Here is a 57,296-nt window from a genome sequence, read left to right on the forward strand (position 1 = left end):
CGCCCAACGCGCCAAGGGCGAGCCGCAGAATGTCTGCTGCGTCGGCGACGACGACCAGTCGATCTACGGCTGGCGCGGCGCGGAGGTCGACAATATCCTGCGCTTCGAGAAGGATTTCCCCGGCGCCAAGGTGATCAAGCTCGAGCGCAATTACCGTTCGACCGAACATATTCTCGGCGCCGCGGCGCATCTGATCGCCCATAATGAAGGCCGGCTCGGCAAGACGCTGTTCACCGATCGCTCCGATCCGGACGACATCAAGGTTCAGGTCCACGCCTCCTGGGATTCGGAAGAGGAAGCCCGCGCCATCGGCGAGGAGATCGAGCAGCTCCAGCGCAGCAAGCATCTCTTAAACGACATGGCGATCCTCGTGCGCGCCTCCTTCCAGATGCGCGAATTCGAAGACCGCTTCGTCACCCTCGGCCTCAATTACCGCGTCATCGGCGGCCCACGCTTCTACGAGCGCCTGGAAATCCGCGATGCCATGGCCTATTTCCGCCTGGTCGCTCAAGCCTCCGATGACCTCGCCTTCGAACGCATCATCAATACGCCAAAGCGTGGCCTCGGCGATACGACGGTGCGTGCGCTGCACGACTACGCGCGCGCTCGCGACATCCCGATGCTTGCGGCAGCGGCCGACATCATCGAGACCGACGAGCTGAAACCGAAGGCGCGAAAGGCTCTCTTCGACGTGATTCAATCTTTCCGCCGATGGCAGGAACTGCTTGAAAACACACCGCATACCGAACTTGCCGAGCAGATCCTCGAAGAGTCCGGCTATACCGACATGTGGAAGAACGACAAAAGCGCCGAAGCTCCCGGCCGCCTTGAGAACCTTAAGGAACTGATCCGCTCGATGGAGAGCTTCGAGTCGATGCGCGGCTTCCTTGAACATGTCTCCCTCGTCATGGATGCCGAGACCAACGAAAACCTCGACGCCGTCTCGATCATGACGCTGCACTCGGCCAAGGGCCTGGAATTCGACACCGTCTTCCTGCCCGGCTGGGAGGAAGGCCTCTTCCCGCACCAGCGCTCGCTGGATGAGAGCGGCCGCGCCGGCCTGGAGGAGGAACGCCGCCTTGCCTATGTCGGCATCACCCGCGCCAAGCACCGCTGCCATATCTGGTTCGTCTCCAACCGCCGCATCCACGGTCTCTGGCAGTCGACCCTGCCCTCGCGTTTCCTCGACGAACTGCCGGAAACCCATGTCGAGGTCGCCGAAATGGAGCAGAGCTATGGCGGTTACGGCCGCGGCGGCTACGGCCAGTCCCGCTTCGACAAGGCCGAGCCCTTCGCCAATTCCTATTCCACCCCAGGCTGGAAACGCGCCCAGGCCAACAAGACCGACGCCACCCGCGACAATTGGGGCACCCGCTCCGGCCACGCCGTCGAACGCATCGGCTATGGCGAAAGCGGTCCGAAAGGGCGCACGATCGACGGCGAGCTGGTGGCGAAATCGACCTCGTCGGAACCGTCGCGATTCACCCTCGGCGATCGCGTGTTCCATCTGAAATTCGGCAACGGCAACATCACCGGCATCGAAGGTAACAAGCTGACGATCGAGTTCGACCGGGCCGGACAGAAGCGGGTGCTGGACGGGTTCGTCGAACGCGTCTGACCTTGCGTCAGCACCTTCAGCCGAGCATCCGCATGCTTCCAAGCCCGAGAATATCGTTCATCAGGGCAATTCCCATCCCGGTGGCGACGATCGACAATCCGATCAGGAAAAGCCGGCGAGCCCGGTCATATTTGACAGCCACCAGTGAGTCCCGCGCCAGAAGATCGGCAAACACCTTCACCTGAATGGCGATGCCGACCGTCAGGAACGACATCGGCAGAAGATCGATGCGGCTCCAGTCATTCGGATTGGATACCCAGAGACTGATGAAATTGAGGGAGAAACCGAGGATGATCCCGGTCGCCGTCAGCGATCCGTTGCGGAAGGTCGCATCGATCTTTTCGTCGGGGTCCGCTTCGGACATGGCTTCGGTTCCGGCTTGCAGCTGACGGCAAGAAAGGCAGAAATCGCAGTCCTGAGCAAGATCGATCTGCCATCGCGCTCCGGGAAGCTGGACGAAATGCCGCAGTGGGCGGAGACCCGGCGCACCGCCCATTGCCCCTTCAACAAGCCGCGATGGCGGCATCGCGTGCGCTCGCAGAGATGGACTTTCGCTCGCCCGAACCCGTCGATCGCTAAAAACGCCAATCATTTCAATGAAACAGCTTTGGTAACCGAAAGGTTAACGTGCGTTGCCCCACGCCGTCAATCGCACCTTCTTCCCTGTCAAAACGTCGCTTTGACGCTTTGCGCAAATCAGCTTAGCCCGGAGACTGCCCGTCCATGAAAGGCGGGCTTCACGACGAACTTTTCGAAGGAGGTTCAAGTGACCAGTGTTTCATCTCTCGGCAGCACATTGACACAGTATCAGTCTCCGCTTTCAAGCCTGGACAAGAACGGTGACGGCGTCATTTCGGCGGACGAGCTCGCCGCCGCATCGCAGTCCTCGACATCAAGCACGGTCGCGACCGACGGCGATAGCGACGACAGCAGTACCGACATCGTCAAGAAGATCACCGCCGACATCCTGTCGCTGATGCTGTCCATGCAGAAAACCGACGACAGCGACGATCAGGGCGACGGTAGCGATCAAAGCGACGACACTTCCAAAGGTGTCTTCGCCGCGATGGATACGAATGGCGACGGCAAGTTGACCGAGTCGGAATTCCTCGCCGCCGATCCGAGCAAAATCAGTACATCCGGCGATAGCGATCCGCTGCTCACCAAGGTGCTGAGCGACATGCAGACGGCGCTTCAGGCCTACCGCAATACCTACGGCGCTTCCGCCGCGGCAGGTGATTCCGCAGCCGACACCGCGGTTGCGATCTAGCCGGCCGAGATCCGGGCTCTGCCGGGGGAGCCTCGATCCACCGATGCCGCGCAAAAGCGTCTTAGCGGTCAAAGCGATTTGCCGGCAATCGCCGCCGTCTTTGGCCGCGTCTGCGATCCGGAGATTATCCACGAACCTTCCCTCCATTCCATTTCAACACGAGAGCCGCCGCCAACTATCGCGATGATTGCATTAGAGCTCTCTACTTTGACGACTTACTACCGCTAGTACCAGAATTAACACTTGCGCCGCCGCGCCTGGAAATCCACTAGTTGATGCATTGAGTGTGCTTGGCGTCTTACGCTGCAATAAAGCGAAGGGATTGGGCTTGATGAAAGCGCTGCTGCTCGTCGACATTCAGAACGGCTTCTGCCCGGGCGGCAATCTGCCGGTACCTGATGGCGACAAGGTGATTCCCGTCGCAAACAGGCTGATCGATAGCGGCAAATACGATCTGATCGTCGCCTCGCAGGACTGGCATCCGCCGGGCCACGGCAGCTTCGCCTCCGCCCATCCGGGCGCGGCCCCCTTCGAGATGGGTGAACTCTCGGGCAAGCCGCAGATGATGTGGCCCGACCACTGCATTCAGGGTACGCTCGATGCGGAACTGCATCCTGCGCTCAGATCGGAAGAGATCGATCTGATCCAGCAGAAGGGCGAGCATCCCTATATCGACAGCTATTCGGCCTTCCGCGACAATGACCGCGATGCCTCGACCGGCCTTTCCGATTTCCTCGAGGACCAGGGCATCACCGACCTCGACGTCTGCGGGCTCGCGACCGACTATTGCGTCAAATTCTCCGCGCTCGACGCGCTGGAGATGATGCCGGGTGTCCGCGTGCGCTTCATCGAGGATGCAAGCCGCGGCATCACGCCCGAAGGTGTCGCCGCCGCCATCGAGGAGATGCGGGCGCATGGCATCGCGATCATCGACAGCGCCAAGGTCTTGTCAGATTAAGTCAGATCGCGCCTAAAAAACCACGCGTCGAATGTCGGATCGGTGCAAGCCGATCCGTCCTTGGCTCTGAACACACCAACAATGGGAGTTGAGAGATGAGAAAGCTTGTTGCTGCAGCCTTCGTCAGCCTGGATGGCGTCATGCAGGCGCCGGGCGCGCCACAGGAGGATCCGACCGGCGGCTTCACGCTTGGCGGTTGGACCGTCAATTATTGGGACGAGCCGATGAGCCAGTTCATGGGCGGGATCTTTACCGACCCCTTCGAACTGCTGCTCGGCCGCAGGACTTACGAGATTTTTGCCGCGCATTGGCCCTTCGTCGAGAAGGACGATCCGATCGGCCAGGTCTTCAACGCCGTGACCAAATATGTCGCGACCAGCTCCACGGAACCGCTCGACTGGGAGAATTCTATCGCCTTGCGTGGCGACGTCGCTGCCGAAATCGCCCGGCTGAAGCAGGAGGACGGTCCCGCCCTCCTGACGCAGGGCAGCAGCGGCCTGCTGCAGACCCTGTTGGCGCACGACCTGATCGACGAATTCCGGCTTCAGACCTTCCCGCTCGTGCTTGGCCCGGGCAAACGCCTCTTCGGTCAAGGCGCCAAGCCGGAGGCGCTGAAGCTGACCGCCAATAGCGTATCGACGACGGGCGTCATCATGAGCGTCTATGAGCGTGCGGGCGCAATCAAGACAGGCACGTTCGAGCTGGCGCAGCCCTCGGAGGCCGAAATCGCTCGCCGGGAGCGGATGAAGCGCGAGGGCTGATCCTCTGCGATCTTGCGGGCCGCGGCGCCGCCGCGTCCCGTTATGGCGACAGCGCCGTGCTCCTTCTCAGATGCGTAGGGAACGCTGTAGAACTATGCGGTAGTGCCCTTGTTCTTCTCCTCGCGCTCCAACAGATAGATGTCTTCCGCCAGGTCCTCCATCTTCCTCAGAAGGGCGGCATGCGCATCGCGAAGACCCTGATTGTAATAATGGGCGCCGATCTCGTCCGCGAAGAAATCGAGCAGGAACTCCGCCGGCAGCACGCCGATCGGCTGGTCGAGCTCCGCCTCGAAATAGCGGCGGATGCTTGAAACGATCGCCGCCTTCGCCTCCTTGGAAAATTCGATCTTCTTCATGGTTTCCTCTTGGCCGAATGCACTCGGAAGTTTGATGGTTCAGCGAAATCGATTGGTCAATCAAGGAAATTCAATTGCCGTTGCAAGCCATAGACCATAAGGGGAAACCTGAATTCCAACCGGACAAGATCACATGAATCGCGCCGACTTTGTTGAAGGTTTGCGGGGCGGCTTTGCCGTTGCGCTGGCATCGGCGCCCTTTGGCGCCCTGTTCGGAGCGCTGGCCGTCGAAAACGGCATGTCGCTTTCCGAAGCCGCCTTCATGAGCGCCACCGTCTATGCCGGCGCCAGCCAGATGGTCGGCATCGAACTCTTCGGCCACAATGTCCATGCCTGGCTGATCGTGCTGTCGATCCTCGCCGTCAATTTCCGCCACGTGCTCTATTCGGCGGCGATGGCGCGCTATATCGGCCAGTTCACGCCGGTCCAGAAATTTTTCACCTTCTTCCTGCTCGTCGATCCGCAATTTGCCGCAGCGGTGAAACGCGGCGAGTCGGGTCTGCCGGTCAGCTTCGCCTGGTATTTCGGTTTCGGCATCATCATCTACGTTCCCTGGGTGCTGATCAGCGTCCTGGGCGGCATGCTCGGCGGCTTCATCGGCGATCCCAAGGCGATCGGCCTCGATATCCTGCTGCCGGCCTATTTCCTCGGCATCGTCCTTGGTTTCCGCAAGCGCGACAATTTTCTGCCCGTGGCGCTCGTCAGCGCCGTCGCATCAGTCCTCGCCTATCGCTATGTCGGCTCGCCCTGGCATGTCAGCCTCGGCGCCGCCGTCGGCATCGTGCTTGCCGCCCTGCTGCCGCTGCCGCCGCAAGCGCCGGATCTCGAAGCCGACGCCCTGCAATCCGAAGTGCACGAGGTTTGAGCCATGGAATTCGATCTTCACATGGCGCTCGTCATCTTCGCCGCCGCGGTCGCCACTTTCGCCACCCGCATCGGCGGCTACATCCTCATCACCCGAATGAAGAGCATTCCGCCGCGCATGGAGGCGGCGCTGAATGCCGTGCCGGCCGCCGTGCTGACGACGCTGGTCGCCCCCGCCTTCTTCATCGGCGGCTGGGAGTCGAAACTGGCGCTGATCGTCGCCCTCTTCGTCGGCCTGCGCGTTTCGCATACATGGATGCTGGTCGCCGCCTGGATCGTCGTGATGACCTGGCGCCACACGATCGGCGCCTGAGGGCTGCAGCGCCGGCGCGTCGACGCCGTTCTCAATATTCCAGCGGCAGCGTCGCGTTTTCGAGCCATGCCCTGACATCGTGATCGTGGATCAGCGGCATCAGCGCCTCGCGTGTGCGGCGGTGGTAGTCGTTGAACCAATGCAGCTGGTCATGGGTCAGAAGCTCTGGAATGACGAGGCTGCGGTCGATCGGGCAGAAGGTCAGCGTCTCGAAACCGAGCATCGCCATATCGCCGCCCTCGATTTCCTCGGCGCCGCGCACATAGATCAGGTTCTCGATGCGAATGCCGAAGCTGCCGGGCCGGTAATAGCCCGGCTCGTTCGAAAGGATCATGCCGGGCAGCAGTTCCTGCGTCGAAAGCCTGGAGATGCGCTGCGGCCCCTCATGCACCGAGAGGTAGGAGCCGACGCCATGGCCCGTGCCGTGGGCGAAATCGGCGCCTGCTCGCCACAGCGCGATGCGCGCCAGCGGATCGAGGTCACAGCCGCGCGTGCCTTTCGGGAAACGCGCCGTGCTGATCTCGATCATGCCCTTCAACACCAGCGTGAAGAAGCGCCGATGCTCTTCGGTTACCCTGCCGATGCCGACCGTGCGGGTGATGTCGGTCGTGCCGTTGATATATTGCGCGCCGGAATCGATCAGGAAGAGTTCGCCGGCCTCGATCATCCGGTTGGTCTCGGTCGTCACGCGGTAATGCATGATCGCCGCATGTTCGCCCGCACCCGAAATCGTGTCGAAGGAAATGTCCTTCAGCGGGTTCTGCATGCTCTGGCCGACACGGGCGCGCGCCGCTTCGAGACGCTCGGCCGCGACAATCTCGCTCACCGTGCCGGGTTTTTCCTGCGACAGCCAGTAGAGGAATTCCACCATCGCTGCCCCGTCCTGCAGATGCGCGGCGGCCGAGCCGTTGATTTCGACGTCATTCTTCACCGCGCGCGGCAGCTTGGCGGGATCGGCGCCCTCCACCACTTCGCCGCCCGCCCGGCGGATGATTTCCGCCAGCGCATAGGAAGCGATATCGGGATCGATCAGCACGCGGCCGCCATTCCGGGAAACGGCAGCGAGTCTCTCCTCCAGCGCCGAGGGCGGCAGCTGCGTGCAGATCTGCCCGAGATAGGCCTCCGGCTCGATGCCCGTCTTGCGTTTGTCGAGGAAGAGCTCGGCTCGGCCGTCGGCATGAATGATGGCGCGCGCCAGCGGATGCGGCGTGTGCGGCACGTCGGCGCCGCGGATATTGAAGATCCAGGCGACCGAAGAGGGATCGGCGATCAGCACCGCAGCGAGGTTCTTCTTCGAAAGATCGGCCGCAACTGTCGCGATCTTCTCTCTGGCCAGCACGCCGGCCTGCGCGACGTTCTGGATGCTGACCGCGCCGAGCGGCTCGGCCGGCCGGTCGCTCCAAAGCCTGTCGAGCGGATTGTGCGGCAGGAAGACCAGCGTGCCGCCGATCTGCGAAAGCGCCTTTTCCAGACGACGCACCTCGGCACCCGCATGCAGCCAGGGATCGATGCCGAGCCGCAGGCCCTTGGCGCCGTTTGCGGCCAGCCAGACATGCGGCGGCTCATTGACAAGATCGCCGCCCGAAAAGACCGAACCGTCGACCTGTTCGGCAAGCTGCGTCACATAGCGCCCGTCAACGAAAACGATCGCCTGCGTGCGCAGGATCAGCGCAATACCCGCCGACCCGGTAAAGCCCGTCAGCCATGCGAGGCGCTCCGAACCTGCGGGAACGTATTCGCCGTTGAACTCGTCGGCGCGCGGTACGAGGAAGGCGTCGATGCCGAGCGAATCGAAACCGGCGCGCAACGCCGATACACGATCCCTGCCGAATTGCGGCGTGGAAGTGACCTCGAAAGACTGGAACATGCTGGAAACCCGAATGGTTGAGACGAATCCGGTTAATGGGATAGCTGCCATGTTAGCGAAATTTCAACCGATGGGGAGAAAAAGCGACGAAACGAGTCGAAACCCTTGGGGCGGCTCAACATTTTGACAGAACTGTGACACGAAATCGTAATTTGGCACGCTTTATGCATTGGCCGCATGGCTCCCATGAGCAAAACCCTCTGCCTCCGCATTTCAGAATAGCTATATAGACGCCATCGAACGGTTCGCGATGAACCCGAAACAAAGGAATTCTTGAAATGACCGCCTCTCTCTCGCGCTTCGCATATAGCAGCCCGGTGCAGGCTGGCGAACGCCAGACCGTGCGTCACGTGATCGGCGCCCGCCGCCCGCAGAACGAGGACAGCCTCAAGCTGCTCGGCGCCGGCCAGCGCGCTACGCGCCACAAGGGCGCCCTCAGCTACGCGTTCTAAGCCTGAAAGCCCGTCCGTCTCCTCCCTCCCGGACCGGCCTATTGGAATGCAGTAGAGCCCGCTTGAGCGCTCCTCCCCTTGAGCTCGCGGGCATTGGCCGGATAGACCGGCCCAAGGCGGTGCCATCGGCGCCGCCTTTTTTCTTGTCTTAGGAAGAGTGCAAGTCGTGGCGTCGCGGGGATGGAGCGCAAGCCCCTCCTCGCTCATTCCTGTGACAGGCACAGCATTGGGGCGGGGAAGGAACCTGGTGCCCCAAGCAAGCGTGACGTAGGCTAGGGCGCTCACCTACTCAGAAACAACCCAGCAAAATTACGGTCGATCGAAGTGGATCGTCACCCAGCCATTGCGCCATATGGTCCGCACATGGCGAAGCCGTGCGCCGCTATAGGCGGCAATCACCTTCCAGCGCTGCGCGGCTAGAATGCCCGAAAGAATCACCGATCCACCCGGCGCAAGATGCGTCGCGAGCTTCGGCGCCATGCGGATCAGCGGCCGGGCGAGAATGTTGGCGATGATCAGATCGAAGGGACCGTGTTCGGAAAAGGCCGTTGAATGAAAGCCCGGCGCGGTCCTGGTGACGATGCCCGACGCGATGCCGTTGCGGCGCACGTTCTCGGCCGCCACCCGTGTCGCGATCGGATCGATGTCGGTCGCCAGCACCGGTATGTTCTTGAGCTTGCGCACCGCAATCGCCAGCACGCCGCTGCCGGTCCCGAGATCGAGCGCATTGCGGACCGGGCGCGAGCGCACCACGGCATCGATCACTTCGAGGCAGCCGGCAGTCGTGCCGTGATGGCCGGTGCCGAAGGCCTGGCCGGCATCAATCTCGATGGCGATATCGCCGGGGCGGACCTTGTCGCGGTCATGCGAACCATGCACCAGGAAGCGCCCTGCCCTGACGGGCTTCAGCCCCTCCAGCGATTTCACCACCCAGTCGACCTCGGGGATGACCTCCCGCTCCAACCGGGCATCGGGGAAAGTGGTCTTCAATGCATCCTCGACGCGGGAACGCACTTCGGCCTCGTCCTCGGCCATCATGTAGATCGAGGCTTCCCAGATATCCTTCTTCTCATCGATCTCGGTGGTGCCGATGGCAAAGTCTTCTTCGCCGAAGACCGTGCTCAGAAGGTCGAGAATCTCTTCGGCCTTGCTTTCGGTCGTCGTCACGTAAAGGCGGATTTCACTCACGATAGGCGGTCTTTCCCGTTTCCGTTGCCCGCCGCCGGTCGGGCCAACGCCCCATCACGCTGAAACCATCACCCCTTGCTGACGAGATTCTCCAGCTTCTTTACCGCCGTGTCCGGGTTTTCGCCATAGGCGATCGTTCCTGAAAACCGCCCGGCCGAATCGAGCAGGAAGACCGAGGCGGTGTGATCCATCGTATAGTCGCCATTCGGATCCTTCTCGTCGACCGGCACCTTCTTGGCGTAGACGCGGAACCCCTTGATGACCTCGGCGACCTTGTCAGGCGCACCTGATATGCCGGTGATCCGCTTGGAAACATTGGAAACGTACTGGTTCATGATCTCGGGCGTGTCGCGCTCCGGATCGACGGTGACGAAATACGCCTGGAGCTTGTCGCCCTTCGGATCGACCTTCTCCATCCAGCCGTTCAGCTCGAAAAGCGTCGTCGGGCAGACTTCCGGGCAATGGGTGAAGCCGAAAAACAGCGCCGTCGGCTTGCCGCGCAGCGCCTGCTCGGTGATCGGCTGGCCCGTCTGGGAGACCAGGGTAAAGGGCACGCCGAAGGGAGCCTCCGCCACTACATTCCCCGATCTGCTGAGATAGTACGAGAACCCGCCGAGAAACCCGGCCAGTATCAGGACACCGACCCAGACGGCGATGCGGAAAGTCTTCATTGGATGATCCTCGATCCAGGCGGATATCTGCCGCCCACCCCTTGTGCCCCGCGTGATTATAGCCCCGACCGGACGCGCGCAATTCAACAATATGTTTTCTGACCCGTGATTGATTGTCTCACTGATAGAGGCCATCCACAGCGGAAAATCTGCCCGCCGAAATTGCCATGGATCGAAAAACATCGTGTTTTGAATAATTTGCTTTTGAAGCGAACAGACAATCTCAAGGCACATATCGTTAGGAAAGACTTAAGCCGTCATATCTATATTTAGCAATGCGTGCGGCTCCATCGAGCCGTTCTGACATGAAGTCTGCCGAGTGGCAAAAACCCCGGACGTCCGCATGAGGGTAGGAGAACATAAACCCGAGCGGTTTGTGGAGGGGTCTTTTCATGACGAATTCAGCAGTGCGCAAGAGCCTGTCAGTCAGCCAGCGGCTCTGGACGCTCGGTGGCGCGGCCTTCCTCGGTTTCGGAACGATGCTTGGCGTCGGCTGGTACGAGAACATGCGGGTCGATGCCAGCCTGCGTAGCGCCAGCGAGATCCAGACGAGCGTCAACCATATCGACGACATGCGCCTTGCGAACCTGACGATGGTGCTGGCCGCCATGGATATCATCGTCGACAAGGACGACAAGGCGGTGGAGCCGGAGCGCATCAAGCTGATCGGCGATTCGCTCACCGCCCTTTCCGGCGGCTCGAAGGAAATGCGCCGGCTTGCCGAAGAAATGCATGACGATGGTCTGTTGAAAAGCTATGACGCCGACGTCGCCGCAATGGGCAAGGCGATCCAGGTCGATCTCGTCGCTCTGGTTCAACAGGGTGCGCCCGATGCCGAGTTCGACAAGATCGACGACACGATCGACGGCGCCGGCGAGGAGCTGACCAAAACGCTCGACAAGCTCGCCGCTGACGGCACCGTCTTTGCCCAGCAGCATGTCGATCTTGCCAATGCCGTATCGCGGGAAGCCCTTATTCTCCAGATCGGCCTCGGTATCTTCGCCATCCTCAGCATGGGTATTCTGCAATATGTCCATGGCGGCTCGATCCGCCGCGGCATCGGCGCCGTGCGCGAAAGCATGCAGCGCATCATGAACGGCGATTTCGCCAGCGACGTTGCCGAAAGGAGCCGCGGCGACGAGATCGGCGAAATGGCCCGCGCCGCCGACAGTTTCCGTCTCGCCGCCATCGAGAAGCGTAACCTCGAGACGCAGAACCAGACCGACAGGCAGCGCAGCGATGCCGAGCACCGTGAGCGCGAAGCCGCAAAGCTCGCCGACGCCGAAGCTCTGAACGCCGCCGTCACCGCCCTCGGCCACGGCCTTACCCGCCTGTCGGAAGGCGACGTGACCGTTACGATCGACCAGCCTTTCCGCGAGGAACTGGAGCGCCTGCGCCGCGACTTCAACCAGACGACGGCAACGCTGCGCAAGGCGATGAGCGACATCGCCGTCAACAGCAACTCGATCGAGGCGAACAGCCGCCAGATGCGCGCTGCCGCCGACGACCTCGCCAAGCGTACCGAGCAGCAGGCCGCGTCGCTCGAAGAGACGTCAGCCGCCCTCGACCAGATCACCGCCACCGTCCGCAACGCGACCAACCGCGCCGAGGAAGTCGGCCATATGGTCACCCATACCCGTGAGAACACGGCGAAGTCGGATATCGTCGTCGGCGACGCAATGGCGGCGATGCAGCGAATCGAAGGCGCGTCCCGCGAGATCGGCAAGATCATCAACGTCATCGACGAGATCGCCTTCCAGACGAACCTTCTGGCGCTCAACGCCGGCGTCGAGGCAGCACGCGCCGGCGAAGCCGGCAAGGGTTTCGCCGTCGTTGCCCAGGAAGTACGCGAACTCGCCGGCCGCGCCGCCGGCGCTGCCAAGGATATCAAGACCTTGATTGGAAAATCCGGCGACGAAGTGAAGATCGGCGGCGAACTGGTGACGGCCGCCGGCGAAGCGCTTCGCCAGATCGGCGAAGATGTTCTGCGCATCGACGAACATGTTAAATCAATCGTAACCTCTGCGCGCGAACAATCAGTGGGACTGAATGAAATCAATACGTCCATCAGCCAGATGGATCAGGTCACGCAGAAGAACGCGGCCATGGTGGAAGAGACGAACGCTGCAAGCCATACGCTCGCCATCGACGCGGAAAACCTGACGCAACTGGTCAAGCAGTTCAAGACCGGCGAGGGCATGAGCGCCCGGCAAACGCCGCGAGAGGCAAATGCCGCCTCGCATTCGAGACCATCTCCCGCGCGCAACCTGATCGGCAAAGTCGCGGGCGCATTCAACGGCGGTTCTGCCGCCAAAGTCATCGCCTCTCCCGCCGGGGACAACTGGGAAGAATTCTGACCATGAACAACAACGCCATCAAGCAATCGGGCGCCTATCTCGAAATCGTTTCGTTCCACCTGGGCGACCAGGAGTTCTGCATCGACATCATGGCCATCCGCGAAATCCGCGGTTGGGCGCCGGTGACGCCGATGCCGCACACCCCGCCCTACGTGCTGGGTCTCATCAACCTGCGCGGCGCCGTGATCCCCGTCATCGACATGGCCTGCCGCCTCGGCATGAAGATGACCGAGCCCTCCGAGCGCTCGGCAATCATCGTCACCGATATCGCCGGCAAGCTGGTCGGCCTGTTGGTCGAGCAGGTTTCCGACATGATGACCATCAAGAGCGAAGACCTGCAGCCGCCGCCGGAAATCATCCCGGAAGCCCAGCGCGCCTTCTGCCGCGGCATCGTCGCGCTCGAAAAGACCATGGTCTGCTTCCTGAACCTCGACACGGTCATTGCCGACGAGCTGACGCAGGCGGCTTGATTTCCGTTTGCGTATTGGAAGGCCCGGCTCGTCCGGGCCTTTTCCGTTTGGTGTGGAGCATAAGCCAGCATCGGATCAGCTTTAGGGAGGGACTAAGCTCAGGCCCCGCCTCGCTCCTCCCGAAACGTCAAAGATCTGGAAGCGGGTGCGACAAGTTAAGCCCCTCCCCCCTTGTGGGGTGGGCTTTTCAATAACGAACGCGAAAAATCCAGGAACCTTCCCGCCCCTACGGCTTCCCGTTCTTCCACACAACATTCTGCCCATAGAGCGGAATGGTCGAGATCGACATCTTCGCCGAACCGTCCGTCAGTTCGCGCGAATGGGCGAGATAGACCAGCGTGTCGTTGGTCTTGTCGTAGATGCGGTTGACGACCAGCGTTTTCCAGATCAGCGACATGCCCTGGCGGAACACCTCGCTGCCGTCCTTGGACAGGTCGATATTGCCGATCTCGATCGGCCCCGTCTGCCGGCAGGCGATGGAATTGTTGGACGGGTCTTCGAACCAGTTGCCGTTCTTGAACCGGTCGATCAGGCTGCGGTCGAAATAGGTGACGTGGCAGGTAACGCCCTTGACCTCAGGGTCGGAGACCGCCTCGACAATGATGTCGTTGCCGATCCAGTCGACTCCGACCTTGCCGACCACCTCGGCCGAGACAGCACCGCCGGAAAGGACGGAGAAAGAGAAGGCGGCGAGGAGAAGATTGCGCAGCTTGGACATGGCGGCTCCCTGAATGATCCGGATTCTAGATAAGCATGCACCCATGCTTTGCAAGAAATCGCCGTTGCGAGAACGCTCAGCCTTTCCGGCAGGTGCAGGGCTCGTAAGCCCGCGCCGTCAGCCGGCCGGGCCTCATGCCGATCAGCGCCGGTATGGCGTGAACGGCGTTCGCCTTGACCGCCTTCGCCATTTCGATCGCCGCCGCCGCGCAGACCGCGGCATCCTCGGCGGCGTTGTGATGCACGAAACGCAGGCCGAGATGCTCGGCGATCAGGTTCAGCCGGTGCGAGAGGAAGTGCGGCCAGATCCGCTGCGCCATCTTCAGGCTGCAGAGATAGGTAAGCTCCGGATAGGATTGCCGGTAGAGATCGAGGCACGCTCGCCAGACACTGAAATCGAAGGCGGCATTGTGCGCGATCATCGTGGCGCCGCGAAAATCCTCGTGGAACTCGTCCATCACCTCGGGAAATTCGGGCGCATCCTCGACATGCTCCGGCCGGATGCCGTGAATTGCGATGTTCATTCCGGAAAAACGCATGTCTCGCGGCCGGATCAGTCGCTCTTCGACGCGCGTCACCCTGCCATCCTCGATCCAGGCAAGGCCGACCGAACAGGCGCTGCCGCGCTGTTCGTTCGCCGTCTCGAAGTCAATCGCGATGGTTTTCAATGCAGCAACCCGAATCGTTTCTCCAGGCACAGGAATACCGCCCCGCTTCCCACCGCGCAAATTCGGCACGACGCATGGTTGACTTTTTAACCCGCATATCGAAACCTACCTGCCATGATCGGCTTCGTGACCATGGCAACGCTTATTCATCACACCACGACCCTGGAAGGGTACGCGGGAGCGATGGCGCGTTAGCAGCGATCCGATCATCCCGAAACCCTGCCGAGGCGAGCAGGGTTTTCGGAAACCGGCTCTCCTCGTAAAACCGATGGAGAGCATGAATGTCCGAAAACGAAGAGAATGAATCGCGCGGCCGAGCGCCCCTGCCGGACGGCGTCCTGGTGCGTGCCGTCCGCCTTTCCGATGCCGAGGAGATCACCGATCTCATAAATCTGCCGGGCTACCGGGCAGGTACCTTGCGGCCGCCATACCAGGCAGTCGAGGAGGTTCGTAAGCACATGGAAAATCCGTCACCGGGCGCGCTCAACCTCGTCGTCACCCAAAATGGCAAGATCGTCGGCAGTGGCGGCCTCAACCGTCTTTCCGGCCGCAGGCAGCACGTCGCCAGCATCGGCATGGGCGTGCATGACGACTTCACCGGCCGCGGCTTCGGACGGATCCTGCTCGGCGCATTTGTCGACGCTGCCGATGACTGGCTCGATATCAGACGGCTGGAACTGACCGTCTATACCGACAACGATGTCGCCATCGGTCTCTACCGCAAATTCGGCTTCAAACAGGAAGGCCTGCTAAGGGCTTTCGGATATCGCGCCGGTCAATATGTCGACGCCTATACGATGGCACGGCTCAGGCTATGAGCGAGCGGGAGGCTGGCGGCCTGCCCTCAGCCCTTCACCCGCTGATCAACGCCAGCCATTCATCCTCGTCCATCGTCTGCACGCCGAGCTCGCGCGCCTTGTCGAGCTTGGAGCCGGCGCCGGGGCCGGCAACGACGATGTCGGTCTTCTTGGAGACCGATCCCGCCACCTTGGCGCCGAGGCTTTCCGCCCTCGCCTTCGCCTCGTCGCGGGTGAATTTTTCCAGCGACCCGGTGAAGACGACGGTCTTGCCGGCGACCGGGCTGCCCGCCGTCACCGGCTGTTCGGCCTCCTCGGGCGTCACCTCCTCGATAAGCCGGGTGATCACCTCGACATTGCGCGGCTCCTTGTAGAATTCGACGATAGCCCGCGCCACGACCTCGCCGATGCCCTCGATGGCATTGAGATCGTTCCAGGCGTCACCGGCAAGCGTCTCGGCCTCCCGCATCCCCGTCTCAAAGGCCGCATAGGTGCCATAGGAGCGCGCCAGCAGCTTCGCCGTGGTCTCGCCGACATGACGGATGCCGAGCGCGTAGATGAAGCGGTGGAGCGCAATGCTGCGCCGTTCGTTGATCGCCGCATAGAGCTTGCCGACACTGACCTTGCCGAAGCCGTCGATATTTTCGAGCTTGGTCAGCGATTGCTGCTGGCGCTTCTCCAGCGTGAAGATGTCGGGCGCGGTACGGATCTGCAGCGACGCGTCCTCGTTTTCGAAGAAGAAGTCGATCTGCTTCGAACCGAGCCCTTCAATATCGAAAGCGTTGCGCGAAACGAAGTGCTTCAAATGCTCCGTCGCCTGCGCTCGGCAAATGAAGCCACCCGTGCAGCGGCGCACCGAATCCATCTTGCCGGTCTTCTCGTTGACCTCGCGCACCGCATGCGAACCGCAGACCGGGCATGTCTTCGGGAATTCGTATGGCCGGGCGTCGACCGCGCGTTTTTCCATCACCACATCGAGGATCTGCGGAATGACGTCGCCGGCGCGCTGGACGATGACGGTATCGCCTTCGCGGATATCGTGTTCCTCCGGCCGGATGCGCTCGCCGCTATTGCCGATGCCCTTGATGTAATCCTCGTTGTGCAGCGTCGCATTGGTGACGACGACGCCGCCGACCGTGATCGGCTTCAGCCGCGCCACCGGCGTAAGGGCCCCGGTGCGGCCGACCTGGATCTCGATCTTCTCGACCTCGGTGAAGGCCTGTTCGGCCGGAAACTTATGCGCCGTCGCCCAACGCGGCGAACGCGAGCGGAAGCCGAGACGGGCCTGCAGTTCGAGACTGTCGACCTTATAAACGACGCCGTCGATGTCGTAGTCGAGATCCGGACGCTCAAGGCCGATCTCGTCATAATGCGCCAGGATGTCGGCGACCGAATTCAGCCGCTTCATCAGCGGATTGACCGGGAAACCCCAGTCTCTAAAGGTCTGCACCATGGCAAATTGCGTGTCGGCGGGCATCTCAGACATCTCGCCCCAGGCATAGGCGAAGAATTTCAGCTTGCGGCTCGCTGTCACCTTGGCGTCGAGCTGGCGCAGCGACCCGGCCGCGGTGTTGCGCGGATTGACGTAGGTCTGTTTGCCCTCCGCCTCCATCTGCCGATTCAGCGCCAGGAAGTCGCTCTTGGCCATATAGACCTCGCCGCGGATCTCGACGACAGCGGGCACGCCCTTCGGCAGCTCGTTGGGGATCTCGGCGATGGTCCGGATGTTGGCGGTGACGTTCTCCCCCGTCGTCCCGTCTCCGCGCGTCGCAGCCGTCACCAGCCTGCCGTTCTCGTAACGGATCGACATCGAGAGACCGTCGATCTTCGGCTCGGCGGTAAAGGCGATCGACTGGTCCGGCAGACGGCCGAGGAAGCGATAGACGCCGGCGACGAAATCCTGCACGTCCTCCTGCGAGAAGGTGTTGTCGAGCGACAGCATCGGCCGCGCATGGACGACAGGCGAGAACGTCACGGAGGGCGCTGCACCGACATGCCGCGATGGGCTGTCTTCGCGGATCAACTCGGGAAAGCGCGCTTCCAGCGCATCATTGCGGCGCTTCAGCGCGTCGTAATCGGCATCCGAAATCTCCGGCTGGTCCTTGCCGTGATAGAGCGCATCGTGATGCGCGATCTCCTTTGCCAGCCGTTCGAGCTCGGCGGCAGCCTCTTCGATCGTCAACGTGTCGACGGCGGAACCTTCGGTGGGCATGGAATAACACTCCGGGGAATCTGGCCAGAAATCTGGATTGTTTTTAGAGCAAAATCGCCGGATGAAAAGAGAGGCCGCGCATGCCGCGCTGCGAAGATCGATCTACCCATCCTGTTCCCAATCCCGCGCATTGCGCAGCCGGATGCCGCTGACATGCAAGCTCGTGTCCCAAAGGCTCTTCAACGGCCGCAAACTGTCGACCACTCTGAGCTCCACGCCGCGCGGCGCAAACTCCCGGTCGAGCCGCGAGATGGCGGTGCGCTCGGTGGGAACAACGCGTCTGCGGGCCACCCACATGCCGGCATCATTCAGATCCTCGAAACCCCCAGCCGGCAGCTCGTAGCGATGGAGCGTTTCCGCCGAGAGCCTTTCCAACCAGTGACGCTCGACATAGGCCGCGGCCCGGCAATCCCTGAGCCAGTGCCGCCTCTCCGCCTCCGGCGTCTTGGGTGTCGCCCAGATCAGGATCCGCGGGCAGTCGCGCGGAAAGAGATATATGAAGTCATGGTCGCCATCGATCGCCCAAACGAGTGGACCGTTCAGCCATTCCCGGCCCGCCGGGCGGATTGAGGCTACGCGAACCGGGCGCGGTTCGAACACCGCAATGTCGGGATCATCGCTGAAATGGAAAAGGCGCATGGCAACAGATCGGCGCGGATCGGAATGTTACGGATAGCGCAAAGCGAGATGTTCGTCACCGCCGTCGGCCTTACCGACAGCCGAGTTGCGATCAGCCGTTGCCGGCCAGCAGCCGCTTTGCCGCCGCCCTCGCCTCTTCGGTCACCGATGCCCCGGCCAGCATGCGGGCGATCTCCTCGGTGCGGTCCTTCTGCGCCATCGTCGCGACGCGCGTAGCGATCTTTTCCGAACCCTCGGCCGCCGGTCCCTTGGAGATCAGAAGATGCGTCGCCGCCCTTGCTGCGACCTGCGGCGCATGCGTGACCGACAGCACCTGCACCCGCTCCGACAGCCGCTTCAGCCGCTGGCCGATCGCATCGGCCACCGCACCGCCGACGCCGGTGTCGATTTCGTCGAAGACCAGCGTCGGAGCAGATCCGCGATCGGCGAGCGCCACCTTCAGCGCCAGCAGGAAACGTGAGAGTTCGCCGCCGGAGGCAACCTTCATGATCGAGCCCGGCCGCGTGCCGGGATTGGTCTGGACATGGAACTCGACCACATCGATGCCTTCAGCCAGGGCCTCGTGCGCATCGGTGGTGATCTCGACCATGAAACGGGCGCGTTCGAGCTTCAGCGCCGGCAGCTCGGCCATGACAGCCGCAGCCAAGGCGATACCGGCATGATGGCGCTTGTCGGAGAGCGAGCGCGCCGCGGCATCGTAATTTTCCCGGGCCAGGCCGACCTCGGCTTCGAGCCGCGCCAGCCGCTCCTCACCCGCGTCGAGATCGGCAAGGTCGGCGATCATGCGGACGGCAAGCGCAGGCAGCTCGGTGACGGGCACGGAATATTTGCGCGAGGCGGCCCGGAGCGCAAAAAGCCGCTCCTCTACCCGCTCCAGTTCCCTCGGATCATATTCGGTCTTGCGCAGCGCCGCCTCGACTTCCATCTGCGCGTTGGAAAGCTGATCGAGCGCGGCATCGAGCAGCGCCACCGTGTCTTCGAGCAATCCTGGCGCCTCATGGCTCTTGCGCTCCAGCCGGCGCACCAGCGAGGCGATATGGGGCACCGGCGAGGCATTGCCGTTCAGGAACTCGGAGGCCTCGGCGATATCGCCGGCGATTCGCTCGGCCTTCATCATTTTCTGCCGGCGGTCGGCGAGTTCTTCCTCCTCGCCATCCTGCGGCGAGAGCTTCTCGAGTTCCTCGACGGAAGAACGCAGATAGTCGGCTTCGCGTGCCGCACTTTCCACCTTCTCGCGGTGCTTCTTCAGCGTCCGCTCGCTATCGCGCCACAGCCGATAGAGCCGGGAGACCTCCGAAACCTCGTCGGTAAGGCCGGCGAAGGCATCGAGCAGAGTGCGGTGGGCATTGGTGTCGACCAAAGCGCGGTCGTCATGCTGGCCATGGATTTCGACCAGCATTTGACCGGCCTGGCGCATCAGCTGCACGCTGACCGGTTGGTCGTTGACATAGGCCTTGGTGCGCCCGTCCGCCGATTGCTGGCGGCGAAAGATCAGATCACCCTCGTCATCGATGCCGTTTTCACGCAAGAGCATGCGGGCGCCGTGATCCATGCCAACGTCGAACACAGCCGTCACCTGGCCCTTGTCCTCGCCATGGCGCACCAGGTTGCCGTCGCCGCGCCCGCCGAGCGCCAGCGACAGGCTGTCGAGCAAGATGGATTTGCCCGCCCCGGTCTCGCCCGTCAGCACGGAGAGGCCGGTCTCGAAGGCAAGATCCAGCCGCTCGATCAGGACGATATCGCGGATCGAAAGCTGGATCAGCATTGGCCTCAGGAACCGAGAAGAAGTTTCTTGCCTGCCGCAGCGATCCACGAGCCCTTGTTCTCACGCGGCTCGGCACCACCGGTCTGCAGCAGCTTGTAGGAATCGGCGTACCACTGGCTGTCGGGATAATTGTGACCCAGAACGGCAGCCGCCGTCTGCGCCTCGTCGACGATGCCCATGGCGTAATAAGCTTCGACGAGACGCGCCAGGGCCTCTTCGATCTGGTTGGTGTTCGGATATTTCTCGACGACGATGCGGAAGCGTGAGATCGCGGCGAGATATTCCTTCCGCTCCATGTAGTAGCGGCCGATCTGCATTTCCTTGCCGGCGAGCTGGTCGCGCGCGAAGCGGATCTTCGCCTGCGCGTCGTCGACATATTCGGAGTTCGGATAGTTGTCGATGACAGCCTGCATCGCCTCGATCGTCTTGGCCGAGGCGCGCTGGTCCTGCGTCACGTCGACGATCTGCTTGGAATAGGTGAGACCGATGAGATACTGCACATAGGCGGCATCCTGGGACTTCGGATATTGCGACATGTAGCGGTTGCCCGAAGCAAGCGCATCGTCCAGACGCCCCTGGCGGTATTTGACGAAGGTGCTCATCACAAGCGCCTTGCGCGCCCATTCGGAGAACGGGTTCTCGCGGTCGATCGCGTCGAACTTGCGCGCCGCTTCCGCCATGTTGCCGGCCTTCATATTGGCAAGGCCCTGGGTGTAGAGCACATCAGGCGGATCAGTTTCGAGGCCGAGCTTGGTAATGTCGATATCAGGGTCCGACTGGCAACCGGAGATCGCGGCGCCTGCGCTGAGCACCAGAAGCGATGCGAACAAAGCACGCGCTGTCTTCATCATACCTTCAGATCCTGCATAACCCATTCGAAAGAACCCCACTGCCGCCACTCGCTCCACGGCAGCCACGCCTCGCTGGCGTTTCTAGCCACAAATGTGCATCAAGAGCAACGCAATGATAAGGCATTAACGCATTTTTGTGGCAGCCGCCGCAGAATGACCGGGCTTTTCATCTTCTTCCCGACCTGTGGCAGTCATGCATCTGCCTATTGCCGACGACGCGGCGGATATAAAAAAACCGCCTCCGGGAAAGAGGCGGCCTGGTCTTGAGAATGTGCTGGAGGTCATGCCGACCAGGGAGCGAATTCCGAAGCGCTGACTGCGATCAGTTCACGGGCAGCAACGCGCTGGCGCGGCGTCGACGTCTCCACGACCTCGTAGGCGGAGGGATCGGCGAGCAGCGCCTTCAGCGCATTGGCGTTCATCTTGTGACCGCCGCGATAGGAACGGTAGCAGCCGATGAACGGCGCGCCGGCAAGCGACAGATCGCCGACGGCATCGAGCGTCTTGTGGCGGACGAATTCGTCCTTGGCGTAACGCAGCCCTTCGACGTTGATGACGGTATTGTCGTCCGAGATGACGACGGAATTTTCAAGCGAGGAGCCGAGCGCGTGGCCCGACGCCCAGAGACGCTCGACATCGCGCATGAAACCGAAGGTGCGGGCGCGGGAAAGCTCTGCCTTGAAGACGGCGGCGTTCATGTCGCCGGCCCACTTCTGCCGGCCGATCAGCGGGCACTCGAAATCGATTTCGACTTCGAAGCGCGTCCCATCATAGGGACGGAATTCGCTCCAGGAGCCGCCATGCTCGATTCGCACCGGCTTGGTGATACGGATATAGCGGCGCTTGACGCCGAGCGAGACGAGACCGACCTGCTCGATTGCCTCGACGAAGGGTAGCGAGCTGCCATCCATGATCGGCATTTCGGAGCCCTGCACCTCGATCACCACATTGTCGAGGCCGAGCGCATAGATGGCGGCCATGACATGCTCGATCGTCGCCACCGAATGGGCGGGCGAGAAGCCGAGCACGGTGCAAAGGTCGGTATTGCCGACCTGCGAGGAGACGGCCTTGAGTTCGGTGATATCGCCATTGTCATGCAGGCGCTGGAAAACGACGCCGGTGCCCGATTCCGCCGGGTTCAGGGTGATCGAGACATCAGCGCCCGAATGCACTCCGATGCCCGAGAGCGTTACGGGGCGCGATACCGTCGTTTGAAAACCCAGCAAGCCAATTGCCATAAATTCTGCCTTTTATTCTTCCGTACCGCCGGTCTGTCCGATCGGCACGGTCATCGTTCATTCTGCAGCAGGAGCCTGTCGAAAGGTCTCCTAGGGCAGTTTCCTTGCACCATACTTACGTGCGCCGGCGCTCCAATCCAAATCACTGTTTCTTTCGCTTTGTTACGAAGTCACGCAATTGAAATCACTTGCGAATCGCAGCCAGAAAAACGGCAATGCCCGGGACCTTGATCCCGGGCATGAACGGTGCAGAAGCACGGTATCAGTTCGACTGGCGACGCAGGAATGCCGGGATTTCCAGCTGGTCGTCTTCCTGCATCATCCGGGCCTGCGGAACCGCGCGGCCCTGGTCGTCGAGGTTGCCGCGACGCGGTGCATAGAGGCTCGCCTCCGGCGACAGCGGACGGCGCTGCTGCGAAGCAGCCGGCGGTGCGGCGGTCATGTCGGCGGCAACGGCGTCGTCGTCACGGCGGCCAAGCGAATTGGTGATTCGCTTGAGCAGGCCCATCGGACCGCGCTCTTCCGCCGCATGCGCGGAGGCCGGCTGCGTGCGGTGGTCGAGTTCGGCCTGGACGACCGGCGGGAAATCCTCGACCTTCGGCATGCGCACCGGTTCGGGCACCTGGCGGATGATCGGCTCCTGCCGGACCGGCTGCTGCTGAACCGGCTGGCTTATGACCGGCTGGCTCATGACGGGCGCCGGAGCCTGCTGCTGCACAGGGGCAGAACGCATTGCCGGAGCTTCCGGCGCAGGCGCGAAGATCTTGCTCTGCGGACGGAATGTTTCCTGCTGTGGAGCCGGCTGCTGCAGCGGTGCGGCAGCACGCGGGGCCGGAATTTCGAGCTCGCGTTCCATCTCGGCTTCGCGGATGGTCTGCGCGATCGGATCCATGGCCTTCGGTGCCTGCATCACGGGGGCAGGCTGAACTGCGGCCGCTGCCGGAGCAACAGCCGCGGAGGGACGGATAGCGGGCCTTGCTGCCGGCTGGAGGTTCCGCTCGGCGGCTTCGTTCATCGCCCGGTCGATGCCGGTTGCGACGACCGAGACGCGGATGATGCCTTCGAGCGATTCGTCGAAGGTGGCGCCGAGGATGATGTTGGCGTCTGGATCGACTTCCTCGCGGATGCGGGTCGCGGCTTCGTCGACTTCGAAGAGGGTGAGGTCGCGACCGCCGGTGATGGAGATCAGCAGCCCTTGAGCGCCCTTCATCGAGGTTTCGTCGAGCAGCGGATTGGCGATTGCAGCCTCTGCGGCCTGCAGTGCGCGGCCGGAGCCGGAGGCTTCGCCGGTGCCCATCATCGCGCGGCCCATCTCGCGCATCACCGAGCGGACGTCGGCGAAGTCGAGGTTGATGAGGCCTTCCTTCACCATCAGGTCGGTGATGCAGGCAACGCCGGAATAGAGAACCTGGTCGGCCATGGCGAAGGCATCGGCGAAGGTCGTCTTGTCGTTGGCAATGCGGAAGAGGTTCTGGTTCGGAATGACGATCAGCGTATCGACAGACTTCTGCAGTTCCTGAATGCCCATCTCAGCCAGACGCATGCGGCGCCCGCCTTCGAAATGGAACGGCTTGGTGACGACGCCGACCGTCAGGATGCCCTTGTTGCGGGCTGCCTGCGCGACGACGGGAGCCGCACCCGTGCCGGTGCCGCCGCCCATGCCGGCGGTGACGAAGCACATATGCGTGCCGTTCAGGTGATCGACGATCTCATCGATGCACTCCTCGGCAGCCGCGCGGCCGACCTCCGGCTGCGAGCCGGCGCCGAGGCCTTCGGTGACGTTGACGCCGAGCTGGATGATGCGCTCGGCCTTTGTCATCGTCAGCGCCTGCGCATCCGTGTTGGCGACGACGAAGTCGACGCCCTGGAGGCCGGCGGTGATCATGTTGTTGACGGCATTGCCGCCACCGCCACCAACGCCGAACACGGTGATGCGCGGCTTCAGCTCTGTGATGTCAGGCTTTTGCAGCTTGATGGTCATGGTACCTGTTCCTTCTCTCTCTGGCCGCATCGCCACGCCGGCCAATTACTCAATTTCAGAAGCTTTCCTTCAGCCACTGGCCCATGCGGGCTATCCGGCTGTTATTTCCCCCAAGCGACATGAGCAGACCGCTCTGTGACGCATGTGTCTCCATGTCCGCGACCTGCGGATAGATCATCAGGCCGACGGCCGTCGAAAAGGCCGGGCCCTTGGCCGCCGTCGGCAGCCCCGAGACGCCCATCGGGCGGCCGATGCGGACGTTGCGGGCAAGGATGCGCCGCGCCACGTCGGCAAGACCGGTCAGCTGGCTCGCCCCGCCCGTCAGCACGACGCGTTTGCCGACGATCGGGCTGAAGCCGGAGCGCTGGATACGGTCGCGAATCAGTTCCATCGTCTCCTCGATTCGGGCCGATACGATGCGCGAAACCAGCGCTCGCGGCACCTGCGACGGCTGGTCGCGATCGTCCTCGCCGATCGGCGGGATCGAGATCAGCTCTCGCTCGTCGGAAGAATTCGAAAGGGCCGTGGCATGCACGACCTTCAGCCGCTCGGCATCCTCGATGCGGGTCGAAAGGCCGCGCGCGAGATCCGTGGTCACGTGATGGCCGCCGAGGCCGACGGCATCCGTATGAACGAGCTTGCCTTCGGCAAAGACCGAGATCGTCGTCGTGCCGCCGCCCATGTCGATCGCCGCGCAGCCGAGCTCGACCTCGTCGTCGACGAGCGCCGCAAGGCCGGATGCATAGGGCGTCGCAACGATGCCCTCGACCGACAGATGCGCGCGGTTGACGCTGAGTTCGAGGTTCTTCAGCGCCGAGCGCTCCGCCGTGACGACATGCATGTCGACACCGAGCGCGTCGCCGTACATCGCCAGCGGATCGCGGATGCCCCGCTCGCCGTCGAGCGAGAAGCCGGTCGCCAGCGAATGCAGCACCGAACGGTCCTGACGCAGCGACTGCTGGCAGGCGGCCGACAGCACCTTCTTCAGATCGTTGAGTTCGACTTCCTGACCGCCGAGATCGATGGTCGCGGTGTAGATGTCGCTGCCGAGGCGGCCGGCCGTCAGATTGACGATCAGGCTCTCGACGGTCAGCCCCGCCATGCGCTCGGCAGCGTCGACGGCAAGACGGATGACGCCTTCCAGCGCGTCGAGATCGGCGATGACGCCGGTCTTGATGCCGCGGGAACGCTGATGGCCGATGCCGATGATCTCGATATTATGGGTGCGGCCCGGCAGGATCTGGCTTTCCTCGCGCGGCGTCAGCCGGCCGATCATGCAGACGACCTTGGTCGAGCCGATGTCGAGCACCGAAACGATATGCGACCGCTTCGACGAAAGCGGCTTCAGGCGCGGCAATCCGAAATGGGACGAACCGAACAAGCTCATATATTCTGCCCCGCCTTCTTCAATTCTTTCGTACGCTCCGTCACAACCGCCTGCCGGCGGACCGCCGCTTCCGGCGTCAGCTGGATCGCGGTTCTGTCAGGCAATCTCAGATCGACCGCGGCGATGTCCCGCTCGAGCAGCTGATGCTCCTTGTCGAACTTCGAAAGCGTCGCCAATGCCTGGTCGATACCGTCTTCCGGCAGCTTGACGACGACGCCGTTGTCCATATGCAGGTCCCAACGACGGCCGGATATCCAGACGTAGGCCTTCACGCGGGCCTTCACGTCGGGCCATTTCGAGAAGGCGTCGTCGAGTGATGCCGCCGCCGTTTCCGCATCGCGGCCAACGACCAGCGGCAGCGCCGAAAACTTGTTGTCGCGCAGCGGCGCAATGACGCTGCCGTTCTTCTCGATCAGGGAAAGCTCCTGCCCGTGCTGCCAGATCGCATAGGCCTGGCGCTCCTTGAGCTTCACTTCGATCGTTTTCGGATAGATCTTGCGAACCTCGACATTTTCGACCCAGGGAAGATGGGCGATCTTCCGGCGGGCGGCATCGACGTCGAGAGCAACCAGCGAGGTCGTGCCGTCGAGGCCGATCAGCTGCAGGATCTCGATTTCGGACGTCTCCGAATTGCCGGAGACCTTCACGTCCTCGATCGCAAAGCCTGCCGCCGTCGTTGTCGCCTGGGCGACTGATTCGGTGTGGCCGCCGAGCGACATGCCGTAAAGCCCTGTCGCAGCCAGGAAAGCGAGCGCCGAGACCGTGCCAGTATGGGCTGGAATGTAGATGCGGCCGCTGCAGAGGCTGATCAGGAAGCGCGTGACCCGGCGCAGCGGGCGCGGCAGCACGAACCGCTCTTCGGCTTCCATCATCGGAAGCACGGCATGATGGCTGGGGCGCCCTAACCTCTTGACCGTCAACGCAAACAAGACGCGTCCTCCACCATCCACCGGAGAAACTGACCAAAGGAATAGCCGGCATGACCGGCCATTTCGGGCACGAGCGAGGTTGGAGTCATGCCTGGCTGGGTATTGACCTCCAGCCAGATAATTTCGCCGTCTTCGGAGAAACGATCGTCGTAACGAAAGTCGGACCGACTGACGCCGCGACAACCGATTGCCTGATGCGCCCTTAGGGCCAATGTTTGTATTTTTTGGTAAATATTCGGTGAAATTTTCGCCGGGATGACGTGTTTTGAACCGCCTGCCGCATACTTGGAGTCGTAATCATAAAAATTGTGTCCCTGCGGCACCACTTCCGTGACACCGAGCGGCGTTTCGCCCATGACACCACAGGTGAGCTCGCGGCCATAGACATAGCGCTCGACGAGCACCTCCTCACCGTAACGCCACTCGGGGGAACTGACGACCTGCGGTGGATGCGCCTGGTCTTCAGTGACGATGACGACGCCGAAGCTCGAGCCCTCGCGGACCGGCTTCACCACATAGGGCGGCTTCATCGGATGCGTCGCGGGGAAGGCGAAACGATTGACCACCTGCGATTCGGCGACCGGAATGCCGGCGGCGGCGGCAACGAGCTTCGCCTTGTCCTTGTCCATCGCCAGCGCCGAGGCAAGCACGCCCGAATGCGTATAGGGGATCTCGAGATATTCGAGGATGCCCTGGATGGTGCCGTCCTCGCCGAACGGGCCGTGAAGCGCATTAAAGACGACATCGGGCTTCAGCGCGGCGAGCCTCTCGGAAACATCGCGCGCGACGTCGATCGCCGTCACGTCGAAGCCTTCCGCTTCGAGGGCTTCTGCGCAAGCCTTTCCCGAGGAAAGGCTGACCGGCCTTTCCGAGGAAAATCCGCCCATCAGGACAGCGACATGCTTGCGACTCATCAACACCCCCAAAAATAACTTCCATTCTCGAAAGCGACGCTTGCGCGAAGCTGTCTGCTCCGTTTCAGGCCTTTGTCCGACCTGCACGCATTAGAGCATCATTATGGTTAATGAAGTGTTTACTTTCGTTAACTCCGTCTTGCTGCGCCCTTCATTTTTTAACTTTCACCTCTTCGGAAATGTCGAGCGAGGATGCCCGCCGATCCGCGGAAAGAGAAAAGCCCGCGCGGAAAAACCACGCGGGCTCAATGGGATAGTTCGATATCTTGCAGTCAGTCGGCGTCGTCGAGGAATTTCCACACCAGTCCGCCGAGCGCACCACCCGCAAGCGGCGCAATCCAGAACAGCCAGAGCTGCTGCAGCGCCCAGCCGCCGACGAAAAGCGCCTGGCCGGTGGAACGTGCCGGATTGACCGAGGTGTTCGTCACCGGGATGGAAATGAGATGGATCAGCGTCAGCCCGAGGCCGATCGCCAGCGGCGCGAAGCCGGCAGGCACCCGGCTGCTGGTCGATCCCAGGATGATGATCAGGAAGAACATGGTCAGCAGCACTTCGATCAGCAGCGCCGAAAGCAGTGAATAGCCGCCCGGAGAATGATCGCCATAACCGTTGGCGGCAAAACCGCCGAGCTCGAAACCCGCCTTGCCGCTGGCGATAAGGTAGAGCACTGCGGCCGCGGCGACGGCGCCGACAACCTGGACGACGATATAGGGAACAAGGCGCGCGGCGGGAAACCGGCCGGCAACCGTCAGACCGAGGGAAACGGCGGGATTGAAGTGACCGCCCGAAATGCCGCCCACGGCATAGGCCATGGTGAGCACGGTCAGGCCGAACGCGAAGGCCACGCCGACAAAACCGATCCCCAGTTCGGGAAAGGCCGCTGCCAGCACGGCGCTACCGCATCCGCCGAAGACCAGCCAGAATGTGCCAAGAAACTCGGCAACAAGACTCTTTTGCATACGCGCCTCCTCCATTTCAACCAAAGGGTTAATAATGCTTCAGCCACAATTTGATTCCGGTCAAGCGCGCCGGCATGCGCGCAGCAAGCTTCACGCAAGGAGCGAGAAACCGCAGGTTCGAGACGCGATGCGTGCGACGCGAGGAGACGTTTTCTTAGATCTGAAATTGCGTTAAGACCCGCCGGCCTCCCAAGGCGTTCCATAGACAGACTGATTGGAATGAAAATGACAGACGCGATCTCCGCATCGCCGACACCTGCCTCGAACAGCGCGCAAGTCAATTCTCCGGCTCGCGTTCTCATCGCCAGCCTTGTCGGCACCACCATCGAATTCTTCGACTTCTACGTCTACGCGACGGCAGCCGTCCTCGTCTTCCCGCATCTCTTCTTCCCGGCAAGCGATTCGAACGCCGCAACGCTGCAGTCGCTGGTCACCTTCTCGATCGCCTTCTTCGCCCGCCCCATCGGCGCCGTGGTCTTCGGTCATTTCGGCGACCGCATCGGCCGCAAAGCAACGCTCGTCGCCGCGCTGATGACGATGGGGCTTTCGACCGTCCTGATCGGCATGCTGCCGGGCTATGATTCGATCGGCATCGCAGCACCCTTGCTGCTGGCGCTTTGCCGCTTCGGCCAGGGGCTTGGCCTCGGCGGCGAATGGGGCGGCGCCGTTCTGCTCGCCACCGAAAACGCTCCTCCCGGCAAGCGCAGCTGGTACGCCATGTTCCCGCAACTCGGCGCGCCGATCGGCTTTATCCTTTCCTCCGGATTTTTCCTCATCCTGGCGGAAACGATGAGCAACGAGGATTTCCTCGACTACGGATGGCGCATTCCCTTCATCGCCAGCCTCGCCCTTGTCGCTGTCGGCCTCTATGTCCGCCTGAGGATCGCCGAAACGCCGGAGTTCCGCAAAGCCGTCGAAAAGCACGAGCGCGTCGCCGTGCCGATCGAGATGGTCTTCCGCGGCCACCTGCGCAGCCTGATCCTCGGCACCTTCATCGCCGTGGCGACCTTCGTGCTGTTCTACCTGATGACGGTCTTCACGCTCTCCTGGGGCACGACACCTTTGGAAAAGGGCGGGCTCGGTTATTCCAGAGAGCAGTTCCTGGTCGTCCAGCTTGTCGGCGTCGTCTTCTTCGGCCTGACGATCCCGCTTTCCGGCTGGCTCTCAGACCTCTATTCGCGCCGCATCATTCTGTCGCTGACGACGATTGCCATCGCAATCTTCGGCTTCTTCTACGCGACGCTGCTGACCAGCGGTCTGACCGGCGCCTTCCTGTGCTCGATCATCGGCCTCGCTTTGATGGGCTTCACCTATGGTCCGATCGGCGCGGCTCTTGCAGCGCCCTTCCCGACCATGGTGCGCTACACCGGCGCCTCGATGACCTTCAACCTCGGTGGCATCTTCGGCGCCTCGCTCGCCCCCTATATCGCCACCTGGCTCGCCACCCACTACAGCCTGAACTATGTCGGCTACTACCTTGCCGCCTCGGCTGTGATCTCGCTGGTCTGCATCCTGCTGTCGGGCCGCGAAGAAGTCTGAGCCTCGGATAACCAATCAACGAAAAGCCGCGACGGCCACCGTCGCGGCTTTTTTATTGATACCGTGGGCACTTCAGGCTAACCGGAGCAGTCACGGCAAAACGGGGAACAGATGATGCGATGCCTCATTACCGGCGCGGCCGGCTTTGTCGGTGGCCCCCTCGTCGAAAGGCTGCATAAAGAGCGGATATGGGAGCTTGCGGTAACCACCCGCTCGGCCGCCGCCAGCTTCCCGGCGGATGTGCGGCATTTTCCCATCGAGATAACCAGCGAAACCGACTGGACGGCAGCTCTCGACGGTGTCGATGTCATTGTCCATCTCGCTGCCCGCGTTCACATCATGAATGACCGCGCGGCCGATCCTCTGACGGAATTCCGCCAAATCAACACTGCCGCCACGCTGAATCTCGCCGAGCAAGCCGCCCGCGCGGGCGTAAAAAGGCTCGTCTTCATCAGCAGCATCAAGGTCAATGGTGAAGAGAACGACCGGCCTTTCCGGCACGACGACACGCCGATGCCGGTTGATCCCTATGGTATTTCGAAGCTGGAATGCGAAATCGGGCTGCATGAAATCTCCGCCCGAACAGGCATCGAAATCATCGTCATTCGACCGCCGCTCGTCTATGGGCCCGGTGCCAGGGGCAACTTCGCCCTGCTCGTCGGACTTGTCCGGAAGAAGATACCGCTCCCCTTCGCCTCGCTGAAGAACCGCCGGACATTGGTCGCGCTTCCCAATCTCGTCGATCTGATCGTCACGGGCATGACGCATCCGGACGCTGCCGGCCAGACCTTTCTTGCAGGCGATGGGGAAGATCTGTCGACCCCGGGGCTTATCGAAGGAATTGCCGCAGGTTTGGGCGTCAAGCCGATGCTGCTTCCCGTCCCTCCCGCCTTGTTGCAGATGGGGGCGAGAGTGACGGGAAAGAACGCCGTCTACCAGCGTCTTTGCGGCTCCCTGCAGGTCGACATATCCCACACCCGCGACGTGCTCGGCTGGTCGCCCGTCGTCACGCCGCGCGAGGGCCTGAAGCTTGCGGTGAAGTAACCGTTATTCGCTCGTGACACCCTGGAATGGGCGCACTTCCCGGCCGGGCATGAAGACGCCGAAGCGTTTGATTTCCCACTCGAGCTTGATGCCCTCTTTCTCGAAGACTTCGCGGCGCACCTGTTCGCCGAGATATTCGAGATCGTAGCCGGTCGCCTGCCCCATATTGATCATGAAGTTGCAGTGAAGCGACGACATCTGCGCTCCGCCGATGACGAGGCCGCGGCAGCCTGCCTCGTCGATCAGCTTCCAGGCCGAATGGCCAGGCGGGTTCTTGAAGGTCGAGCCGCCGGTCTTTTCGCGCACCGGCTGCACCGTCTCGCGGTGATTGCGCACAGCATCCATCTCGGCACGAATCTGCGCCCGCTCTTCCGGATAGCCCTCGAACAGCACGGAGGTGAAGATCAACTCGCTGGATGCGGTCGAATGGCGATAGGAATAACCCATCTCGGCATTGCTCAGCACATGCTTGTTGCCTTTGCGATCCAATGCGTGGACCTCGATCAGCCGCTCGCGCGTTTCCACGCCGTTGGCGCCGGCATTCATCCGCGCCGCGCCGCCGATGCTGCCCGGAATGCCGTAGAAGAAATGGAAGCCGCCGATACCGTTATCCATTGCCATCGCCGCCACATGTTTATCAGGGCAGATGGCGCCGGCCAGGATGCGGTTTTCGCCGGCAAGCTCGACGAAGCCGAACCCCTTGGCGGACAGGCGCAGCACGACGCCGGGAATGCCGCCGTCGCGAACCAGGATGTTGGAGCCGACGCCGACCACGGTCAGCGGCACCTCTTCCGGCAATATTTTCAGGAAGGCGATGAGATCGTCGATGTCATGCGGCTGGAACATCAGTTCGGCCAGGCCGCCGGCCCTGAACCAGGTGACGCGGTCCATGGGGGCATCCGGCGTGATACGGCCGCGGATATCCTTTACACCGTCTCCGAGAGACGCGAGAAGCTTTTCCCCATTCACCTGTTTCATACGGACTTTCCCGAAAGGCCTTCCAGTTGTTTGGGCAGCGCCGCTGCCCAGGATGTGATGCTCCCAGCCCCCAACAGAACCACGAAATCGCCAGGCTTTGCAACCTCCGAGACCATCTGAGGCAGAAGTTCCGCCGAGGTGAGAAAGCGGGCGTCGCGATGGCCGCCCGATTTTATGCGCGAAACCAGCGACACGGAATCGATACCCTCGATCGGATCCTCGCCCGCTGCGTAAACAGGCGCGAGGAAGATGCTGTCGGCATCGTTGAAGCAGGCGGCGAATTCCTCGAAGAGGCTGGCAAGACGGCTATAACGGTGCGGCTGGTGAACCGCGATGATGCGCCCCTTGCAGGCTTCGCGGGCAGCGCGCAGCACCGCCTTGATCTCGACGGGATGGTGGCCGTAATCGTCGAAGATCTGCACTCCGTTCCATTCGCCGGTCAGCGTGAAGCGCCGCTTGACGCCGCCGAAGGAAGCAAGCCCCTTGGCGATATCGGCGCTCGATATGCCGAGCCGGTTGGCAACGGCAATCGCCGCCGTGGCGTTGGAAATATTATGCCGGCCGGGCATCGGCATGACCAGCCCCTTGAGCTCGATCACCTGGCCGGTGCGGCGGCGGCGGATTTCGACGTCGAAGATCGAGCGCGTGCCGTCGATGCGCACATTCGTGAAGCGCACGTCGGCCTGCGGATTCTCGCCATAGGTGATGATCTTGCGGTCCTCGATGCGGCCGACCAGCGACTGCACCTCCGGATGGTCGAGGCACATGACGCCGAAACCGTAGAACGGCACATTCTCGACGAACTGCCGGAAGGCGGCGCGCACCGCATCGAAATTGCCGTAATGGTCGAGATGTTCCGGGTCGATATTGGTGATGACGGCGACATCGGCCGGAAGCTTCAGGAAGGTGCCGTCCGATTCATCGGCCTCGACCACCATCCACTCGCCCTCGCCCATGCGGGCATTGGTGCCGTAGGCGTTGATGATGCCGCCATTGATGACGGTCGGGTCGAGCCCGCCGGCTTCGAGCAGCGTCGCGACCAGCGAGGTGGTCGTCGTCTTGCCATGCGTGCCGCCGATGGCGATCGCATTGCGGAAGCGCATGAGCTCTGCCAGCATTTCGGCGCGGCGCACCACCGGCAGCAGCTTTTCGCGCGCGGCGATGAGCTCCGGATTGCTCTTCTTGATCGCCGTCGAGACGACGACGACTTCGGCGTCACCCAGGTTTTCCGCCCGATGGCCGACGGACACCTCGATGCCCTTCTCGCGCAGGCGCTGGACATTGGCGCTGTCGGCCTGGTCCGATCCCTGCACCTTGTGGCCGAGATTGTGCAGCACCTCGGCAATGCCGCTCATGCCGATGCCGCCAATGCCGATGAAATGGACGAGACCGATCGCCTTTGGCAGTTTCATGCGCGTGTCCTCTTGAATTCCGCAATTGTCCGTCCGGCGGCAATAGCCTCAACCATGTCGGCAAGCAAGTTCGCGGCATCGGGTTTGCCGGCGAGTTTCGCCGCCGCTGCCATGTGCGAAAGCTTTTCCGGATCGTTCATGACAGCCGTCAGGATCGCCGCGATTTTCTCCGGCGACAGTTCCGACTGGGCAATCACCTTCGCCCCGCCGGTCGCAGCGAGTGCTGCGGCATTGGCCGCCTGATCGTGATCGAGAGCATGCGGGTAAGGCACGAGCACCGCCGGCCGGCCGATGACCGAGATTTCCGAAACCGTCGAGGCGCCCGAACGGCAGATGACGAGATGCGCTTTCGCCAGCCGTTCCGCCATGTCGGTGAAGAAGGGAGCGATATCGGCCCCCATCTCCAGCTTGGCGACGCAGCCGCTGACCATTTCCATATCTTCGGGACGCACCTGCTGGGTGATACGCAGCCGCACGCGAAGCGCATCGTCGAGCAGGCTGATCGCCGTCGGCAGCGCCTTGGAGAAATATTGCGCGCCCTGGCTGCCGCCGAAGACGACGAGGTTGAAGGCCTCACCGGGATGCGATGGCGTGTAAGGTACCTCGGCCGCGGCGATGATCGCCGGGCGGACCGGATTGCCCGTCGTCACCGTCTTGTCCGGGAAAGCGGCGCCGCCTTCGGGCAGAAAGCCGCCGGCGATGGCCTGCACGCGGGTTGCTAAGGCCTTGTTGGCGCGGCCCATCACGGCGTTCTGCTCGTGGATCATCGAGGGCACGCCGAGCCGGGTGGCGGCAAGCAGCGGCGGCACGGTGGGATAACCGCCGAAACCGACGACGATCACAGGCCGCAGCCGCTGGATCAGCTTCTTCGCCGCGCGCATGCCGCTCCACAGCGTCCACAGCGAACGGGCGACGGCAACCGGGTTCTTCGAGCCGATCGTCGCCGACGGCACGACATGGATTTCCTCGGCCGGGAACTTGCCGGCGTAACGCTCGGCCCGGCTATCCGTGACCAGATGCACCGAATAGCCGCGCTCCTTCAGCTTGAAGGCCAGCGCCTCAGCCGGGAATACATGGCCGCCGGTTCCCCCGGCGGCAAGCAGCACGATGCCTTTGCTCATAGTCCTCTACTCCGCCGGCATGCCGTGCGGGACGCGGAAGAGGCTCCGGTCCTGCGCACGTTTTTCCGGTCGATGGCGCGTCAGCGCCAGAATGAAGCCGGCAGTGACGCAGATCGCCACCATGGACGAGCCACCGTAGGAAATCAGCGGCAGCGTCATGCCCTTGGCCGGCAGCAGTTCGAGATTGACGCCGATATTGATGATCGACTGGATGCCCATCTGCAGCACCAGGCCGGCGACGGCGAAACGGTTGAAATCGTTGCGCTCGCGATAGGCATGCGAGAGGCCGCGCAAGACCAGCACGGTAAACAGCGCAACGAGCGCCATGCAGAAGACGATGCCGAACTCCTCGGCCGCGACCGAGAAGATGAAGTCGGTATGGGCATCTGGGATGATGCGCTTGACGATACCTTCGCCCGGTCCCTGGCCGAACCAGCTGCCGCGGATGATCGCTTCGCGCGCGGTATCGATCTGGAACGTGTCCCCCTCGCCGGTCATGAACTTGTCTATTCGGCCGGCGACGTGCGGGAAGACGTAATAGGCGCTGAGCAGGCCGCCGGCGCCCCCGATGCCGAGCAGCATGATCCAGATCCACGGCATGCCGGCCATGAAGAACATCCCGCCCCAGACGGCCGTCGTCAGGATGGTCTGGCCGAGGTCGGGTTGCGCGATGAGAAGGGCGGCGACGATGCCGAACAGGATGATGGCGAAGAGATTGCCGGGGATTTCCGGCTGGCGCGCATGTTCGGCAAACAGCCAGGCGCAGACGACGACGAAGGCCGGCTTCATGAATTCCGACGGCTGGATGGAAAGGCCAGCGATCCAGATCCAGCGCCTGCCGCCCTTGACCTCCTGGCCGACGAACAGCACCAGCACCATCATGGCGATCGAGATGATCAGGATCAGGATCGCGGTTCGCCGCACCTGGCGTGGCGTCAGGAACGACAGCCCGAGCATGACGGCGATCGAGGGGATCATGAAGGCTGCGTGGCGCTTGACGAAATGGAAGGGTTCGAGCCCGATGCGCTCGGCAACCGCCGGAGAAGCCGCGAACGACAGCATGAAACCGATGCCCATCAGGAAGATGAACATCGCCAGGAAGAAGCGGTCGATGGTCCAGAACCAATCGGCCAGAGGCCCACGCTCCGCACGGCTTACCATGTCATTTCTCTCCTGTTGCCGGACCGATCAGCATCGCAATCCCGTCAAGCGCTGCCACGTGGCCGACGAAGGCATCGCCCCTGACTTCGAAATTCTTATACTGATCGAAGCTTGCGCAAGCCGGGGATAACATCACGGCCGAAGCACCGCTTTCGTCGCGCTCGGCATCGGCTGCAGCGTGCGCGATGGCGCGCTCCAGCGTACCCGAGATCTCGTAAGGCACGGCCTCGCCGAGCGTCGCAGCGAATTCCGCCGCCGCCTCACCGATCAGATAGGCCTTGGCGATGCGTGGAAAATAGGGAGCAAGCGTCGTAATGCCACCTGCCTTCGGCAGACCGCCGGCGATCCAGTAGATGCGATCGTAGCTCGAGAGCGCGGGTGCGGCGGCATCGGCATTGGTGGCTTTGGAATCGTTGACGAAAACGACGCGGCCACGCTGGCCGACCGGCTGCATGCGGTGTTTCAGTCCCGGAAACGAGGCGAGCCCGGCGCGGATGTCGGCGGCGGAAACTCCCACGGCAAGGCAGGCGGCGACGGCGGCGGCGGCATTCTGCGCATTATGGCTGCCGCGCAGCGTCTGGATGCTGTCGAGATCGGCGAAAGGCAGCATGGCGCCGCCGGCGGCCTGGATGAGCCTCGTGCCCTCGGCATAAATGCCGTCAGCCACCACGTTCCGGCGCGAAATGCGGACCACCTTGACACCCGCCCGCTCGACGCGGTCGGCGATCAAGACAGAATGGCTGTCGTCGGCACCGACGATCGCGACATCGCTGCCGGCGACCAGTCGTTCCTTGATATCGGCATAATGCTGCATCGTGCCGTGACGGTCGAGATGATCGGGCGTCAGGTTGAGCAGGATTCCGGCCGAAGGGTTCAGCGTCGGCGCCAGATCGATCTGGTAGGAGGAGCATTCGACGACGTAGTAACGCCCGGTCTTCGGCGGATCGAGCGTCAGCACGGCCGTGCCGATATTACCGCCGAGCTGCGTGTCGTAGCCTGATGATTTCAGGATATGGGCGATCAGCGCCGTGGTGGTCGACTTGCCGTTGGTGCCTGTTATGGCGATGAAGGGGCAATCCGGCGCATGGGCGCGGCGCTCGCGCACGAAGAGCTCGACATCGCCGACGATATCGACGCCCGCCGCGCGCGCAAGATCGACGGTCCAATGCGGCTTCGGATGGGTGAGCGGCACGCCGGGCGACAGCACGAACAGCGCCTGCTGGCTCCAATCGATGGTGTGCAGGTCTTCCGTCCGGATGCCTTCGGCCGCGGCCTTGGCGACGCTGTCGGGATTGTCGTCCCAGGCGGTCACATCGGCGCCGCCTGATATCAGCGCCCGGGCGGTGGCAAAGCCGGAGCCGCCGAGCCCGAAGAGCGCGACCTTCCTGTCCTTGAGCGTCGTGACCGGGATCATCGCCGCCTCACCGCAGCTTCAGCGTCGAGAGGCCGAGCATGGCAAGGCCGACGGCGACGATCCAGAAGCGGATCACCACCTGGCTTTCGGTCCAGCCCTTCTTCTCGAAGTGATGATGGATCGGCGCCATCAGGAAGACGCGCCGGCCGGTCATCTTGAAGAAGCCGACCTGGATGATGACCGAAAGCGTTTCGATGACGAAGAGGCCGCCGATGATCGCCATGACGATCTCGTGTTTGGTGGCGACGGCGACGGTGCCGATCGTGCCGCCGAGCGCCAGCGACCCGGTGTCACCCATGAAGATGGCGGCCGGCGGCGCATTGAACCAGAGAAAGCCGAGGCCGGCGCCGATGACGGCGCCAAGCACGACGGCAAGCTCGCCGGTGCCGGGCACGAAATTGATCTGCAGGTAGTTGGCAAACACCACGTTGCCGGCGAGATAGGCGATGACGCCGAAGGAGGCGGCGGCGATCATGACAGGCACGATGGCAAGCCCGTCGAGGCCGTCCGTCAGGTTGACGGCATTGCCGGCGCCGACGATGACGAAACCGCCGAAGACGACGAACATGATGCCGATATTGATCATGAAGTCCTTGAAGAAGGGAAACGCGATCGAGGAGCCGAAGGTCGAACCGGCAATTCCCGAGGCAAGAGCGGTGCGCATCATGAAATAGACGGCGATGCCGGCAATGACGAATTCGATGCCGAGACGCGCCTTGCCGGAAAAGCCCATATGGCTCTGCTTCGTGACCTTCAGATAATCGTCGTAGAAGCCGATCGCACCGAAGCCCAGCGTCACCAGCAAGGTGGCGACGACGTAGACGTTGGAAAGATCGGCCCAGAGCAGCGACGCGCCGACGATGCCGGCGAGGATCATCAGCCCGCCCATGGTCGGCGTGCCGGCCTTCTTGAAATGCGTTTGCGGCCCGTCGGCGCGGATCGGCTGGCCCTTGCCCTGCCGGATGCGCAGCGAGTTGATGATCGTCGGTCCGAACAGGAAGACGATCAGCGCTGAGGTGAAGAGAGCGGCCCCTGTGCGGAAGGTAATATATCTGAACAGGTTCAGAAATTTGAAATATTCCGACAGTTCGACAAGCCAGATCAGCATTCAGGGCCCCTTGTTTACCCGATCAAAGTTCGCGTTGCGTGTCGGCAAATGACGGGAACTTGTCAAGGAGCGCGGCGACGATCTTGCCGAAACCGATGCCCAGAGACGATTTCACCATCAACACGTCGCCTGGCGCGACCGAGTTCAATACATAATCCGTCAATTCGCTCGTGTTCTCGCGATATTCGACATGGACGCTCTCCGGCAGCGATTCCTTGAGCGCAGCCATCTCGGCTCCAGCGAGCCAGACATATTCGATGCCGGCAGCAAGCAGCGGCACGGCGAGGTCGGTATGGACCTTCTGCGCATAGTCGCCCATCTCCAGCATGTCGCCGAGCACGGCGATACGGCGTCCGCGGCCGGTCGGCTCGGAGGCAGCCAAGAGTGCGATCGCCGCACGCATCGAGGCCGGATTGGCATTGTAGCTCTCGTCGATCAGCGTGAAGCTGCCGCCGCCGATCGAAAGCCGGTGGCGCTTGCCCCTGCCCTTTTCCGGCTTCAGCGTCGCAAGCGCTTCGATCGCCTTCTCCATGTCGGCGCCGACGATCCTGACGACCCCGAGGGCTGCCAGCGCATTCTCGGCGATATGGCGGCCGGGCGCGCCGATCGCGACCTCCAGCGTCTCGCCGCCGATCGTCAGCCACAGCGTCGAATTCTCGTCGGAGCCATTGAACTCTGCGAGCCGGAATTCGGCCTTGGCATGCTGGCCAAACGAATGGATATGCTCGATGCCGAGCGACTGCGCCGTGCGGTCGAGGAAATTGAACTGGTCGTTGTCGCGGTTGAGCACAACATGGCCGCCGGGTTCAAGTCCCTCAAAGATCTCGGCCTTGGCGGCGGCGATTTCCTTGATGTTCTTGAAATTGCCGAGATGCGCCGGCGCGATCGTCGTGATGATGGCGACATCGGGACGGATCATCGCCACCAGCGGCCGGATCTCGCCGGGATGGTTCATTCCGACTTCGAAGACGCCGTAATCCGTATCCGCAGGCATGCGCGCCAGCGTCAGCGGCACGCCCCAATGATTGTTGAAGGAGGCGACGGAAGCATGCACCTTGCCGGAAGGCGACAGCACATGCCGCAGCATTTCCTTGGTGGTCGTCTTGCCCACAGATCCCGTCACCGCGATGATCCGGGCCTTCGAGCGCTCGCGCGAGGCAAGGCCGAGACGGCCGAGTGCCGCAAGCACATCTTCCACGACGATCATCGGCACCGTCAGCCGACCCATGGCCGGAAGCCTCGCCTCGCTGACGACAAGAAGGGAGGCACCGTTCGCCATCGCCATCGACGCGTAATCGTGACCGTCGACACGATCACCCTTGATCGCGAAGAAAGCCTCTCCTGGAGTAATCGAGCGGCTGTCGATGGAAATGCCGGTGATGCCTTCGGGCAGAGTGCCGAAGGGGCGCCCCGCCATCGCTGCGATCATGTCTTCGGTCGTCCAGAGCCAGCTCAAGATTTCAGTTCCTCCAAGGCCTTGCGCACCTCCGCATGATCGGAAAACGGCAAGGTGACGCCGCCGATCGTCTGCCCCTCCTCATGCCCTTTGCCGGCGACGATCAGCGTATCGCCGGATCTCAGCATGCCCACAGCCTCGCGGATCGCCGTGGCGCGATCGGCGATTTCCGAGGCGCAGCCTGCTGCCGCCATGATCTCCGCCCGGATCGAAGCCGGTTCCTCCGAACGCGGATTATCGTCGGTGACGATGACGACGTCGGCAAGCCGGCAGGCGATTTCGCCCATGATCGGCCGCTTGCCGCGGTCACGGTCGCCGCCGCAGCCGAAGACGACGACGACGCGGCCGGTGGTGAAGGGTCGCACCGAGCCCAGCACGTTTTCCAGAGCATCCGGCTTGTGGGCATAGTCGACATAGGCGAGAGCGCCGTCTTTCGTATGACCGACGAGTTCGAGACGGCCGGACGCGCCGACGAGCTTCTCCAGCGCCGCCATCGCAACCTTCGCGGCCACGCCGGTCGACATGGCAAGCCCTGCCGCAACAAGCGCGTTGGCGACCTGGAAATCGCCGGCCAGCGGAATGTCCACCTCGAAGATCTCGCTGCCGATATGGATCTCGGCCGTCTGCTTGTGGCGGAAGTGCTCGACGCGCTTCAAGGAAAGATAATTGCCCTTTCGCCCGACGGTACGAACGTCGTGACCGGCATCGGTCGCCGCCTTGATCGCCTGCGCCGACCATGGATCGTCGGCGAAGATCACCGCCGGCGACCCCTTCGGCAACAGCGTATCGAAAAGCCGCATCTTGGCGGCCATATAGGCTTCGACGGTCGGATGATAATCCATGTGGTCGCGGCCGAGATTGGTGAAGGCGGCGGCGGCAAGCTTGACGCCGTCGAGCCGGCACTGGTCGAGGCCGTGGCTGGAAGCTTCCATGGCGGCATGCGTCACGCCTTCTTCGGCGAGTTCCGCCAGCAGCTCGTGCAGCGACACCGGATCGGGCGTCGTCAGCGAGCCATATTCGTTGCGCGTCGGCGAGACGACCCCCGTCGTACCGATCATTGCGGCCGCATGGCCCGCATGCGCCCAGATCTGCCTGACGAAGGAGGCAACGGAAGTCTTGCCCGCCGTGCCGGTGACGGCGACCATGGTATCGGGCTGCCTGCCGTGGAAACGCGAGGCGGCGATGGAAAGGAAGCGGCGCGGTTCCTTGACCGCAAGCACCGGGATGGAAGCATCGATAGCTTGAGAGGCGATCGCGACAACAGCGCCGCGGCCGGCGGCATCCGCGATGAAACCCACGCCGTCCGCCTTGGTGCCGGCGACTGCGACGAAGGCATTGCCCGGCGTCACCTTGCGGCTATCCGAAGACAGGCCTGAGATATCAATCAAGCCTGCCGGGCCTTCGAGCTGTGCTTCAAGTTCCGGAAACTGATCTCCGGCCAGGTCTCGCAATTTCATCGAATGCACTTTTCTCTCTTGAAGCCGGTTCACCCCTCGCGAATCGGCGTCGATATTCATTCACACTCAATAAGACACCAGCAAGGCCGAACCGCCCTCCCCGAATTTCGGCTCGATGCCGAGAATGGGGGCTGCGCGGCTGATGATCTCACGAGCGATCGGGCCGGCAGTACCGGCAGAGATCGTTCCGCCATATTGCTTCTCACCGGTCTTCGGCTCGTCGCAGAAGGTGATCACGGCGTATCTGGGATCATTGATCGGGAATGCGGCAATGAAGGAATTGAAATTCAGCGTCGCCGAATAACGCCCGTTCACCACCTTGTCGGCGGTACCGGTCTTGCTGCCGACGGCAAAGCCCGGCACGCGGGCGACACGTCCGGATCCCTTGTATCCGTTGAAGTCGAGGAGATAGCGGATGTTGTCGCTGGTCGACTTCTTGATCACCTGCGTGGCGATCTGATCGGCCTGTTCGCGCGTGCGCGGCAGGAACGTCGGCTCGATCAGCTTGCCGCCATTGACGAGGGCGGCGGCGGCGACCCCTGTCTGCAGGGCTGTCGTCGAGACGCCGTGGCCAAAGGAAATCGTGATCGAATTGATCTTCTTCCAAACACGCGGCTGGCTCGGCATCTTCACTTCGGGCAGCTCGGTCTGCATCTTCGTCAACAGGCCGAACTTGGTCAGATAGTCCTTCTGCGCGTCGATGCCGACGATGTCGATGACGCGCGCCGTACCGATATTCGAAGAATACTGGAAAATCTCGGGGACGGTCAGCCAGCGGCGCTGCCCGTGAAAATCGTGGATGGTGAAGCCGCCGATATAGATCGATTTGCTGGCGTCGAAACTGTCGGTCATCTTGACCTTGCCGGTGTCGAGCGCCATGGCCAGCGAAAAGGTCTTGAAGGTCGAACCCATTTCGAAGGTGCCGTTGGTCATCCGGTTGAGCCAACCTTCCTTGGCGCCTTCCTGCGGATCGTTCGGATCGAAATCCGGCGCCGACGCCATCGCCAGCACTTCTCCCGTGTGCACGTCGATGACGGCGGCTCCCGCCCCCTTGGACTGGAAGTTGTTGACGGCGTTGACGACCGCGTCGCGGACGATGTTCTGCACGCGCAGGTCGATCGAAAGCCGCACCGGCTCGAGCGGCTGGTCGCTGGTCATGCCGACCGAGGCGAGGTCGGCAAGTCCCTGGTCGTCGATATATTTCTCCATGCCGGCGACGCCGCGGTTGTCGATGTTGACGTAGCCAAGGATATGCGCGGCGGTCGAGCCGCCCGGATAGAAACGGCGCTTCTCCGGACGGAAGCCGATGCCGGGAATGCCGAGCGCCAGGATCTGGCTCTGCTGCTTCGGCGTCAGCTGCCGGCGCAGCCAGGCAAAATGCGAGGTCTTGACCGAGAGCTTCTTATAGGTGTCCCTGACGTCGAGTTCGGGCAGCACCGTTGCAAGTTTCTCGACCGCCTCATCGGCATCGACGATCTTGTTGGGCTCGGCAAACAGCGAGACGGTGCGGATGTCGGTCGCCAGCACCTCGCCGTTGCGGTCGAGAATGTCGGGGCGCGAGGCCATCAGCCGGTCGGGCGGCAGGATGCTGGAGACGACCTCCTGATCCTTCATCGCATATTCGACGAGACGTCCGCCGATAATGACGTAGACACCCATGAAGCCAAGAATCAGCAAGCCGACGCGGCTTTTCGCCTGTCCTGATTTTTTCTTGCGCGATCCCTCGATCGCCAGGCCGGCGGGCGAAGGACCGCCGAACCGGTTATAGACGCCGGCGGAGAAATGCGCCTGGCTCTTCAAAACCATGATGCGGGAAAGAAACGACATTATTCCACCGACCCCGTTTCGATCTCGTCTGCGCCTGCGTCGTCCTCCGCCCCGCCATCAGGCGCCACTGCGCCGTGCGGCTCCGCCGCGCCACGCGGCGCAGGCTGGGGAATGGGCTGTATCTTGGAGGTACCAGTCGCGCCTTTGGCGCTGGCCACGGCCGCGCCGTTGGCTTTGGCCTCCGTCACGTCGGGCACGGGAACCTCGGATTTCAGCATCGGCAATTCCTTGGCATGCACCAGCGCCGTCGACGCCGTCGGCTGCAGCTGCAATTCGTCATTATAGGCCTTGACCAGCCGCTCCAGCCGGTTCGGCTGCGATTGCAGCGCCCAGTCGGCCTTGAGGAGGTCGATCGTATCCTTCTCGAGCTTGATCTCGGCTTCGAGGCGATGAACCTCCTCGAGCTTCAATTCGGCGCGATGTTTGATCGTGTAGGTCACGGCGGCGGTGGCCGTCATGACGCCGATGAGCACGAGATCGAAGGTTTTCAGCATATCAACCACCAAGCTTTCCGAGGCTGGCAAGATTGGGAAACCCGAAGAGCGACATATCCGCGGCCTCGGCCGCAGCGTCCGTCCTCAGGCCGGCGCGCAGCTTGGCGGAGCGGGCGCGCGGATTGATCTCCGCCTCCGCCTCGCTTGCCGAAACCATCGGCTTGCCGATGGCCGCAAAGGTTGCCGCCCGTTCATGCGCGACCGGCAGATGCCGCGAACCCGACGCCTTGCCGGCGCGGTCGGAGAAGAATTTCTTGACGATGCGGTCTTCGAGCGAATGAAAGGTGACGACGACGAGCCGTCCGCCGGGTTTCAGCGCCGTCTCCGCCGCAAACAGCGCTTGCGCCAGCTCGCCAAGCTCGTCGTTGACGAAGATGCGCAGCGCCTGGAAGACGCGCGTTGCCGGATGGATCTTGTCCTTCATCTTGCGCGGCGTGACGAATTCGATGAGACCGGCGAGATCGCGTGTCGTCTCGAACGGCTTTTCGGCGCGGCGCTTCTCGATCGCATGGGCGATGCGCGGCGCCTGGCTTTCCTCGCCGAGAAAATGGAAGATGCGGATGAGATCGGCGACCTTGGCGCGGTTGACGACATCGGCGGCCGAAACGCCTGTCGCCGACATGCGCATGTCGAGCGGTCCGTTTTTCTGGAAGGAGAAGCCGCGTTCCGCCTCGTCGATCTGCATGGAGGAGACGCCGATATCGAGCACGACGCCGTCGAGCCCGCCTCGCGGCGCATGATCGGCAAGATGCGAGAACTGCGAATGAATAAGCTTGAGACGGCCGCCATGGGCCGCGACCATTGCTTGACCAGCCGCAATCGCCGTGGGGTCGCGGTCGAGCGCGATCACCTCGGCGCCGGCCGCCAGGATGGCCGAGCTGTAACCGCCCGCACCGAATGTACCGTCGAGGATGAGTTTGCCGGAAGCCGGCGCCAGCGCCGCAAGGACTTCTTCGAGAAGAACGGGAATGTGACGAACCGATCCGCCACCGGCATCAGTTGAACCTCCGCCAGGATTCGCCACCATTCCGTTTCCTCGTTCTTTCAGGAACGCTTGCCCGCCAGCTTGCGTTCCCCTCGTGCCTGCGCCTGCGCAGCCACAAAAGCCTGCGGCTGCCACAGCTGAAAATGATCCGCCCGACCGACGAAAGTCACTTCGTCCGAGATGCCGGTAAAGCCGCGAATGAAATCCGTGACCATCAGCCGCCCCTCGGCGTCGAGCCTCATGAAGACCCCGCCTCCATGAATGAGAAGCGACATCTCGTTCGCATCCGGCGAAAACGGATCCTCCGCAGCAATCTGCCGTTCGAATCTCTCGAGAAGATCCGGACCGCCGACGCTGATCGCCGGAAACACAAAATCCTGAAAGCAATAGAGCTCCTGGACATTGCGCTGCGCCAGCACGGAACGGAACGCCGACGGCACGGAAACCCGGCCCTTGGCATCGATCCTGTTGGTCGCGTTCGATAGGAAGCGGCTCATTACACGAAACATCCGTTCCCGCAGGGATCCGGACAAAAAGACGCCCGAAACTCCCAATATCAGACACAGCTTCGCAAGCCGGATGAGCAAAAACCCGTCCGACGCTTCCGGAGAGGAAGACGCCTTTGCTTTGCGATGAATGGGCAAATGATTGCCCTGGTGCAGTGCGCATTTGGGATAGCATGGGACCATATGGGCGTCAATGGGATGCGCCCGTTTTGCAATAGACGCATGATCAAAAATTTATAAGCCGTTAAGTTTAACAAAGGGTTAGGATCACCCTCCCGCAGGAGGCGCGCAACCACACTTTCGCAAAAAGAATTTCCACTCGCGGGGTTGCATGAGCATCCGCTTGAAATCATTCGATTTCAGAGGCTTATATGGAAGTGATGTCTGAAATCGTGGGTTTTCCGCGCCACAAAAGTTAATCGCCAGTTGGCCTGTAAGCCGGGTTCTGTATGGCTCCGGCGTGAACCGGAACGTGGCAGCCATTCCTCTGGGACAGCGCTCGCACGCTGCCTCGCGCAACCCACCCGGATGACTGGCCTGGAAACCGGCCGGAAGGCCTTTCGGCCCGCCGCGTCATCCCTATTCGGTCTTGCTCCCGGTGGGGTTTACCGTGCCATTTCCGTTGCCGGAGATGCGGTGGGCTCTTACCCCACCCTTTCACCCTTACCTGTCATGACAGGCGGTTTGCTTTCTGTGGCACTTTCCCTGAGGTCGCCCTCGCCGGACGTTATCCGGCACCGTGTTTCCGTGGAGCCCGGACTTTCCTCACCCTACCGCCTTTCGGCATTGGTAAAGCGCGGCTGCCCGGCCAACTGGCAGGGGTCCCATAAACGAGAGAGATGGCAATTGCTATCGAAATCAAAAATTATTTATCGAAATTGCGGTGTGAAATCCGTGGAGTAGCCTTGTTCGCTGATTCTGCCCGACAAAAGCAGCTCAGCCCCAAGCCGGCCGATTTCGTCGGAGCTCTTGGCCGACGTGCCGGCGCAGCCCGTCAACACCGCGATCTCAGGCGACGAGGTGTAGCCGATCATCGGATAGCCGCTTTCCGTCTGCGACACGACGCAGGCCGCCGTCGATATCGAAAGCGGCGCCAGATCAGGCACCAGACCGGCAACGATGCGTTGAAGATGCGCGCGCACGCTGTCGCGCCCTTCCGTCTTGAACCAGGCACGCATTTCCGTATCGTCGCTGAGTGTCACATCGTCAGGGTCGCCACCGATCTTCAGGTAATATTTGCCGTCGGGATAAAGGATCGGCGGCAGCAGGTAGATATGGATGTCGGGCGTATCGACAATGAGCGACGGCATGGCGGCTAGGCGCGCCGCCTCCGTCTCGCTCACCTCGAACAGCGTCACGGTCCGGGCATAAACCGTCATGGCAACCGGCCGCGACAACAGATTCTCGGCAATGGAAAATCCGCCCGCCGCCAGCAGCACCTTTTCAGCACGATAGGTCAGGCCGCCTGATGTCTTGACGACGGCAAAGCCGCCCTCGCTGCGGATCGAGACGACGTGGTCGCGAATGATGGTGGCGCCCGCCTTTTCCGCCAGCAGCGACTGCGCCTTCACCAGCTTGCGCGGGCTGATATGGCCGGCCCCTCTCACCTCGAAGACACCGGCGCCATCATCAGGAAAGGCGAAGAAGGGAAAGGCAGCCTTCAGGCCCGCTCCATCGAGAAGGCGGGTCTCGACGCCGAGCGAGACGGCCGCCTGCCGGGTTCTCTCGAGATAATCGCTTGCCCTCGGCGCGACGACAACACAGCCTGCCTCGCGATAAAAGTCGACGCCACTGTCGCGGGCGATCTCGCCATAACGGCCGATCGAGCGGTTGGCGAGCAGCGCCCAATTGCGGTCGGGATCGATGGTGCGGGTGATGCGCCCCTCGTCGTAGTGGCTGGCGAAGACGCCCTGATGCGCCTTGCGATCACCAGGCTCGTCCGGGCCGATCACCGCGACGCCGTCCGCCTGCCGCGCCAGATGCCGCGCCGCCGCCGCCCCCATCAGCCCGCGGCCGACGACGATATATTTGAAATCGACTGCCATAATGTCCTCCTAGGCGAAAACGGGCGTCAGTTCGCGGCCGAAATCCTCATCCCCGAGCTGCCCTTCCGCCAGCAGCACCGCTCCGAGGCGCCCGAGTTCGTCGGAGGATTTGGCTGCAACGAAATTGCCGCCGGTCAGCACCGCAATACGCGGCGACTGCGTATATCCTACATAGGGATAACCGGTCGGCGTGAAATTCGCCGCGCAGGGCGCCGAGGTCACGCGGCAGCCGGCAAGCTCCGGCATCAACTGCAAGGCGACACGCGAGAGATGATCGCGCTCAGCGGCGCTGCCGTCGGAACGGAACCACGCGCCGGCATCCTCCAACCGCTCGAAAGAAAGCGCCTCGGTGTCGCCGCCGAGTTTCAGATAGGTTTTGCCATCGGGATAACGCACCGGCGGCAGGATATAGATGTGATCCTCTTCCCGGTCACCGAGCACGATCGTCGACGGCATGTCCGCGAAAACAGCCATCTCGCGTTCACCGATCTCGTAGAAGGCCACCGTGCGCGCCATGACCCTGGTATCGACCGGACGCGGCAGCAGGGCATGGAAATTGCTGAAACCGCCGGCGGCCACCAGCACGCGCTCGGCGCTGTAGCATCTGCCGCCGGCTGTCACCTCGACATGGGAACCGGCATCACGCACGGATGTCGCGATTGCCTCGATCAGCGAGACGCCGCCCTGCTCGGCAAGCGTAACCTGCGCCCGCACCAGCGCCCGTGGGTTGATGTAGCCGGCGCGTCTGCGCTCGAAATATCCTGTGAAATCAGGATCGATGGCAAGATAGGGAAAACGTTGGCGAAGTTCCGACGGCGCGATGGTCTCGATATCGCTGCCGAGCGTCCGGCTGACGGACAGCGCCCGGTTGATATAGTCCTGCTCATCCGTCGGGGTCGGGCCGGCAAAAAGGCAGCCGACCTCAGAATAGAAGGAAATGCCGCTCCTTGCCTCGATCTCGCGGTAGCGGTCGAGCGCGCGGGCGGCGAAGCTTCCCCAGGCCAGATTGCCATCGAAGGTGCGGGTGATGCGGGCTTCGTCGTAATGGCTGGCGAAGACGCCGTGATGGGCCTTGCGCTCTTCCGGCTCGCGTGGGCCGATCAGCGCGATGCCGTCGGCCATGGAGGAGAGATGCCGTGCGGCGGCGGCACCCATCATGCCGCGTCCGATGATGATGAAGCTGAAATCGACTGCCATGTCCCACCTTGTTTTCAAGGCGGAATATCACGGCAAGTGCGCTCCATCATATGGCAAAATTGCCGCAAGGCAATTTTGCCGGGACGCGCCGGGCTATGCTCAGTCGAGCATCGCCAGGACCTTGCCGCAATAGGTCTTCGACACCGGGTTCATGCGCGTGGCGGCATGGCCGGCATTGTATTTCAGGATCGTGTTGCAGGTCTGCCCGCCGCCGAGCTGATGGGCGGCCGCCAGATATTTCATGCCGTATTTGATGTTGGTCTCGGGATCGAACAGGCCCTTCCTCGTGCCGGAATATCCCATCATCCGCGCCGTCGCCGGCTTGATCTGCATCAGGCCGACTTCGCCGGCACTGCCGCGGGCATTCGGATTGAAATTGCTCTCGACGCGTACGACAGCCTGGGCGAGTGCGACGGGCACGTCGTATTCGGCGGCATATTTATTGATCAGCGCGGCATAGGGAATGCTGGCGGAAAAGTCGGGCATGGCATAGCCACTCTGGCGGTCGACGGTCTTCAGCGGGATGGTTTGCGCCCTGACGCCCCAATCATCATTCGCCGAGGCAAAGTTATACCCCGCCAGCAGCATGCCGAAGCACGCCGCAGCGCCAACAATCAACTTCTTCATATAGTCTCTTCACTCCGACCCAAAGAATTGCAGGACTGCGCGCCTCGCCGTCATTCGGTCACACGCGACCAAGGACTGATCGCGTTCCGTAGCAATTCTTATCGTTTCATTTGGCGCTCATGGTTACACTTGAAAACAGCCGTGAGCGCTGTTCAGCGGGCGTCCTTAGACCATCGCAATGAGGAGATAATAGGGAAATGATGTGGCGAGGCGGTTTTCTCGCCGGCCGCGAGGAATCCGCTCCTGATATCAGGCTCTTCCGATCAGGAATAACGCGGCAGCGTCGATAGCAGCCGGTGCAGCGTGTCGATCGTCGAGAAATCGGCGATGCCATCCACCCTTTCGGGCCGGAAATGGCGCTGGAAAGCCTCCACGTCGCCCGCCATTTTTTCGGAGAATTCGCCTGTAATTTCAGTGCCGTAGCCATAGAGCGACAGCATCGACTGCAGCGCTTCGACAGGCTGGCCGGCATCGCCGCATTGGAAGAACCGCCCACCGGTGATCTTTGCCGGCTCGACCCAGTGCCCGACACCCGCCCGGTGGAGTTCAGCCCAGGGGAATTTCTCGCCCGGATCGACCTTGCGGATCGGGGCGACATCGGAATGCCCAAGCACCCGTTCCGGCGCGATCGACCAACGTTTGACACAGTCGCGACACAATTCAATCACCGCGGCGATCTGCTCTTTTGGATAATCCGGGAGGCCGCCGGGATGGCCGGCATTGGCGATCTCGATGCCGATCGACAGCGAATTGATATCCGTCTCGCCGTGCCAGCTGCTTTTCCCCGCGTGCCAGGCACGCCGTATTTCCGGCACGAGCTGCACCACCTCGCCGTTCTCACGCACGAAATAATGGCTGGAAACCTGGCTTTCGGCGCGACAGAGCCAGTCGAGCGCACCATCTGCCGTCGGCATGCCGGTATAATGCAGCAGGATCATATCCGGACGGCGCCCGTCTGCCCGCTCGCCGTGGTTCGGCGAAGGCTGCACGCGGGCGCTCCTGCAATCGGCCTCGAAAGAGGTCATGCGGCGCGGCGTTCCTTCTCGATCGCCGCATAGGCCGCATTCAGCGCTGCCATGCGTTCATTGGCGATGACATGGAATTCCTTCGGCACGCCGCGCGAGATCAGCCTGTCGGGATGATGTTCGCTGACGAGGCCACGGTAACGGCGGCGAATGGTCGGGAAATCATCCGAAGGCGAGACGCCGAGCACCTTATACGGATCGCCGCCGGACGAGACGTGGCGGGCGGCGATCTGCTCGAAGCGGGTTTCGCTCATCTGGAAGATCTCGCCGATATGGTGCAGGAAATTCAGTTCCTTCTCGTGGATCAGCCCATCGGCTTTGGCGATGTGGAAGAGGCCGTCGAGCACGTCTTCCAGCACGGGGCAATTGGCCGCACAGGTAACGCAGAGCGTGGAGAGCCGTTCGGCATAGGCTTCGTAGCCGGCGACATCCTGGCGAGCGAGGTTGTAAAGCCTGGCGACGTTCTTGGCCTGATCCTCAGGGAATTCGAAGATTTCGCGGAAGGCTTCGACCTCCTTCTCGCTGACGATACCGTCGGCCTTGGCCATCTTGGCCGACAGCGCGATGATCGCCACGGAGAAAGCCACCTTACGCCGGGTCTCGGGATCGCCTTCGAAAACCGTACGGATAGCCTCGACCACCGCAGACAACGCATTGCCCGCGGTATTGCCAATGGCATTCAACAGTTTTTCCCAGAAGGACATCGAAAATCTCACAGACTTGTCAACTTATAGCAAACAGCTTGACCAAAGAATCGCAGCCTTTGCAAGGCGACTATTGGTCGTAGAGCCGAACACAGTTTTCACGATTTGGTAATTGTCGCACCGCAGCAAACGATTCACGGCGCCCGCTTTCATCTCGTATGGCAACGGCTGACGATCGCCGGCGCATCGCCCGTGCAGGTGAAACCGGAGTGCGCGACGGAAATTTCCACAACAGTTCCCGACACGCAGATCGGGCTTGAAACGATTATATCATTACTTCCTGCCACCTTCGCGGCCCAACTCGGCAGAAAGGCGCATTTTTCGTAAATTCTTTACTTTACAGGCCCCTTTCCCTGCCGCATCCATGCGTTAGCTAACGCCACCGCACCGAAACGCCATAGGAGGGATCATGGCCAAGCAGAAAGTCGCAATGCTGACCGCCGGAGGCCTGGCACCCTGTCTTTCTTCCGCCGTCGGCGGTCTCATCGAACGCTATAGCGACGTCGCGCCCGATCTCGATATCGTCGCCTACAAGTCCGGATACCAGGGCGTGCTCACCGGCGACAGCATCGCGATCACCCGCGAGATGCGCGAAAAGGCGCCGCTGCTGCACCGTTACGGCGGCTCGCCGATCGGCAACAGCCGCGTCAAGCTCACCAATGCCGCCGACTGCGTCAAGCGCGGCCTGGTCAAGGAAGGCGAGAACCCGCTGCGGGTCGCCGCCGAACGCCTCGCCAATGACGGCATCACCATTCTCCACACGATCGGCGGCGACGACACCAACACCACAGCCGCCGACCTTGCCGCCTACCTCGCCGCCAACGGCTACAATCTCACCGTCGTCGGCCTGCCGAAGACGGTCGACAACGACGTCGTCCCGATCCGCCAGTCGCTCGGCGCCTGGACGGCCGCCGAAGTTGGCGCGCATTTCTTCGACAATGTCAGTAACGAGCAGACGGCCGCACCCCGCACCCTCGTCATCCACGAAGTCATGGGCCGCCATTGCGGCTGGCTGACGGCCGCCACCGCCCGCGCCTATCTCCAGCGCACCAGCCGCAACCAGTATGTCGACGGCCTGATGATGGATGCGCATCTGAAGAGCATCGACGCCGTCTACCTGCCTGAGATGGCCTTCGACCTCGACGCCGAGGCCGCCCGCCTGAAGGAAAGCATGGACCGCAACGGCCACGCCACGGTCTTCGTCTCGGAAGGCGCCTGCCTCGACGCCATCGTCGCCGAGCGGGAAGCCGCCGGCGAAACCGTCAAGCGTGACGCCTTCGGCCATGTGAAGATCGACACGATCAATGTCGGCGCCTGGTTCCAGAAGCAGTTCGCCAACCTCCTGAATGCCGAACGTTCCCTCGTGCAGAAATCAGGCTATTTCGCCCGCTCGGCGCCGGCCAACGGCGACGACCTCAGGCTGATCCAGAGCATGGTCGATCTCGCCGTCGAAAGCGCGCTCAATAAAGTCTCCGGCGTCACCGGCCATGACGAAGCGCAGAACGGTAAGTTGCGCACTATAGAATTCCCGCGCATCAAGGGCGGCAAGGCTTTTGACCTGTCGACGGCATGGTTTGCCGAAGTCATGGACAATATAGGTCAGAAATACAAAGAAGCGTGATTGACGGATGGTTAATATGATGTCTTTGCTTGTTCCTGAGGAATAGGAGGAGACACCATGTCATTTGAAGCCTGGCTCGCTTTTGCGGCGGCATCGGCCATCATGCTGGCCATACCGGGGCCGACGATACTGCTCGTCGTTTCCTATGCGCTCGGTCATGGGCGCAGGACGGCGTTTGCGACGGTGAGCGGCGTGGCGCTTGGTGACTTCACCGCGATGACGGCTTCCCTCTTCGGTCTCGGTGCCGTTCTGGCCGCCTCCGCCACCCTCTTCACCGTGTTGAAGTGGATCGGCGGCGCCTACCTGATCTATCTGGGAGTCAAGCTCTGGCGGGCTCCCATCATCGGCGAACCGGTTGCCGACAACGACAATCTGCCGGAGGAAAAGTCGCTCAAGATTTTCCTCCACGCCTATGTCGTCACCGCCCTCAATCCGAAGAGCATCATCTTCTTCGTCGCCTTCGTGCCGCAGTTCCTCAATCCGGCCCTGCCCTTCGTCGGCCAGATGGCGATCATGGAAGCGACCTTCCTCGTGCTGGCGATCCTCAACGCCTCCACCTACGCGTTTCTCGCCCATACCGCGCGCGGACTGATTCGCAAGGCGAGCATCCAGCGCGCCGTAAACCGAACGGGAGGCACCCTGCTGATCGCTGCAGGCGCCGTAACCGCCGGGTATCGCCGTATTGCAGCATAGAAATATTGCGTGGTTGCCGGAATGCCACGAATAGGTTAATGGGGTCACCAGGGCTTAAGGTTTTTGGTAACTTTTATACGCAGCCGGGGCGGCGCGATTTCACGAAAGTGGCGGAATGGTAGCGATCGGATTATCCGGCCTGAAACGCAGTCTTGTCGTTTCCACGATACTCTGCGGTGTGATGACGGGATGCACGAGCGTCGAATACACATCGCAGGCCGAACTGACTGCCGCCCAGACCGTGGTGCCGATGCCGAAACCCGGCGAAGATGAAACACTCGCCGCGATCCCGACAGCCGAAGGTGCTGCCGGTCAGGCGGTTGCCGGCGCCACCATTCCCCAGCCATCCCCCTCCCTGACTGCGACGGCGATGCCAACCGTAACAGCCTCTCAGTCTACCGACCTCGCCATGCAGGCAGGCATACAGCCTGCAGCCTATGCGCAGATCCCGCTGACGCCCGAGATGACGGCAATCCAGTCCGTCGTGCCGACGCCGCGTCCGGGAACGCCGGCACAGCCGACGACGCAGCTTGCCTTTGCCGCGACACCGCAGAACAGCGCGCTTGCAGCACTTGCCGCCGTCGACACCACGCCGCGTGCCAGCATGGACTACGGTTTCGACGAATCCGGGCCGATCGATCCGCCGACGGCACCCCCGATGTTCAGCGACGACGACAAAGACGACGCGCCGACAGTGGAGAAGAGCTTCGTCACCAAGCTCATCCAGAAATACTCGAAGATCTACGAAATTCCCGAGACGCTGCTCCACCGCATCGTCCATCGCGAGAGCCGCTACAATCCGAAGGCCTACAACAAGCGCGGCTATTTCGGCCTGATGCAGATCAAATACAACACCGCCAAATCAATGGGTTATGACGGCGCCCCGGGCGGGCTCTTCGATGCCGAAACCAACATCAAATATGCCGCCAAATATCTGCGTGGCGCCTGGCTCGTCTCCGACAGCAAGGAAGACGATGCCGTCCGCCTCTATGCGCGCGGCTATTATTACGACGCCAAGCGCAAGGGCATGACCGACATCGCCCAGGGTAATTACTGACATCGAGCATTGCTGAGACGGCGATCGCAGCCTATGGCTGCGGCTGCGCCTGTTGCTGCGACCCAGCCTGCTGTTGTGGCTCCCCCGCTTGCGGCAAGGCCGCCAGGATCTTCTTGAGAAGCACCTGCGGCTGATAGCCGAGCCAGCTCGGCGTCAGGCCGAGCCGGACGACGACCAGATTGGCGGAGGGCACGATCGCCATGCTCTGCCCGTCATGCCCCGTCAACCAAAAAACGTATCCTCCGGCAGTCCGAACGCCGCGCTTGAGCCGCCAGGAGCGAGCCAGGCCTGGCCCTGCGTATAACGTCCGTTCGAAGCCACCGTCGGAGTGCGCATGGCGCCGACGAACCCTTCCGGCAACAGTCGCCGGTCATTCCACACGCCGTCTTGCAGCAGGAACTGCCCGAAGCGCGCCCAGTCATGCGCCGTCGCATAGAGATAGGAGCTGCCGGCAAACGTGCCGCGCGCATCGAGTTCGAATACCGCACTCGTCATGCCGAGCGGCGAAAACAGCGCGTCGTGCGGATAGGAAAAGCCCGCCTGTGGATTGCCGACCCTGTCCATCCAGATGCGCGACAACAGCACGGCCGTGCCGCTCGAATAGCGGAAGCGCTGGCCGGGCGGCGCCTCCATCGGTGCATTGGCCGGCAGCGACACCATGTCTGGATCGAGATAGAGCATGCGCGTCACATCGGCGACATCGCCATAATCCTCGTTGAAGGCAAGGCCGCTCTCCATGCCGAGCAGGTCGGACACCTTGATCTTGGCGCGCGCATCCTTCTGCCACTGCGCCAGCAGTTCGTCGTCGTCGAAGGAGATTTTGCCGTCGAGCATCAGCCGGCCGAGAATCGCAGCGTTCACCGTCTTCGTCATCGACCAGCCGATCAGCGGAGTCTTCGCCGAGAAACCGGGGCCATAGGCTTCAGCGACGACGCGGCCATTGTGCACCACCACGATCGCCCGCATTGCCGGGCCGGCAATTCCGGGATCGGCAAGCAGTGCGGCAATCTTCCCGTCCGCCGGATTGCCGGTGCCCTCGCCCTCCGGCCACAAGGCGTCGCTCGTCTCCATTTTAACAGGCGCATCGAAGGGCACGGCCTTCGCCGCCGCCTCGAAATCGCCGTCCGGCACGCTCGTACAGCCGAAGGCGCCGCGATAGAGCGCATAACTTGGCGCAAACAGCCCCATGAAGCGCGCCGTCACCCGTTCCTTGTCGTGGTCAACGCTGACGCGTATCAGCCGCAGCAGCGGATTTCCGGGCGCCTGAACGTCGTCATGGAGCACATCCTCGGCGCCGCGACCGGCGATGAAGACGTTGGAGCAGACGATCTTGGCGGCGTAACCGTCACCGACACGCAGCAGTTCCGGCGGCTGAATAAAAAGCCAGCCGGCGGCGACGAAGACGACGAGAACGACAAGGAGAGCAAGCGCCTTCAGGATACGCAGGACAAATCGCATGGCATTCCTCCATGCCGGGAGAGAAGCAGGAATCGCAGGCGCCGAAAAGGGGCCAAAGCCAAGAAGGCCTGTCGTCCCGATCACTTTCCCAGGAGAGCCATCCCGGTCGGTCTTCCGAGCCGGTCGAAGTCTCCGAAGAACGGCGCCCCACAGCCCACGTCATCAAACTGTAGCAGAGGCGCGCTACACGCCCTGAACGCTAAAAAGGTGACAGACTCATGTCAGAATTTGCACCGGATGCCGGCTTCCGCAAGAACCGGAAACTCAAGGACGCCCTTCTCCGCCACAAGGCTTTTTCGAAGGACGGCTTTTCCGAACGTCTCTTCGGTCTTCTCTTCTCCGGCCTCGTCTACCCGCAGATCTGGGAGGATCCGGATCTCGACATGCAGGCGATGGAGCTGAAGCCCAACCATCGCATCGTCACCATCGGCTCCGGCGGCTGCAACATGCTCGCCTATCTCTCCAAGGCGCCGGCCTCGATCGACGTCGTCGACCTCAACCCGCACCATATCGCTCTGAACCGCCTGAAGCTTGCGGCCTTCAAACATCTTCCCGGCCACGCCGATCTCGTCCGCTTCCTGGCCATGCCGAACGAGAAGTCGAACAGCCGCGCCTATGACCAGCATCTCGCTGCCCGCCTCGATGAGGCGACCCGCAGCTACTGGAACGGCCGCAAATTCGGCCGTCGCCGCGTCACCGTCTTCGACCGCAACATCTACGAAACCGGCCTGCTCGGCCGCTTCATCGGCGCGGCCCATCTTCTTGCCCGCCTGCACGGCGTCAAGCTGCGCGAGATGACCAAGACCCGCTCGATCCGCGAGCAGCGCCAGTTCTTCGACGAGCAGATCGCGCCGCTGTTCGAAAAGCCGGTCGTGCGCTGGATTACCGGCCGCAAGAGCTCGCTCTTCGGCCTCGGCATTCCGCCGCAGCAATATGACGAACTCGCAAGCCTTGCCGCCGATCATTCGATCGCGCCGGTGCTGAAGCACCGCCTGGAAAAGCTCGCCTGTCATTTCCCGATGAGCGACAACTATTTCGCCTGGCAGGCCTTCGGCCGCCGCTACGGCACCGAAGAGGAAGGCCCGCTGCCGACCTATCTGAAGTCGGAGCACTATCAGGTGATCCGCGCCAATGTCGACCGCGTCAACGTCCACCACGCAAGCTTCACCGAGTTGCTCGCCCGCGAACCGGCCGCCTCGCGCGACCGCTATATCCTGCTCGACGCGCAGGACTGGATGACGGACGAGCAGTTGAACGACGTCTGGCGGGAGATCACTCGCACGGCGCGCGAAGGCGCCCGCGTGATCTTCCGCACCGCCGCTGAAAAAAGCATCATCGAAGGCCGCCTGGCGCCGATGATCCGCGACCAGTGGGATTATTTCGAGGAGAAGTCGCGTGAGTTGACGGCGCTCGATCGCTCGGCAATCTATGGTGGCTTCCACATTTACGGGAAGAAGGCGTGAGCAAGGTCGGCACTGAGACGGCAGCAAAGAGCGACGAACATGCCGGCCTGATGGATGGCATGTACCGCTATCAGCGCCATATCTACGACCTCACCCGCAAATATTACCTTCTCGGCCGCGACAGCACGATCCGCAAGCTCGACGTGCCGGAGGGCGGCACGCTGCTCGAAGTCGGCTGCGGCACCGGACGCAACATGGCCTTCGCCCATCGGCATTTCCCGACCGCCAAGCTGTTCGGCCTCGACATTTCTCAGGAAATGCTGATTTCGGCGCGCAAGACCTTCGCCACCAAGGCGACGATCCCGGACTTCCGCGTCGCCGACGCCACGGCGTTCACGCCGCGCGAATTCGGTGTCAGCGGCTTCGACCGCATCCTGATTTCCTATGCCCTGTCGATGATCCCCGACTGGGAGCGCGCCGTCGATGCAGCAATCGCCGCACTCAATCCCGGCGGCCAGTTGCACATCGTCGATTTCGGCCAGCAGGAAGGCCTGCCGGGCTGGTTCCGGCGCATGCTGCAGGCCTGGCTTGCGAAATTCCACGTCACTCCGCGGCCCGATTTGCGCGAGGTCCTGGAAGCGCAAGCCCATGAAAACAACGCGACATTGCTGTTCGATACCGTTGGCGGCGGTTATGCCTGGCGGGCGGCCATTATCAGCAAGCGCTGATAATTCGCTTGAAACTAACCGATTTTTTACGTTG

51 protein-coding genes, 1 other RNA gene and 1 pseudogene (1 of these 53 only partly in view) are annotated in these 57,296 nt (G+C 62.2%); 17 read left to right on the top strand and 36 right to left on the bottom strand.

Annotation, left to right across the window (positions count from 1 at the left end; translation table 11 throughout):
• Positions 1-1,618, top strand: partial view of an ATP-dependent helicase gene (locus tag NE851_RS25855; protein WP_047610891.1) — the 3' portion only. Its footprint begins 875 nt before the window's first position; the window shows 1,618 of its 2,493 coding nt (coding positions 876-2,493); its start codon lies off the left edge, out of view; it ends in the stop codon at positions 1,616-1,618.
• 16 nt (positions 1,619-1,634) lie between these two features.
• On the opposite strand, the gene NE851_RS25860 is transcribed toward NE851_RS25855, so the two are convergent.
• Positions 1,635-1,982 (bottom strand): membrane protein, encoded by a 348-nt coding sequence (locus NE851_RS25860; RefSeq protein WP_047611758.1) that lies wholly within the window; start codon positions 1,980-1,982, stop codon positions 1,635-1,637.
• Positions 1,983-2,384: 402 nt separating this feature from the next.
• Here NE851_RS25860 and NE851_RS25865 point away from each other — a divergent pair, with 402 nt between their 5' ends.
• The 3 genes from NE851_RS25865 to NE851_RS25875 all read left to right on the top strand — a co-directional run bounded on the left by NE851_RS25865 (position 2,385) and on the right by NE851_RS25875 (position 4,607).
• Entirely contained in the window at positions 2,385-2,888 is a 504-nt protein-coding gene (locus NE851_RS25865; RefSeq protein ID WP_063474606.1) for an EF-hand domain-containing protein, read from the top strand.
• A gap of 331 nt (positions 2,889-3,219) precedes the next feature.
• A complete protein-coding gene (pncA, locus tag NE851_RS25870; RefSeq protein ID WP_047610895.1) occupies positions 3,220-3,846 on the top strand; it encodes a bifunctional nicotinamidase/pyrazinamidase in 627 nt (208 codons plus the stop codon).
• Between the two features lie 95 nt (positions 3,847-3,941).
• Positions 3,942-4,607: a dihydrofolate reductase family protein gene (locus NE851_RS25875; RefSeq protein WP_063474604.1), complete on the top strand. Its 666-nt coding sequence runs from the start codon at positions 3,942-3,944 to the stop codon at positions 4,605-4,607.
• 92 nt (positions 4,608-4,699) lie between these two features.
• Here the strand turns inward: NE851_RS25875 and NE851_RS25880 are convergent, their stop codons facing one another.
• A complete protein-coding gene (locus tag NE851_RS25880) occupies positions 4,700-4,963 on the bottom strand; it encodes a DUF2164 domain-containing protein (protein WP_047610898.1) in 264 nt (87 codons plus the stop codon).
• 133 nt (positions 4,964-5,096) lie between these two features.
• Between NE851_RS25880 and NE851_RS25885 the strand changes: the two genes are divergently transcribed.
• Together NE851_RS25885 and NE851_RS25890 are read left to right on the top strand one after the other, a co-directional pair.
• A complete protein-coding gene (locus NE851_RS25885) occupies positions 5,097-5,828 on the top strand; it encodes an AzlC family ABC transporter permease (RefSeq protein WP_063474603.1) in 732 nt (243 codons plus the stop codon).
• 3 nt (positions 5,829-5,831) lie between these two features.
• Positions 5,832-6,140, top strand: a complete 309-nt coding sequence (locus tag NE851_RS25890) for an AzlD family protein (protein ID WP_047610903.1) — start codon at positions 5,832-5,834, stop codon at positions 6,138-6,140.
• A 31-nt stretch (positions 6,141-6,171) separates the two neighbouring features.
• Here NE851_RS25890 and NE851_RS25895 read toward each other — a convergent pair whose 3' ends face one another.
• Positions 6,172-8,007, bottom strand: coding sequence for an aminopeptidase P family protein (locus NE851_RS25895; protein ID WP_097542157.1), 1,836 nt, complete (start codon positions 8,005-8,007; stop codon positions 6,172-6,174).
• Between the two features lie 278 nt (positions 8,008-8,285).
• Between NE851_RS25895 and NE851_RS25900 the strand changes: the two genes are divergently transcribed.
• Positions 8,286-8,459, top strand: a complete 174-nt coding sequence (locus tag NE851_RS25900) for a hypothetical protein (RefSeq protein ID WP_012758267.1) — start codon at positions 8,286-8,288, stop codon at positions 8,457-8,459.
• Positions 8,460-8,768: 309 nt separating this feature from the next.
• Here the strand turns inward: NE851_RS25900 and NE851_RS25905 are convergent, their stop codons facing one another.
• Together NE851_RS25905 and NE851_RS25910 are read right to left on the bottom strand one after the other, a co-directional pair.
• Positions 8,769-9,647, bottom strand: a complete 879-nt coding sequence (locus NE851_RS25905; protein WP_097542156.1) for a 50S ribosomal protein L11 methyltransferase — start codon at positions 9,645-9,647, stop codon at positions 8,769-8,771.
• 68 nt (positions 9,648-9,715) lie between these two features.
• Complete coding sequence (locus tag NE851_RS25910; RefSeq protein ID WP_047610910.1) at positions 9,716-10,318, bottom strand: SCO family protein; 603 nt, start codon at positions 10,316-10,318, stop codon at positions 9,716-9,718.
• 392 nt (positions 10,319-10,710) lie between these two features.
• On the opposite strand from NE851_RS25910, the gene NE851_RS25915 reads away from it, so the two are divergent.
• Together NE851_RS25915 and NE851_RS25920 are read left to right on the top strand one after the other, a co-directional pair.
• Positions 10,711-12,675, top strand: a complete 1,965-nt coding sequence (locus NE851_RS25915; protein ID WP_254958638.1) for a methyl-accepting chemotaxis protein — start codon at positions 10,711-10,713, stop codon at positions 12,673-12,675.
• Positions 12,676-12,677: 2 nt separating this feature from the next.
• Positions 12,678-13,145 (top strand): chemotaxis protein CheW, encoded by a 468-nt coding sequence (locus NE851_RS25920; protein ID WP_017965084.1) that lies wholly within the window; start codon positions 12,678-12,680, stop codon positions 13,143-13,145.
• Between the two features lie 226 nt (positions 13,146-13,371).
• Here NE851_RS25920 and NE851_RS25925 read toward each other — a convergent pair whose 3' ends face one another.
• Together NE851_RS25925 and NE851_RS25930 are read right to left on the bottom strand one after the other, a co-directional pair.
• Positions 13,372-13,863 (bottom strand): CreA family protein, encoded by a 492-nt coding sequence (locus tag NE851_RS25925; RefSeq protein WP_097542155.1) that lies wholly within the window; start codon positions 13,861-13,863, stop codon positions 13,372-13,374.
• 76 nt (positions 13,864-13,939) lie between these two features.
• The gene (locus tag NE851_RS25930) at positions 13,940-14,530 is read right to left on the bottom strand and encodes a 3'-5' exonuclease (RefSeq protein WP_047610917.1); all 591 of its coding nucleotides are present in this window, start codon (positions 14,528-14,530) and stop codon (positions 13,940-13,942) included.
• A gap of 281 nt (positions 14,531-14,811) precedes the next feature.
• Here NE851_RS25930 and NE851_RS25935 point away from each other — a divergent pair, with 281 nt between their 5' ends.
• On the top strand, positions 14,812-15,348 hold the full coding sequence (locus NE851_RS25935; RefSeq protein ID WP_127430211.1) for a GNAT family N-acetyltransferase: 537 nt from the start codon (positions 14,812-14,814) through the stop codon (positions 15,346-15,348).
• Positions 15,349-15,382: 34 nt separating this feature from the next.
• On the opposite strand, the gene ligA is transcribed toward NE851_RS25935, so the two are convergent.
• The 10 genes from ligA to aqpZ all read right to left on the bottom strand — a co-directional run bounded on the left by ligA (position 15,383) and on the right by aqpZ (position 28,202).
• A complete protein-coding gene (gene ligA / locus NE851_RS25940) occupies positions 15,383-17,539 on the bottom strand; it encodes an NAD-dependent DNA ligase LigA (protein WP_168333414.1) in 2,157 nt (718 codons plus the stop codon).
• 102 nt (positions 17,540-17,641) lie between these two features.
• A complete protein-coding gene (locus NE851_RS25945; RefSeq protein ID WP_168333415.1) occupies positions 17,642-18,178 on the bottom strand; it encodes a DUF6886 family protein in 537 nt (178 codons plus the stop codon).
• Positions 18,179-18,269: 91 nt separating this feature from the next.
• Positions 18,270-19,943: a DNA repair protein RecN gene (gene recN / locus NE851_RS25950; protein WP_047610924.1), complete on the bottom strand. Its 1,674-nt coding sequence runs from the start codon at positions 19,941-19,943 to the stop codon at positions 18,270-18,272.
• 5 nt (positions 19,944-19,948) lie between these two features.
• Positions 19,949-20,818 (bottom strand): outer membrane protein assembly factor BamD, encoded by an 870-nt coding sequence (locus tag NE851_RS25955; RefSeq protein WP_174824440.1) that lies wholly within the window; start codon positions 20,816-20,818, stop codon positions 19,949-19,951.
• A gap of 257 nt (positions 20,819-21,075) precedes the next feature.
• Complete coding sequence (lpxC, locus tag NE851_RS25960) at positions 21,076-22,032, bottom strand: UDP-3-O-acyl-N-acetylglucosamine deacetylase (protein WP_047610927.1); 957 nt, start codon at positions 22,030-22,032, stop codon at positions 21,076-21,078.
• A gap of 262 nt (positions 22,033-22,294) precedes the next feature.
• Positions 22,295-24,013, bottom strand: a complete 1,719-nt coding sequence (gene ftsZ / locus NE851_RS25965; protein ID WP_254958659.1) for a cell division protein FtsZ — start codon at positions 24,011-24,013, stop codon at positions 22,295-22,297.
• Between the two features lie 55 nt (positions 24,014-24,068).
• Positions 24,069-25,400, bottom strand: a complete 1,332-nt coding sequence (ftsA, locus tag NE851_RS25970) for a cell division protein FtsA (protein ID WP_047610931.1) — start codon at positions 25,398-25,400, stop codon at positions 24,069-24,071.
• Positions 25,397-26,329: a cell division protein FtsQ/DivIB gene (locus NE851_RS25975; protein ID WP_281414610.1), complete on the bottom strand. Its 933-nt coding sequence runs from the start codon at positions 26,327-26,329 to the stop codon at positions 25,397-25,399. The genes ftsA and NE851_RS25975 overlap by 4 nt, the downstream gene beginning before the upstream one ends.
• A complete protein-coding gene (locus NE851_RS25980) occupies positions 26,317-27,243 on the bottom strand; it encodes a D-alanine--D-alanine ligase (RefSeq protein WP_183903160.1) in 927 nt (308 codons plus the stop codon). The genes NE851_RS25975 and NE851_RS25980 overlap by 13 nt, the downstream gene beginning before the upstream one ends.
• Positions 27,244-27,515: 272 nt before the next feature.
• Positions 27,516-28,202 carry an aquaporin Z gene (gene aqpZ / locus NE851_RS25985; protein ID WP_254958662.1) on the bottom strand — a complete coding sequence of 229 codons (687 nt, stop codon included), beginning with the start codon at positions 28,200-28,202 and terminating at the stop codon, positions 27,516-27,518.
• A 225-nt stretch (positions 28,203-28,427) separates the two neighbouring features.
• Here aqpZ and NE851_RS25990 point away from each other — a divergent pair, with 225 nt between their 5' ends.
• A complete protein-coding gene (locus tag NE851_RS25990; RefSeq protein ID WP_183903162.1) occupies positions 28,428-29,741 on the top strand; it encodes an MFS transporter in 1,314 nt (437 codons plus the stop codon).
• A gap of 114 nt (positions 29,742-29,855) precedes the next feature.
• Positions 29,856-30,785, top strand: a complete 930-nt coding sequence (locus tag NE851_RS25995) for a UDP-glucose 4-epimerase family protein (protein ID WP_254962448.1) — start codon at positions 29,856-29,858, stop codon at positions 30,783-30,785.
• A gap of 3 nt (positions 30,786-30,788) precedes the next feature.
• Here NE851_RS25995 and murB read toward each other — a convergent pair whose 3' ends face one another.
• From murB to NE851_RS26085, 18 genes are all read right to left on the bottom strand, one after another.
• Positions 30,789-31,763, bottom strand: coding sequence for a UDP-N-acetylmuramate dehydrogenase (murB, locus tag NE851_RS26000; protein WP_063474590.1), 975 nt, complete (start codon positions 31,761-31,763; stop codon positions 30,789-30,791).
• On the bottom strand, positions 31,760-33,175 hold the full coding sequence (murC, locus tag NE851_RS26005) for a UDP-N-acetylmuramate--L-alanine ligase (protein WP_063474589.1): 1,416 nt from the start codon (positions 33,173-33,175) through the stop codon (positions 31,760-31,762). Before murC ends, murB begins: the two co-directional genes overlap by 4 nt.
• Positions 33,172-34,296 carry an undecaprenyldiphospho-muramoylpentapeptide beta-N-acetylglucosaminyltransferase gene (gene murG / locus NE851_RS26010; protein WP_047610941.1) on the bottom strand — a complete coding sequence of 375 codons (1,125 nt, stop codon included), beginning with the start codon at positions 34,294-34,296 and terminating at the stop codon, positions 33,172-33,174. Before murG ends, murC begins: the two co-directional genes overlap by 4 nt.
• 6 nt (positions 34,297-34,302) lie before the next feature.
• Complete coding sequence (ftsW, locus tag NE851_RS26015) at positions 34,303-35,457, bottom strand: putative lipid II flippase FtsW (protein ID WP_047610942.1); 1,155 nt, start codon at positions 35,455-35,457, stop codon at positions 34,303-34,305.
• A 1-nt stretch (position 35,458) separates the two neighbouring features.
• The gene (murD, locus tag NE851_RS26020) at positions 35,459-36,871 is read right to left on the bottom strand and encodes a UDP-N-acetylmuramoyl-L-alanine--D-glutamate ligase (protein WP_254958668.1); all 1,413 of its coding nucleotides are present in this window, start codon (positions 36,869-36,871) and stop codon (positions 35,459-35,461) included.
• 7 nt (positions 36,872-36,878) lie between these two features.
• Positions 36,879-37,979 (bottom strand): phospho-N-acetylmuramoyl-pentapeptide-transferase, encoded by a 1,101-nt coding sequence (gene mraY, locus NE851_RS26025; protein ID WP_003541415.1) that lies wholly within the window; start codon positions 37,977-37,979, stop codon positions 36,879-36,881.
• Between the two features lie 22 nt (positions 37,980-38,001).
• Positions 38,002-39,435, bottom strand: a complete 1,434-nt coding sequence (locus NE851_RS26030; RefSeq protein WP_063474587.1) for a UDP-N-acetylmuramoylalanyl-D-glutamyl-2,6-diaminopimelate--D-alanyl-D-alanine ligase — start codon at positions 39,433-39,435, stop codon at positions 38,002-38,004.
• Complete coding sequence (locus NE851_RS26035; RefSeq protein WP_254958730.1) at positions 39,432-40,952, bottom strand: UDP-N-acetylmuramoyl-L-alanyl-D-glutamate--2,6-diaminopimelate ligase; 1,521 nt, start codon at positions 40,950-40,952, stop codon at positions 39,432-39,434. The genes NE851_RS26030 and NE851_RS26035 overlap by 4 nt, the downstream gene beginning before the upstream one ends.
• Positions 40,953-40,958: 6 nt before the next feature.
• Complete coding sequence (locus NE851_RS26040; RefSeq protein WP_047610954.1) at positions 40,959-42,719, bottom strand: peptidoglycan D,D-transpeptidase FtsI family protein; 1,761 nt, start codon at positions 42,717-42,719, stop codon at positions 40,959-40,961.
• Entirely contained in the window at positions 42,719-43,213 is a 495-nt protein-coding gene (gene ftsL, locus NE851_RS26045; protein ID WP_183903319.1) for a cell division protein FtsL, read from the bottom strand. The genes NE851_RS26040 and ftsL overlap by 1 nt, the downstream gene beginning before the upstream one ends.
• A gap of 1 nt (position 43,214) precedes the next feature.
• Positions 43,215-44,240: a 16S rRNA (cytosine(1402)-N(4))-methyltransferase RsmH gene (rsmH, locus tag NE851_RS26050; protein ID WP_254958731.1), complete on the bottom strand. Its 1,026-nt coding sequence runs from the start codon at positions 44,238-44,240 to the stop codon at positions 43,215-43,217.
• A 17-nt stretch (positions 44,241-44,257) separates the two neighbouring features.
• The gene (gene mraZ / locus NE851_RS26055) at positions 44,258-44,695 is read right to left on the bottom strand and encodes a division/cell wall cluster transcriptional repressor MraZ (protein ID WP_041935681.1); all 438 of its coding nucleotides are present in this window, start codon (positions 44,693-44,695) and stop codon (positions 44,258-44,260) included.
• A gap of 427 nt (positions 44,696-45,122) precedes the next feature.
• Positions 45,123-45,520, bottom strand: an RNA gene (rnpB, locus tag NE851_RS26060) — RNase P RNA component class A.
• Between the two features lie 53 nt (positions 45,521-45,573).
• On the bottom strand, positions 45,574-46,749 hold the full coding sequence (locus NE851_RS26065; RefSeq protein WP_097542143.1) for an NAD(P)/FAD-dependent oxidoreductase: 1,176 nt from the start codon (positions 46,747-46,749) through the stop codon (positions 45,574-45,576).
• Between the two features lie 9 nt (positions 46,750-46,758).
• Positions 46,759-47,946: an NAD(P)/FAD-dependent oxidoreductase gene (locus tag NE851_RS26070; protein WP_254958735.1), complete on the bottom strand. Its 1,188-nt coding sequence runs from the start codon at positions 47,944-47,946 to the stop codon at positions 46,759-46,761.
• A 99-nt stretch (positions 47,947-48,045) separates the two neighbouring features.
• Complete coding sequence (locus NE851_RS26075; RefSeq protein ID WP_029868443.1) at positions 48,046-48,573, bottom strand: lytic transglycosylase domain-containing protein; 528 nt, start codon at positions 48,571-48,573, stop codon at positions 48,046-48,048.
• Between the two features lie 263 nt (positions 48,574-48,836).
• Positions 48,837-49,598 carry an N-acetylmuramoyl-L-alanine amidase gene (locus NE851_RS26080; RefSeq protein WP_097542142.1) on the bottom strand — a complete coding sequence of 254 codons (762 nt, stop codon included), beginning with the start codon at positions 49,596-49,598 and terminating at the stop codon, positions 48,837-48,839.
• Positions 49,595-50,302, bottom strand: a complete 708-nt coding sequence (locus tag NE851_RS26085) for a J domain-containing protein (protein WP_029867953.1) — start codon at positions 50,300-50,302, stop codon at positions 49,595-49,597. The genes NE851_RS26080 and NE851_RS26085 overlap by 4 nt, the downstream gene beginning before the upstream one ends.
• Before the next feature lie 409 nt (positions 50,303-50,711).
• Between NE851_RS26085 and NE851_RS26090 the strand changes: the two genes are divergently transcribed.
• From NE851_RS26090 to NE851_RS26100, 3 genes are all read left to right on the top strand, one after another.
• Positions 50,712-51,923, top strand: a complete 1,212-nt coding sequence (locus tag NE851_RS26090; RefSeq protein WP_029867950.1) for a pyrophosphate--fructose-6-phosphate 1-phosphotransferase — start codon at positions 50,712-50,714, stop codon at positions 51,921-51,923.
• 57 nt (positions 51,924-51,980) lie between these two features.
• The gene (locus tag NE851_RS26095) at positions 51,981-52,616 is read left to right on the top strand and encodes a LysE family translocator (protein ID WP_029867949.1); all 636 of its coding nucleotides are present in this window, start codon (positions 51,981-51,983) and stop codon (positions 52,614-52,616) included.
• A gap of 115 nt (positions 52,617-52,731) precedes the next feature.
• On the top strand, positions 52,732-53,673 hold the full coding sequence (locus tag NE851_RS26100; protein ID WP_063474582.1) for a lytic transglycosylase domain-containing protein: 942 nt from the start codon (positions 52,732-52,734) through the stop codon (positions 53,671-53,673).
• 31 nt (positions 53,674-53,704) lie between these two features.
• On the opposite strand, the pseudogene NE851_RS26105 reads toward NE851_RS26100, so the two are convergent.
• A pseudogene (locus tag NE851_RS26105) lies at positions 53,705-55,131 on the bottom strand (serine hydrolase domain-containing protein).
• A 218-nt stretch (positions 55,132-55,349) separates the two neighbouring features.
• Between NE851_RS26105 and NE851_RS26110 the strand changes: the two are divergent.
• Positions 55,350-56,594: a BtaA family protein gene (locus tag NE851_RS26110; RefSeq protein ID WP_029867946.1), complete on the top strand. Its 1,245-nt coding sequence runs from the start codon at positions 55,350-55,352 to the stop codon at positions 56,592-56,594.
• Positions 56,591-57,262 (top strand): class I SAM-dependent methyltransferase, encoded by a 672-nt coding sequence (locus NE851_RS26115; protein ID WP_029867945.1) that lies wholly within the window; start codon positions 56,591-56,593, stop codon positions 57,260-57,262. The genes NE851_RS26110 and NE851_RS26115 overlap by 4 nt, the downstream gene beginning before the upstream one ends.
• Positions 57,263-57,296: the final 34 nt, after the last annotated feature.

The organism is Rhizobium anhuiense bv. trifolii (genome assembly GCF_024346605.1).
GTDB classification, from domain to species: Bacteria; Pseudomonadota; Alphaproteobacteria; order Rhizobiales; family Rhizobiaceae; genus Rhizobium; species Rhizobium anhuiense.

Bases quoted from the DNA above. Each gene is read 5' to 3' on its own strand.
- NE851_RS25860 (WP_047611758.1), bottom strand. From the start codon at position 1,982: ATGTCCGAAGCGGACCCCGACGAAAAGATCGATGCGACCTTCCGCAAC.
- pncA (WP_047610895.1), top strand. From the start codon at position 3,220: ATGAAAGCGCTGCTGCTCGTCGACATTCAGAACGGCTTCTGCCCGGGC.
- NE851_RS25875 (WP_063474604.1), top strand. From the start codon at position 3,942: ATGAGAAAGCTTGTTGCTGCAGCCTTCGTCAGCCTGGATGGCGTCATG.
- NE851_RS25880 (WP_047610898.1), bottom strand. From the start codon at position 4,963: ATGAAGAAGATCGAATTTTCCAAGGAGGCGAAGGCGGCGATCGTTTCA.
- NE851_RS25885 (WP_063474603.1), top strand. From the start codon at position 5,097: ATGAATCGCGCCGACTTTGTTGAAGGTTTGCGGGGCGGCTTTGCCGTT.
- NE851_RS25890 (WP_047610903.1), top strand. From the start codon at position 5,832: ATGGAATTCGATCTTCACATGGCGCTCGTCATCTTCGCCGCCGCGGTC.
- NE851_RS25895 (WP_097542157.1), bottom strand. From the start codon at position 8,007: ATGTTCCAGTCTTTCGAGGTCACTTCCACGCCGCAATTCGGCAGGGAT.
- NE851_RS25900 (WP_012758267.1), top strand. From the start codon at position 8,286: ATGACCGCCTCTCTCTCGCGCTTCGCATATAGCAGCCCGGTGCAGGCT.
- NE851_RS25910 (WP_047610910.1), bottom strand. From the start codon at position 10,318: ATGAAGACTTTCCGCATCGCCGTCTGGGTCGGTGTCCTGATACTGGCC.
- NE851_RS25915 (WP_254958638.1), top strand. From the start codon at position 10,711: ATGACGAATTCAGCAGTGCGCAAGAGCCTGTCAGTCAGCCAGCGGCTC.
- NE851_RS25920 (WP_017965084.1), top strand. From the start codon at position 12,678: ATGAACAACAACGCCATCAAGCAATCGGGCGCCTATCTCGAAATCGTT.
- NE851_RS25925 (WP_097542155.1), bottom strand. From the start codon at position 13,863: ATGTCCAAGCTGCGCAATCTTCTCCTCGCCGCCTTCTCTTTCTCCGTC.
- NE851_RS25935 (WP_127430211.1), top strand. From the start codon at position 14,812: ATGTCCGAAAACGAAGAGAATGAATCGCGCGGCCGAGCGCCCCTGCCG.
- ligA (WP_168333414.1), bottom strand. From the start codon at position 17,539: ATGCCCACCGAAGGTTCCGCCGTCGACACGTTGACGATCGAAGAGGCT.
- NE851_RS25945 (WP_168333415.1), bottom strand. From the start codon at position 18,178: ATGCGCCTTTTCCATTTCAGCGATGATCCCGACATTGCGGTGTTCGAA.
- recN (WP_047610924.1), bottom strand. From the start codon at position 19,943: ATGCTGATCCAGCTTTCGATCCGCGATATCGTCCTGATCGAGCGGCTG.
- NE851_RS25955 (WP_174824440.1), bottom strand. From the start codon at position 20,818: ATGGGTTATGCAGGATCTGAAGGTATGATGAAGACAGCGCGTGCTTTG.
- lpxC (WP_047610927.1), bottom strand. From the start codon at position 22,032: ATGGCAATTGGCTTGCTGGGTTTTCAAACGACGGTATCGCGCCCCGTA.
- ftsZ (WP_254958659.1), bottom strand. From the start codon at position 24,013: ATGACCATCAAGCTGCAAAAGCCTGACATCACAGAGCTGAAGCCGCGC.
- ftsA (WP_047610931.1), bottom strand. From the start codon at position 25,400: ATGAGCTTGTTCGGTTCGTCCCATTTCGGATTGCCGCGCCTGAAGCCG.
- NE851_RS25980 (WP_183903160.1), bottom strand. From the start codon at position 27,243: ATGAGTCGCAAGCATGTCGCTGTCCTGATGGGCGGATTTTCCTCGGAA.
- aqpZ (WP_254958662.1), bottom strand. From the start codon at position 28,202: ATGCAAAAGAGTCTTGTTGCCGAGTTTCTTGGCACATTCTGGCTGGTC.
- NE851_RS25990 (WP_183903162.1), top strand. From the start codon at position 28,428: ATGACAGACGCGATCTCCGCATCGCCGACACCTGCCTCGAACAGCGCG.
- NE851_RS25995 (WP_254962448.1), top strand. From the start codon at position 29,856: ATGCGATGCCTCATTACCGGCGCGGCCGGCTTTGTCGGTGGCCCCCTC.
- murB (WP_063474590.1), bottom strand. From the start codon at position 31,763: ATGAAACAGGTGAATGGGGAAAAGCTTCTCGCGTCTCTCGGAGACGGT.
- murC (WP_063474589.1), bottom strand. From the start codon at position 33,175: ATGAAACTGCCAAAGGCGATCGGTCTCGTCCATTTCATCGGCATTGGC.
- murG (WP_047610941.1), bottom strand. From the start codon at position 34,296: ATGAGCAAAGGCATCGTGCTGCTTGCCGCCGGGGGAACCGGCGGCCAT.
- ftsW (WP_047610942.1), bottom strand. From the start codon at position 35,457: ATGGTAAGCCGTGCGGAGCGTGGGCCTCTGGCCGATTGGTTCTGGACC.
- murD (WP_254958668.1), bottom strand. From the start codon at position 36,871: ATGATCCCGGTCACGACGCTCAAGGACAGGAAGGTCGCGCTCTTCGGG.
- mraY (WP_003541415.1), bottom strand. From the start codon at position 37,979: ATGCTGATCTGGCTTGTCGAACTGTCGGAATATTTCAAATTTCTGAAC.
- NE851_RS26035 (WP_254958730.1), bottom strand. From the start codon at position 40,952: ATGAATATCGACGCCGATTCGCGAGGGGTGAACCGGCTTCAAGAGAGA.
- NE851_RS26040 (WP_047610954.1), bottom strand. From the start codon at position 42,719: ATGTCGTTTCTTTCCCGCATCATGGTTTTGAAGAGCCAGGCGCATTTC.
- ftsL (WP_183903319.1), bottom strand. From the start codon at position 43,213: ATGCTGAAAACCTTCGATCTCGTGCTCATCGGCGTCATGACGGCCACC.
- rsmH (WP_254958731.1), bottom strand. From the start codon at position 44,240: ATGGTGGCGAATCCTGGCGGAGGTTCAACTGATGCCGGTGGCGGATCG.
- mraZ (WP_041935681.1), bottom strand. From the start codon at position 44,695: ATGAGCCGCTTCCTATCGAACGCGACCAACAGGATCGATGCCAAGGGC.
- NE851_RS26065 (WP_097542143.1), bottom strand. From the start codon at position 46,749: ATGGCAGTCGATTTCAAATATATCGTCGTCGGCCGCGGGCTGATGGGG.
- NE851_RS26070 (WP_254958735.1), bottom strand. From the start codon at position 47,946: ATGGCAGTCGATTTCAGCTTCATCATCATCGGACGCGGCATGATGGGT.
- NE851_RS26075 (WP_029868443.1), bottom strand. From the start codon at position 48,573: ATGAAGAAGTTGATTGTTGGCGCTGCGGCGTGCTTCGGCATGCTGCTG.
- NE851_RS26080 (WP_097542142.1), bottom strand. From the start codon at position 49,598: ATGACCTCTTTCGAGGCCGATTGCAGGAGCGCCCGCGTGCAGCCTTCG.
- NE851_RS26085 (WP_029867953.1), bottom strand. From the start codon at position 50,302: ATGTCCTTCTGGGAAAAACTGTTGAATGCCATTGGCAATACCGCGGGC.
- NE851_RS26090 (WP_029867950.1), top strand. From the start codon at position 50,712: ATGGCCAAGCAGAAAGTCGCAATGCTGACCGCCGGAGGCCTGGCACCC.
- NE851_RS26095 (WP_029867949.1), top strand. From the start codon at position 51,981: ATGTCATTTGAAGCCTGGCTCGCTTTTGCGGCGGCATCGGCCATCATG.
- NE851_RS26100 (WP_063474582.1), top strand. From the start codon at position 52,732: ATGGTAGCGATCGGATTATCCGGCCTGAAACGCAGTCTTGTCGTTTCC.
- NE851_RS26110 (WP_029867946.1), top strand. From the start codon at position 55,350: ATGTCAGAATTTGCACCGGATGCCGGCTTCCGCAAGAACCGGAAACTC.